Genomic DNA, 57,671 nt, shown 5'->3' with positions numbered 1-57,671 from the left:
CTGGTCCGGCACGCCGTCGACGTGCTCGCCGCGATCGACCGGGTGCGGGTGGTCGGTGACCCGGCCGCCGACCCCAGCGGCATCGTCTCGTTCGTGGTCGAGGGCATCCACCCGTACGACGTCGGGGCGCACCTGGACCGGCACGGCGTGGCGGTGCGCTGCGGCGTGCACTGCGCCAGCACCTTCCTCGACGAGATGGGCCTGCTCGGCACGGTCCGGCTCTCCTTCGGCGTCTACAACACCACCGCCGAGATCGACCTCGTCGGCGAGCTGCTCGCCGGCGTACGACCGGGTCCCTGGACCACCGACCACCCCGACGTCCGGTTCCTCTGAGCAGCGCCCGGAAGGGAGCGTCATGAGGTTCGACACCCGGCTGGTGCACGTCGGCCAGCGACCAGTGCCCGGCACCGGCGACGTGGTGCCGCCGATCCACCTCGCCACCACCTACGACCGCACCGCCCAGGACCCGCCCCGCTACTTCTACGCCCGGGGCGAGCAGCCCAACCGGGAGGCGCTGGAGGAGTGCCTCGCCGCGCTGGAGGACGCCCGGCACGCGACCGTCTACACCAGCGGGCAGGCCGCCGCCACGACGGCGCTGTCGCTGGTGCCGCCGGGCCGGCTGGTGCTCGCCTCCGACGACGTGTACGGCGGCACCCACCAGTTGCTCGCCGCCGCCGCCGAGCGCGGCGTGACGGTCCGGCCGGTGGATTTCGCCGACCCGGCCGAGCGGGACCGCGCGCTGTCCGAATGCGGCCCGGAGCTGGCCATGGTGTGGCTGGAGACGCCCACCAACCCGCTGCTCAAGGTCGCCGACATCGCCGCGGTGTCCGACCTCGCGCACCGGCACGGCGCCCTGGTGGTGGTGGACAACACGCTGGCCGGGCCGGTGCTGCAACGACCGCTCGCGCACGGCGCGGACATCACGCTCTACAGCACCACCAAGTCCGTCGCCGGTCATCTCGACGTGCTCGGCGGCGCGCTCGTCTACCAGGACGAGGAGCTGCACCGGCGGTTCCTGGCCTACCGCACGGTGGCCGGCAACGCCCCCGGCGGCTTCGACTGCTACCTCACCCACCGCGGCCTGAAGACGCTGTCCCTGCGCACCGCCCGGCAGGTGGAGAACACCCGCGCGGTGGTGGCGGCGCTGCTGGCCGAGCCGAGCGTCGCGACGGTCAGCTATCCGGGCCTGCCCACGCATCCGCAGCACGCGGTGGCGGCCCGGCAGATGACCGCGCCCGGCGCGCTCGCCGCCTTCGAGTACCGCGGCGACCCGGCCAAGCTGCTCGACCGGGTACGCCTGTTCACCGCCGCGGTCAGCCTCGGCGGCGTCCGCTCCCTGATCGAGTGCCCGGCGCTGATGACCCACCGCCCGGTGCCGCCCGAGGTACGCCGGCGTCTCGGGTTGACCGACCGGCTGATCCGGATCTCACCCGGCATCGAGGACGCGGCCGACCTGGTCGAGGACCTGGTCACCGCGCTGCGTGACGGCGCCTGACCCGCTGACCGGCATTACCGCCCCGCGAAGGAGGAGACATGTCCGCATTCACGACCGGCGGCGCCCCGGTGGTGCTCGACGGAGGACTCGCCACCGAGTTGCAGCGCGCCGGGCTGCCGTACCAGCCCCCGTGGTGGGGCACCGCGGCGCTGCTGGCGGACAGCCGGCGGCGCGTGCTGCGCGACGTCCACGAGCGGTTCCTGACCGCCGGGGCGCAGGTGCTCACCGCGAACACGCTGCGCTGCAACCTGCGGGCGCTGCGCCGCGCCGGGCTGGAGGACGCCGGCCTCGGCTGGATGGTGCACGCGGCCGTCGGCGTCGCGCTCGCCGCCCGCAACACGGCCGGCGCGCCCGGCACCCGGATCGCCGCGTCGATGGCTCCGGTGGAGGACTGCTACCGGCCGGACCTGGTGCCGGCCGACGGCGAGCTGCGTGAGGAGCACCGCTGGCTGGCCGTGGAGCTGGTCCGGGCCGGGGTGGAGCTGGTGCTGGTGGAGACCATGAACACCGCCCGCGAGGCACGCATCGCGGTGGAGCAGGTACGCGAGGTGGGCGCCCGGGCCTGGGCCGCCTTCGTCTGCGACGACCAGGGCCGGCTGCTGTCCGGCGACTCCCTGGTGGACGCCGCCCGCGCGGTGCGCGCCGCCGGGGCCGAGGTGGTGCTTGTCAACTGCACCGCCCCGGAGGCGACCGAGCGGTGCCTGCGGGCGCTGCGCGACGCCGACGACGGCCCGATCGGCGCGTACCCGAACCTGGAGGACCGCCGCGACGGCGCGCCCGGGCCGCGCCCGCTGCTCGACCCCGCCGAGTTCGGCGACCTGGTCGCCGGCTGGGCGGTGGAGTACCGGCTCGCCGTGGCCGGCGGGTGCTGCGGCGCGTCGCCGGCGCACATCGCCGCGCTGACGGCCCGGCTGAACGCCCCGGTGGCGGCCGTCGACTGACGCCGCCCGCAGGTCCGCCGGCCCGGCGCGGGCCGGGTCAGCCAACGAAGGGAGAACGAGACGGTGAGCGGCTCGACGATCGCATCGCCCGTCGAGGTGGTGCGCAGCCTGCCCGGCCCGGCCGGCTACATGTGCGGCCTGACCTGGGACGGCACCTGGCTCTGGCACTCCGACCAGGACGCCGCGCGGATCTTCGCGATCGACCCGGCGGACGGCGCGGTACGCCGGTCGTTCGCGTACCCGGATGTGCGGGCCGACCTGGGATACGCGGACGGAAAACTGTGCCAGATCGGCGGCCGGCCGAAGCGGATCCTGCTGATCGACCCGGCCACCGGCCAGACCGTCGGGTCGAAGCCGGTACGGCCCTCCAACGGCCGGGTCACCGGCATGGAGACCGGGCCCGAGGGCGTGTGGCTCTGCCTGCGCGCTCCCGCGGTGATCCAGCTACGGGACTTCGAGACCATGACGGTGCAGCGGGAGCACCCGGTCGTGGGGTCGCCCTCGGGCCTCACGTACGCCGAGGGTCACGTGCTCTACGCCGAGTTCGAGGACGGCCTGCTGCACGCGGTCGACGCGGAGTCGGGCCGGTTGGTCGCCACGGTGCGGCTGCCGGGGCATCCGACCGGGCTGGCCTGGGACGGCGAGCTGGTCTGGTACTGCGACTTCGCCGACCGGCGGTTCAAGGCGGTCCGGCTGCCGGACGTGCTCGGCGGCTGACCGGCCCGGTGGGGGCGGCGGCCCGGCCGCCCCCACCCGCCCGGCGTCAGGGCACCCGGTCGCGCGCGTCGAACTGCTCCTGCCGGCGGTCGCGCTCACCGCCGGCGCCGGCGGACGGCGGCCGGCAGCGGCCGGCGCAGCCGCACGAGCAGCCGGAGGCAGCCGGCTCCGCCCGCTGAGGATCTTCGGTGTCCGGCCAACCGCCGGTGTGGCACGCGATCATCGCTTCTCCCTGCTCTGCGGTGGGACGCGCCGGAGAGCCCGGCGCGGTCGGACGGGGCGGGCAGCGGGTCGACTATTTACTTGAGAATCATATGGTAAATTCGCTGGCGGGTGCCAGCTCCTGACAGGAGGGACGCCATGCGCGTCAGCGTGACCGACGACCCCGCGACCACGACGGCCGCCCGCACCGGCGGGCCGCCCGCACCGGCCGACCCGCTGCGCGCCGCCTCCTTCGCGGAGCTGCGGTCGCTGTTCGCGATGGAGCCCGACGCGGTCCACCTCAACACCGGCACCATCGGCGTGATGCCGTACGAGGTGCTGGACGTCAACGACCGGGTGACCCGGGAGTGGAACGGCGGACTGCGCAACGTCTACCCGCCCGGCATGTACCCCGAGCACCGCGCCGCCATCGGCCGGGCGTTCGGCGTCGACCAGGACGAGATGGTGATCTGCCACAACGCCACCGAGGGGGTGGCCCGCGTCATCAACGGGCTCGACCTGCACGAGGGCGACGAGGTCATCACCACCAGCCACGAGTGCTACTCGGTGCTGTCCAACTTCAACCTGCTGCGCAACCGGCACCGGATCACGCTCACCGTGCTGACCCCGCCGGTCGGGCCGGACGTCACCGCCGAGGAGATCGTCGACATGTTCGCCCGGGCGATCACGCCGCGGACGAAGGTGCTGGCGTTCGCCGCCGTCACGCTGTTCACCGGCACCCGGATGCCGGTGCGCCAGCTCTGCGACCTGGCCCAGCAACACGGCCTGACCACAGTGGTCGACGGCGCGCTGCTGCCCGGCCTGTTCGACACCGACCTGCGCGCGCTCGGACCCGACTTCGTCACCTGCTCCGGCTCGAAGTTCCAGTGCGGGCCGCTCGGCACCGGGCTGCTCTACGTCCGTAACAAGGTCCACCCCGAGCACAACCCGCTGCCGCTGCCGACGTTCTGGCCGGTCATCTCCACCTGGTACCCGATGATGGGCGCCCCGCCACCGCGTACCACCACCCGGGTGGAGAGCTACAACATGGGCGACTACCTGCAGAGCGCCGGCAGTGCCAGCATCGCCCGGGGCGCCGCCCTGGCGAAGGCGTGCGAGCTGTGGGACCGCATCGGCCGGGACCGGATCGAGCGGCACGCGGTGGCGCTCGGCGCGCACACCCGCGCCCGGATCGTCGAGCGGTTCGGCGTCGAGTCGCTGTACTCACCGCTCACCGACGACCGGCTGACCGCGCCGCTGGTGGCGTTCAACCCGTTCCCCGACCGGGCCGACGGCTGGAACATCACCAAATTCGCCCGCCTCGTCGACGAGCTGGAGAGCCGGCACCGGATCTGGACCCGGTGGACCGAGTTCGACGTCGCCGGCTCACCGCACCAGCACTACGCCGCCCGGATCTGCACCCACCTCTACAACACCGCCGAGGAGGTCGACCTCGCCGTCGACGCCATCGCCGACCTCGTCCGGGAGCTGTCATGACCGTCGCCCCGTACCGGCCGGAGCCGGCCACCGCGCGGCGGCGCGGCGGCGTGCTGCGGGTGGTCGCGCCCACCGACGCCGCACCGCTGGACCCCAGCTGCGCCCCCGCGTCGGCGGCCCCGTTCGTCCGGCTGCACACCCGGCAGCTCGTCACCTGGCAGACCGCCCGGGACGTCCGCGACTGGCAGGCCGTCACGCCGGTGCCCGACCTCGCCCTGGAGGTCCCCTCCACCTGGAACGCCGGGCTCGGCGCCAGCCATCGCAGCTACGTGTTCCACATGCGCCCCGGCGTCCGCTGGGACACCCCCGACCGGCGTCCGGTCACCGCGCACGACGTGGTCCGCGGCTTCAAACGGATGTGCAACCCGGTCCGGCCCTCACCGTCGCTCGCGTACTTCGCGAGCACCGTGCGCGGCCTCGCCGACTTTGCCACCGCCTGGGCGGCGGAGGCCACCCACCGGGCCGGGGACGCGGCGACGCTGGCCGCGTACCAGAACGCGCACGAGATCCCCGGCGTCTTCGCGCTCGACGACGAGACGCTCGTCATCGAGCTGGCCCGGCCGGCGCTGGACTTCGTGCACATGCTCGCGCTGCCCGCGGCGTCGGCGGTGCCCGTCGAGCACGACGCGTTCGTCCCCGGCAGCCCCGAGGCCGCCGCCCACCTGCGCGCCAACGGGCCGTACCGGGTGCGGCGGCACCGGCCCGGCGAATGGGTCGAACTGGTCCGCAACCCGGCCTGGGAGCCCGCCGCCGACCCGTACCGGCGGGCCGAGGCCGACCGGGTGGAGCTGCGCCTGAGCGACGGCGCCGGCCGCGCCGACGCGGAGCCCACCGACGCGCCGGCCGAGGTGCCGGTCGCGCCCGCAGTCGGCGGGCTGCCAGCCGCCGAGCCGGTCGACGGCGACGGCGCGCTCGGCTGGGCGCTCGACCCGTACCTCCTGCTCAACCTGCGCGACCCGGTCTGGGCCGACCCCCGGGTACGGCAGGCCGTGGCGCTCGCCGTGGACAAGGCCGCGGTGGCCGACCTGTACCGGCGGCACCGCCCCGGCGTGCCGGTACGGATCGCGGGCTCGCTGATCCCGCCGGGCAACGCCGGGCACGACACGGCCGATCCGTACCCCACCGGTGATCCGGCGCGGGCCCGTGAACTGCTCGCCTCGGCGGGCCACGCCGACGGCACGCCGCTGGTCCTGATCCACCCGCACTCCGGCCTCGGACCCGAGGTGGCGCACGCCTGCGCGAGCGACCTCACCCGGGCCGGCCTGCCGACCCGGGCGGTCGGGCTCGCCGACGCCGCGTACACCGAGGCGCTGCGCGCCCCCGCCACCGCCGGCGGCTGGCAGCTCGCGGTGGCGGCGCGCGTACCCGACTGGCTGGAGCACAACGGGCGGGTCTTCGCGCAGGCGATGCTCCAGGCGACCCCGGTGCCCGGCGGCGCCAACCACGGCGGCTACGCCGCACCCGAGGTGGACGCGCTGATCGAGCGGGCGCTCGACGCGCCGGAGCCGTGGCGGGCCGACGCCGCCTGGCGGGCCGCCGCGGAGCGCGCGGTCGCCGACGTGGCGGTGGTGCCGATCCTGCACCGGGCGCCGGTGGCCGCGCCGAGGCGACCGGACCGGGTCGACGGGATCACGCCGCTGCCCCCGCAGGGGTACGCGGTGGACCTGACCGCCGCACGCCCGGGGGTGGACGAGTGAACCCGCTGGTCCGCGACTACCTGCTGCTCGGCCTGCGCCTCGGCCGGCTGGTCGACGGGCTCGTCGACTGCTACTACGGTGACCCGGCGCTGCGCGACCAGGTCGCCGCCGAACCGCCGCCCGACCCCCGCGAGCTGTCCCGCCAGGCCGGCCGGACGCTCGCCGCCCTCGACGACAGCGACCTCGAACCGGCCCGCCGCCGGTACCTCACCGCCCAGCTCGCCGCGCTGCGCGCGGTCGCCGACCGGCTCGCCGGCACGCCGATGTCGTTCCGGGAGGAGGTGCGCGCCTGTTACGACGTCGACGTGACCCGCACCCCGCCGGAGCGGTACGCGGCGGTGCACGACGAGATCGACGCGCTGCTGCCCGGGCCGGGACCGCTCGTGGACCGGGTGGAGGAGTTCTACCGGCGCAACACCGTCCCGCCGGAACGGCTGCACCGCTGCGTGCAGGCGGTCTCCGACGCGCTGCGCGAGCGGACCCGGGACCGGTTCGGCCTGCCCGGGACCGAGCGTGTCGAGTACACGGTGGTCCGGGACGCGCCGTGGAACGCGTACAACAGCTACCTGGGCGGCTTCCGCTCCGCCGTGGCGCTGAACGCGGCGAGCGGCCGGTCGGTGGCCGCGCTGCCGATCATCGTGGCGCACGAGTCGTACCCCGGCCACCACACCGAGCACTGCCTGAAGGAGGCCGGCCTGGTCCGCGACGGCGGCCAGGACGAGCACACCATCGCCCTGGTCGACACACCCCGGTGCCTGGTCACCGAGGGCCTGGCCGAGGCGGCGGTCGACGCGGTGCTCGGCCCCGGCTGGGGCGAGTGGACCGCCGGCATCCTGGCCGGGGAGGGCGTCCACGTCGAGGGCGAGCGGGTCGAGCGGATGCGCGGCCTGATCGTGCGCCTGCTGCCGGCCCGCATCGACGCCGCCCTGCTCCTGCACGACGAGGGCGGCGACCGGGCGGAGGCACTTGCCTACCTGCGGCGGTGGATGCTGCTGCCACCCGACCGGGCCGAGCAGATGGTCACGTTCGCCGCCGACCCGCTGTGGCGCGCGTACTCAGTCACCTACTCCGAGGGCGGCCGGCTGGTCGACGCCTGGCTGGCCGCCCGCGAGCCGGACACCAGCCTCGCCGACCGCTTCGACACGCTGCTGCGGGAGCCGCTGCTGCCGTCGCAGCTGCGCGCCGACGTGGCGGGGACCGCAGAGACGACGAAAGGTGTGTGTCGATGAACGGCGGCCAGCCCCGGTACGGGGGAATCCTGCGGCTCTACGGGCCCGGCAGCATGGACCATCTCGATCCGGCCTGCGCCTACTACATGCTCGGCGGGCAGATCATCCGGCTCTTCGCCCGCCAGCTGTTCACCTACCGGCCGGTCGCCGACCTGCGCGACCCGTCGGCCGTCACGCCCGTGCCCGACGTGGCCGAGGCGGTGCCGACAGTGGACAACGGCGGCATCAGCGCCGACCACACCCGCTACACGATCCGGCTGCGCCCCGGCGTGTACTGGGACACCGACCCGCCCCGCGAGGTGACCGCCGGGGACTTCGTGCGCGGCTTCAAGCGGATGGCCAACCCGGTGTTGCAGGCCGGCGGGATCGGCTACTTCACCAGCACCATCCGGGGTATGGCCGAGTACTGCGACGCGTACGCCGCCGCGATCACCTCGGCCGAGCCGGCCGCCGCCGAGCTGGCCGCGTTCCAGAACAACCACGAGATCGCCGGCGTCCGCGCGGTCGACGACCGGACGATCGTCTTCGACCTGATCCGCCCGGCGGTGGACTTCCTGCACATCCTGGCGCTGCAGTGCGCCTCCGCCGCCCCGGTCGAGTACGACGAGGTGCTGCCCGACAGCGCGGAGTTCCGGCGGCGGGTGCGCTCCAACGGGCCGTACCGGATCACCCACTACGCCCACGGCGAGTCGGTGCGGCTGGACCGCAACCCGGTGTGGCGCAAGGCGTCCGACCCGGTGCGCCAGCAGTACCTGGACGGGGTCGAGGTGACCATGGAGATCGCCAGCCCGCAGCAGGTGGGGGAGGTGATCGACAGTGGCCGCGCCGACCTGTCCTGGGCGTCACCGATCACCGAGCCGTACGACGTGGCGCCCACCGACCCGGGCAACGACCTCGGCTACGCGCTCAACCCGTACCTGGTGTTCAACCTGCTCAGCCCGAACGCCGACCGGGCGATGAGCAAGCTCAAGGTGCGCCAGGCCATCGCGTACGCGATAGACAAGGCGGCGATCGCCGAGATCTACCACGGCCTGGAGGCCGGGACGGTGATGTTGTCCGGGCACACGGCGATCCCGCCCGGCAACGACGGGCACGTCGACTTCAACCTGTACCCGACACCGGGGGACCGGGGCGACCCGGAGCGCTGCCGGGCGCTGCTGGCCGAGGCGGGCTACCCGGACGGGCTCACCCTCACCGCCGTGCACCGGGACGTGGACGCCAACCCGGAGGTGGCCCGCTCCTACGCCGCCGACCTGGAGAAGGGCGGCATCAGCGTCCGTCTGGTCTCGCTCGGCCACGCCGAGTACTACCAGTTCCTGCGCGACCCGGCCAACGCCCGCGCCGGCGCCTGGGACATCTCCGCCCCGTCCTGGACGCCCGACTGGTTCGGCCCGAACGGGCGCACCTACGTCCAGCCGATGTTCCAGACCAACACGTCCCGCGGCACCAGCAACTACGGCGGTTACAGCAATCCGGAGGTCGACCGGCTGATCGAGGAGGCGCTCGGCGCCACCGACCGGGCCCGCGCCACCGAACTGTGGCACCAGGTCGACCTGTGCGTCATGCGGGACGCCGCGATCGTGCCGATCCTCGTGCACGCCCCGACCATCCCGCACCGCAAGGGCCGGCGGGTCCGCAACGCGATCGCCATGCCCACGGTGGACCGCTGGTTCGACCTGTCCAACCTCTGGCTGGAGGAGTCCGCATGACCACGGCAGACGCATCGACGGACCTCGGACTGATCCCCGGCGCGGACGGCCCGCGCCGCGGCGGCACGCTCACCCTGGTCGGCGCGGGCGACGTCGACCACCTCGACCCGGCGCTGGCGTACCACACGGTGACCCGGGGGATAGTCCGCGCGTACACCCGGCAGCTGGTCACCTACCCGTCGACCCGCGACCACCGGCGGGCCGGGGACCTGGTGCCGGACCTGGCGGTGGCGGCGGACGGGCCGTACGACGCCGAGGGCCGCCGCTACCGGTTCACGCTGCGCGACGGGCTGCGCTGGGACCTGCCCAACGGACCCCGGCCGTTGACCGCCGCCGACGTGGTACGCGGCATCAAGCGGCTGGCCCACCCGATGGCGCCCAGCCCCGGCCTGCCCTACTACCTGAGCACCGTCGAAGGGCTTGCCGAGTTCCGCGACGACCTGCTCACCCTGCCCCGCGACCTCAACGTGGTGGCGCCCTACCTGGAGGCCGCCGAGGTGCCCGGGCTGCGGGTGCTCGACGACCGGACGGTGGAGCTGATCACCCGCCGCCCCACCTCCGACTTCCTCAACCTCCTGGCGTTGCCGTTCGCCTCCCCGGCGCCGGAGGAGTACCTCTGGTTCGTGCCCGGCAGCCCCGAGCTGGACCAGCGACTCGGCTCGATCGGGCCGTACCGGATCACCGCCTACGAGCCGGACCGGCTGATCACGCTGGAGCGCAGCCGCACCTGGGACCCGGCCACCGACCCGGTCCGTGCCGCCCACGTGGACCGCATCGAGGTGCGGCAGGGGCTGGACGAGAAGACCTGCCACGACATGGTGATCCTCGGTGACGCCGACATGTTGTGGGACATCCAGCCGCTGACCGAGCGGCTGCCGGAGATGTTCGCCGCCGGGGACCCCCGGCTGGAGGTCTGCCCGGCCGGTCTGTTCAGCCCGTACCTGGTGATCAACGTGCTCAGCCCGAACGAGGGCGGTGCGCTGGGCCGCCGGGAGGTACGGGAGGCGTTGCAGTACGCGATCGACAAGACCGCCGTGGCCGAGGTCTGGGGCGGGCGTCGCCTCAACGACATCGCCGAGCAGATCCTGCCGCCGCTGTGCCGCGCGCACCGGCCGTTCGCGCCGTACGCGGCGAACGACGGCGCCGGCGACCCGGAGCTGGCCCGCCGGCTGCTCGCCGACGCCGGCTACCCCGACGGGCTCACGTTGAAGCTGGTCTACCGGGACCGGGACATCCACCCGGAGACCGCGCGGGTGGTCCGGTCCGCCGCCGCCCGGGCCGGCATCACCCTCGACCTCGTCCCGGCCGGCATCACCGAGCTGTTCGGCACATACCTGGGCCGGGCCGACGGCGCCCGCGAGGGCCGCTGGGACGTGGCGCTGTCCGGCTGGGAGCCGGACTGGCACGGCAACAACGCCCGCGTCTACCTCCAGGCCCTCTTCGACAGCTCCGGCGTCTCCGGCAACGACGACTGGGGGTCGAACTTCGGCCACTACCACAACGAGGTCGTCAACGAGCACATCGACGCGGCGCTGAGCTGCGCCGACGAGAGGGCCGCGAACGAGCACTGGCGGGCCGCCGAGCGGGAGGTGCTGCGCGACTGCGCGGTGGTGCCGATCCTCTTCGCCCACCAGTACTGGCTGCGCGGGCACCGGGTGCGCAACTGGCTGCCGTACCCGGTGCTCAACGGCGACCTGACCAACCTGTGGCTGGGGGAGGACTGACGCCCGGGCCGATGAGCGGCGACGACCACCGTCTCACCGTACGTCTCGGCGAGCTGGCCCAGGCCCACGCCGACCGGGCGGCGGCGCGCGCAGGCGTGCCCGCCGTCCGGCTGGACCGGCTGGCCGCCGAGCCGCTGCGCCTGGACGAGGACTTCTGCCGGGAGGTGGCCGACCGCTACGACGCCGCGCCGATGGTCACCGCCGGCACGGCCCGCGGGTACGCCCGGCTGGCCGCGGAGAACCTGCGGCAGTTCCGGCTGATCGGCGAGGCGGGCATCCGGGTGCTGCCGTGGACCGGGCCGGGGCAGCCGTACCGGGACTCGCGGGACCTGATCGCGCGGGTCCGCGCCACCGGCCTGCTGCACGTCTTCCTCACCCGCCACGGGCACGGGCCGGCCGGCGCGGACGGCGACCATCCGCTGCGCGCCCCCGCCGGAGTCCGGGCCGGCGGGGAGGAACTGCTGCACAACGACATCTTCCGGGCGGTGCACGACGTCTTCGGACACGTCCTGTTCGGCAACACGTTCGGGCCGCGCGGCGAGTTCCGGGCCACCCGCTGCCACCTCGCGATGTACCCGCCCGACCTGCACCCGCTGGTCTTCGCCGAGCTGGTCGGCCAGCTCTGCTGGTTCTTCCACGGGCCGCACCTGCGCCGCCCGGACGGGACGCTGCCCCGGCGCGGCGAGCCCGGGTACGTGCCGCCGCCACGGCGTCCGTACCCGCCGCAGAAACAGCTCGTGTACGACAGGCGCACCCTGAACCGGTTCGCCGCGCTGTTCACGTCGCCGGGCTGACCGCCGACATCAGGAAGTCGGGCACCCGCAGCGGCGGCATCACCATCCGGGTGAAGTAGTCGCCCCACTCCCGGGGCAGCGCCGGCACCGGCCGCCCGGCCTCGGTGGCCCGGGCCAGCAGCGACAGCGGGCTCTCGTTGAACCGGAAGTTGTGCACAGTGCCGACGATCTCGCCGTCCTCGACCAGCCGCACGCCGTCGCGGGTGAGGCCGGTCAGCAGCAGCGACGCCGGGTCGACGTCGCGCAGGTACCACAGCGAGGTGAGCAGCAGGCCGCGCCGGGTGGAGCGCACCATCTCGGGCAGCGTCGGCGCGTCCGGCCCGCCCTCCAGCACCAGGTTGTCCACCATCGGGGTGAGCGGCGCGCCGGTCTGCTCGGCGGTGTGCCGGGTCTGCACGAGCGCGGTCAGCACACCCTCGTCGATCCAGCGGGTCGGCCGCAGCGGCAGCCCGTTGTCGACCACTGCGGTCAGGTCGTCGGTGCCCCGGCTGACCGTGAACGGGGCGCAGGGCAGCAGCGGATGGTCCGGGTCACTGCGCAGCGTCAGCGGCAACGCGGTGAGGCGCTCGCCGAGCGGCAGCCGGCCGTCCGGGCGGCTGAACGCGGTACGCCCGTCCAGCGCGCCGCGCGCCCCGGCGGCCAGGTAGAGGTGGAGCATCAGGTCGGCCACGCAGTTCGGGGTGAGCAGCACCTCGTACCGTCCCGGCGGCAGCTCGACCCGGCGGCCGGGCCGCGCCAGCGTGGCGGACAGCTCGGCGGCGAGCGCCGGCACGTCCAGTCCGGTCAGGTCGGGCGCCGTCACACCGGCCCACGCCGAGTCGTCGCCGTCGCGCACGCTCAGGTCGAACAGGCCGGTGGACTGCGCGTGCCGCAGGCGGGCGCCGGTCGACGCGGCGAGGTAGGTGGTGACCACCCGGTGCTCGGTGTAGCCGTAGAGCCGCCGCTGCCCGGCCGCCGCGAACGCGTCGGCCAGGCCGGGCAGCACGTCTCCGAACGCCTCGACCGAGGTGCCGCCGGGCGGTTCCGCCCAGGACGGCGTCCGCCACGGCTCGGGCAGCCGCGTCGCGTCGGCGGCGGGCGGCGCGTCGCGGGCGGCCCGCTCGGCCGCGCGGACCAGGCCGGGCAGCGCGTCGCCGAGCGCGCCGCCGTGCCCGACCAGCCCGACGTGTACGCCGGCCGCGCCGTCGCGTACCGCCACCGCTGTCACCCGGCGGGACCGGACGCTGCCGTTCGTGGTCAGCGCGTCGCCCGCCCAGCGCAGGTGCGCGGCGGCCGTCTCGTCCGCGATCAGCAGCAGCTCGTCGGCGTCACGCCGGTGCCGCAGCGCCGCTTCCAGGGCGTCCTGGATCCCGCTCACCCGTCCCGCCCTCCGGTGTCGACGACGTCGATGCCACGGAACACCGCGGACGGGCAGCCGTGGCTGGCCGCTGCCGCCTGCACCGGCTGACCCTTGCCGCACATGTCGGCGCCGGAGAGCAGCCACGTGCCCTCCCCGCCCAGCCCGCACAGCGCGGACCAGAACGCGGTGGTCTCCGCCTGGTACGCGGCGCCGGACACCTGCCCGGCCAGCCGCCCGTTGCGGATGCGGTGCCAGCGCTGGGCGGTGAACTGGAACTGCCGCCGCCGCATGTCGATCGACCAGCTGTCCGAGCCGGCCAGGTAGAAGCCGTCCGTCACGCCCGCGATCAGGGCCGCGGTGTCCGGCCCGTCCACCGCCGGGCGCAGCGACACGTTCGGCATCCGGGCCATCGGCGTGTGCCGGTACGACTCGGCGTACGCGCAGCCGGCGGAGCGCGGCAGGCCGGCCCGCGCGGCCGAGGCCCGGTCGTGCTGGAACCCGACGAGCACACCCGCCTCGATCAGCGGCCAGGACTGCGCGGCCACCCCCTCGTCGTCGAACCCGACCGTGGCCAGCCCGTGCGGGGCCGACCGGTCGGCGTCCACGCTCATCAGCGCCGAGCCGTACCGGAGCCGCCCGGCGGCGTCGGGCGTGGCGAAGGTGCCGCCCGCGTACGACATCTCGTGGCCCAGGGCCCGGTCGTACTCGGTGGCGTGCCCGACCGACTCGTGGATGGTGAGCCAGAGCTGCGACGGGTCGATCACCAGGTCGTACCGGCCCGGCCGCACCGCCGGCGCCTGCGTCTTCTCGGCCAGCAGCGCCGGCAGTTCGGCCAGCTCGCCGGCCCAGTCCCAGCCCTCGCCGTGCAGGTACTCCCAGCCGCGGGCCACCGGCGGGCCGACGGTGCGCAGCGTCTGGACGCCGCCGTCGCGCGGGCGCCGGCCCACCGCCAGCACCTGCGGGTGCACCCGGACGCGCTGCTGGGTGACGCGGGTGCCGTCCAGGTCGGCGTAGTACGTGTTCTCCTGGGCGGCGGTGGCGCGGGCCAGCACGTGCGCCACCGACTCGTGTGCCTGCAGCCCGGCGCACCAGTGGCTCAGCAGCTCCACCCGTTCGCTCTCCGGCACCTCGAACGGGTTGATCCGGTACGGCGAGCGCCAGGTCGCCTCCGGGTACGCGGGCTCGGGCGCGAGCGCGACGGGCGCGCCGCCGACGTCGGCGCAGGCCCGGGCCAGCGCCAGCGCGTCGTCGCAGGCGCGTACCGCCGCCTCCGGCGTCAGCTCGGGCGTGGCGGCGAAGCCCCACGCGCCCCGGTGCAGCACCCGTACCGCCAGGCCGGTCTCGGTCTCCTCCTCGCTTGCCCGCAGCGCCCCGTCGTGCACGACGGTGCGCCCGGAGCGGACCCGCTGCACCCGCAGCGCGGCGTATCGCGCGCCCCGCTGCCGGGCCCGGGACAGGGCGGCGTCGGCGAGGCGGGCCAGCGGAAGAGCGAGGAAGGAGTCGTCGATCTCGTCGGGCACACGCGCCTCCGGTCGCCGGGGTGCCGCCGTCCGCGCCGGTGGCGCGGCGGCCCGGGGGTTGCGGTGAGGAGACTAGTGCCGCGTGCCGCCCCGGCACAGGGCCCGCGTGGCGGCCGGGCGGCCGACCAGCGCCGTCGCCGCGCAACAGAGCAATCGGGAAGAAGACCGCTGCCGCGCCGGGGCGCGCTTGAATTGATTGGCATCGCTCAATAGATTGAGGGCGGGCGCCGCCGAGGTCCGCACGACCGGGCCGCCGGCGGCTGACAGGTTTGTCCCGAGCCGGGCACGTCGGTCGTACGCACCGACTTCTCACAGTGGCGCATCGACGCGCCGCCACCCGAGCGCGTCGCCGCGCCGCCGTCCGTCCGGACGCGCGTCGTCGCGTCGCGCCGCCCGACGCAGAAGGACTTCCCATGACGATTCTCCGTACCCGTTCCGGCCCGGCCCTGGCGGCGGTGACCGCGCTGGCCGCCGTTGTGGCGGCCACCGCGACGGCCCTGCTCGCCGGCCCGGCCACGGCGGCGCAGGGCTGCCGGGTCGACTACACACCCAACCAGTGGCCCGGCGGGTTCACCGCGAGCGTCAAGGTCTCGCCCGGCGACACCGCCGTCTCCGGGTGGACGGTCACCTGGACGTACGCCGGCGACGAGCGCGTCACGAACGGCTGGAACGCCACCGTCAGCCAGTCCGGCGCGACGGTCACCGCCCGCAACATGTCGTACAACGGCAGCATCCCGGCGGGCGGCTCCACCGAGTTCGGCGTGCAGGGCACGTTCAGCGCCGCCGGCGGCGCGCCGGGCGGGTTCACGCTCAACGGCGTGCCGTGCAACGGCGCCGCGCCGTCGCCGACAGTCGTGCCCACCACGGCGGTGCCGACCACCGCCCCGCCGACGACCGCCCCACCCACCACCGCCCCGCCGACCACCGCGCCCCCGACCACCGCGCCGCCCACGACGGCGCCGCCCACCAGCGCGCCGCCGACCACCCCGCCGCCGAGCGGATGCGCCGGGGCGGTGCTCTGCGACGGCTTCGAGAACCAGACCGGCTCGACGCCGTCCGGCGACTGGAGCGTGGTGAGCCCGGACTGCTCCGGCGCCGGCACGGCCACGGTGGACACCACCACCACGCACAGCGGCAGCCGCGCGATCCGGATCAACGGCGCCGCCGGCTACTGCAACCACGTGTTCGTGCGGACCACGAAGAACCTCAGCGCCCTGGGCAGCGTCAGGTACGCCCGGATCTGGGTGCGGCACACCACCGCCCAGCCCACCGACCACACCACGATGATCACCATGTCCGACGCCGCCGACGGCAACCGGGACCTGCGGCTGGGCGGCCAGAACGGCGCCCTGCAGTGGAACCGCGCCTCCGACGACGCCACGCTGCCCGAGCAGAGCCCGGCCGGGGTGGCGCAGAGCGTGCCGCTGCCCACCAACCGCTGGGCCTGCCTGGAGTTCATGGTGGACGGCTCGGCCGGTCAGCTCCGCACCTGGCTGGACGGCGTCGCAGTCACCGGGCTGACCGCCGACGGCGTACCGACGCACGACATCGACGGCCAGTGGTACAACCGCACCTGGCGACCGCAGCTCACCGACCTGAAGCTGGGCTGGGAGAGCTACGGCGGCGGGGCCGACACCCTCTGGTACGACGACGTGGCGATGGGCGCCACCCGCATCGGCTGCTGACGGTCCGCCGGGGCGGCCGGCTCAGCGCTCGGCGGTCATGCGCTGGGTGCCGATCACGGAGAGCAGCCGCAGCGCCTCCTCCGAGGGCGAGCCGGGCGTGGCGGTGTAGATGACCACCTGCTGGTCGCGGTCGGTGATGTCGAGGACGTCGCAGTTCACAGTCACCGGCCCGACCAGCGGGTGCCGGAACGTCTTGCACAGCGTCCGCGCGCCGCCGACGTCGTGGGAGGCCCACAGGCGGGCGAACTCCGCGCTGCCGGCGAGCAGGTCCGCGATCAGCGCGGCCATCTCCGGGTCGTCCGGATAGCGGGCCGCGGCGGCGCGCAGCCGCCCGACCGAGTGGCGGGCGAACTCGCTCGCGTCCGACACGCCGTACATCAGGTGCGGGCCGAGGAACGCCCGGCGGACGAGGTTGCGGTCCCGCCGGGACACCGCGGAGAAGTCCTCCATGAGCGCCGCCGCGAGGTCGTTCCAGGCGATCACCTCGAACGTCGCGGAGGTCACGAACGCCGCCGCCTGCGGCAGCCGGTGCAGCAGGTCCAGCACGCTCTGCCGTACCTCCCGGGGTGGCCCGGGCGGCGGCGCGGGCGGCTCCCCGGCCAGGTGGTGGAGGTGGTCGCGTTCGGCGTCGGACAGCCGCAGCGCGCGGGCCAGCCCGGCCAGCACCTCCCGCGACGGACGCGGAGCCCGGCCCTGCTCCAGCCGGGTGTAGTACTCGGTCGAGATGAACGCCAGCCGCGCCGCCTCCTCGCGGCGCAGCCCCGGGGTGCGGCGACGCCGCCCGGCGGGCAGGCCCACGTCGGCCGGGGCGATCCGCTCCCGCCTGCTGCGCAGGAACACTGCCAGCTCACGTCGGTCCACGACCCCAGTGTGCCCGTGCGCGGCGGCTGGTAGCCAGGTACCGCCGGTGCCTGGATGGGCTCCGCGCCCGGCCGCAGGCTTGCCGCATGGACACCACACGAACCACTGAGGGCCTGCTCGCAGACAAGGTCGCGTTCATCACCGGCGCCGGGCGGGGCATCGGCGCCGCGGCGGCCCGGCTGTTCGCCGCCGAGGGCGCACGGGTGCTGCTCGCCGCCCGGACCGAGGAACAGTTGAAGGCGGTCACCGAACAGGTCCGGGCCGCCGGCGGCACCGCCGAGTACGTCGTCTGCGACCTGGCCGACGCGGCGAGCGTGCGCGCCGCCGTGGACCGCGTCGTCGAGGTGTACGGCCGCCTCGACGTCGCCTTCAACAACGGCGCGACGATCGTGCCGCCCGGACCGATGGACCAGGTGCGCGAAGAGGACTTCGACCACCTCTACACCGTCAACCTCAAGGGACCGTGGCTCGCCATGGTCGCCGAGGTCGCCGCGATCCGGGCCACCGCCGGCACCGGCGCGATCGTGAACAACTCCAGCGTCGGCAGCCTGATGGGCAACCCCGCGCTGCCCGCGTACGGCGCGATGAAGCGCGCGGTGAACAGCCTCACCGAATCCGCGGCGATCACCTACGGCCCGGAGGGCATCCGGGTCAACGCGATCGCCCCGGGCAGCACGCTCACCGAGATGATGCGCGCCTGGGACGCGGAGTCACCCGGGATCATCGAGCGGCTCGCCGCCGCCAGCCCGTTGCGCCGGGCCGCCGAACCCGACGAGATCGCCCAGGCCGCCGCGTGGCTGCTCAGCGACCGCGCCTCCTTCGTCACCGGTACGGTGCTGCGGGTCGACGGCGGCGCGCGGGCCTGACCGGCTCAGACGGTGGCGTCCTGGACCGGCCGGGGCGCGACCGTGCCGTCCGTGACCGGCTTGAAGCCCTTGACGACCAGGTAGACGCCGAGCGAGAACTCCCACACCGCGATGGGCAGCGCGGCGACCGCCGCCACCGGGGACAGCCGGTCCCAGGCGCCGAACAGCGTGCCCAGATCGGAGGCGACGAGCAGCGGCGCCCCGGCGAGCCCGAGCACCGGCAGGATGCGCGGCACCAGGCGGGACTGGTAGAGCAGGGAGCCCAGCAGCAGGGCGTTCACGGCCGGGAGGAGCGCCTGGCTGAGCAGGAACACCGAGTCGTAGAAGGCGACGAGTGTCCGGCCGGTGACCAGCGCGTCCGGTTCGGCGCCGGCCCGCCGCAGGGCGACCAGGGTCAGGATGCTCGCGACGCCGATGAAGATGCCGGCGGCCTCCAGCACGCGGGCGGCGACGAAGCCCAGCGCACGCGCCTCACCCTGCCGCTTGAGCACCGGGTGCAGCGCGATCGCGGTGCCGATGCAGGCGAGGGCGACGATCACCTCCAGGACGCCGCCGACGACGACAGGGGTGTCCGGCGTGCCGCCGAGTATGTAGTCCGCCTCGCGTATCGGGGCGTACAGCGTGAGGGTCGGGATCGAGACGAAGGTGAGCAGGTAGAACCCGCCCGCGACCAGCGACGTCTTGCGCAGTGAGTCCATCGGGGCTGCCCTCCGCCGCTCGGCCGGTGGTCGTTCCCTCACTCTGCGGCGGATCGGCGCGGCGGCGAATCGGCCGCTCGGTCAGACTCCTCGCGCGATGCGCACGGGCCACCGGTAACGGATACCGGTGGCCCGTGGGCGTACGACAGCGCGGCGACGCTAACGGTTCATCATGAGCGCCACCACTACGGCGACGAGCACCAGCGCGGCGAACACCGCCGCCGCGATCTTCGCGGCGCTGTACGGCCGCTCACCGATCACCTCGCCGGTGCGCGCGTTCACCAGCACCTGGTACGAGCGGCCGGCGTGCAGGTACGCGGCGATCCACACCGGCAGCAGGATCAGCTTGTACGACACGTCGGAGTACGTGGTGTCCACTGCGGACACCCGTTGCTCGTCACCGCCGATGTCCGACCGGCAGTCCCCCTCGATGACCGGCGCCATCCGCGCCTTCGCCTCGGTCAGGCCCGCCTCGGGCTCGGTGTCGTACCGCAGCGCCTGGTATCCGGCCAGGTAGTCGCCGTGGTACGCGGCCGCCTCGGTCAGCGGCCACGGCGCCAGCTTGTCCAGCTGCTCGGTGGGCAGGTGGGTGGTGGCGGGCACCAGCACGTCGTCGAAGTCCCGGCTGACGGTGCCGGCGGCCGGATGCCACCGGGTGTGCCGCACCTGCCGGGTCCGCGTCTCCTGCTTGCCGTCGACGGTCACCGTGTACGTCTCGGTGACGTAGTAGTACTCGCCCCGCTGACCCCGGTAGTCCGACACGGTCCGCGCGTCGAACGTCCAGTGCGGCAGGTACGTGCCCTTCAGCGTCTCCGCCTCGCTGACCTTCTTCAGGCTCCCCGGCGCGAACCAGCGGCTGCGGCACCACTGGCCCAGCGCCGTCCGTACGCCGTTGCGGTCCACCGCGAACGGCAGCACCGCCTCCGGCGCGATCAGCTCGCCCGCCGCGGCGTCGGCCACCAGCGGCGTGGCGCAGAACTGGCAGCGCTGCGCCAGCACGTCGCTCTCCGTCCGGGCCCCGCAGCCCGGGCAGACGAACGTGTGCGCCCCGACGCTCGCCACCGGCTTGCGGGGCAACGACGCGAGATCCGCGTACGCGTGCTCGCGCACCTCGCGGCCCGCGCCGGCGATCTCCTGCCGGTGCCCGCAGTACGGGCAGCTGAGCGTCGTCGTGCCCGGCGCGAACTCCACCCGGGCCCCGCAACCCCCGCACCGGTACGAGGGCGGGGAGACAGTCGTGTCGCTCATGCCGGCACCTGCCCGGTGCGGGGACGGCTCACCCGCTGACGCGCGTTCATTGCGGCGGCAGCGGCGGCGGGACGCTGGCCAGCACCGACGCCAGCTCCGGCACCTGTCCGGCGGGCTGCCACTGCGCCATCCCGGCACGCCAGACCAGCGTGTCCGGGCCGAGCGCGCCGGCGCCCGCCTGCTCGGCCAGCCCGCCGAGGTCGTACGGGCCCTGCCGCTGGCCACCGACGCCGACGTACCACTGGGCCTGGCCCGGCAGCGGCGGCGGCTCGGCGGCGCCCGGCTGCGCGGCCGACGGCTGCGCGGGGGCCGGCGCCGGCTGCGTGGCCCCGCCGCCGCCCATCGTCCGGGCCATCTGCTGGCCCATCGCCATGCCCAGGCCCAGGCCGATGCCCGCGCCCGCCTCGCCGCCCGGGTTGTTCGCCGCGGCCTCCATCGCGTTCGCGGCCTGGAAGCGGGTGTAGCGGTCCAGGTCGCCGACCGCGCCCATGCTGGTCCGCTTGTCCAGCGCCTGCTCGACCTCCGGCGGCACCGACACGTTCTCGATGACGAACTTGGGGATCGCGATACCGACCTCGGCCAGTTCCTCGGTCAGCACGGCGGCCAGCCGCCGGCCGATCGCGTCCTGGTGCGCGGCGAGGTCCAGCAGCGGCACGCCGGCCGTGGCGAGCGCGCCGCCGAGCCGGCCCACGATCAGCTGCCGCAGGTACTCCTGCACCTCCTCGGTGCGGAACTGCGGGTCGGTGCCGACCAGCTCACGCAGCAGCTGCGCCGGGTCGACCACCCGCGCCGCGAAGGCGCCGAACGCCCGCACCCGGACCACGCCGAACTCGGCGTCGCGCAGGATCACCGGGTTCTGGGTGCCCCACTTCATGTCCGTGAACTGCCGGGTGTTGACGAAGTACACCTCGGCCTTGAACGGCGAGTTGAAGCCGTACTTCCAGCCCTTCAGGGTGGACAGGATCGGCAGGTTGCGGGTCTCCAGCGTGTACGTTCCCGGCGGGAAGACGTCGGCGATCTTCCCCTCGTTGACGAACACCGCCGTCTGGGACTCCCGGACGACCAGCTTGGCGCCCATCTTGATCTCGTTGTGATACCGGGGGAACCGCCAGACGATCGTGTCTCGGCTGTCGTCCAGCCACTCGACGATGTCGATGAGCTCGCCCCGGAGCTTGTCCATCAGCCCCATCGCAACCCTTTCCTCGGCGCCGTTCTCCGGCGTCGCGGGCGACGATAGCAACCCCCCGCCACCTGCGAAAAGAGAACAATGGTGCGCTGATCGGCACCTACCGATCGCCGTCGTTCAGCCGGTGTCGCCGCTCATCGATTCCCCGCCCCCGTGACGCCGGGAGGCATCTCGGGACGGATCCTCCCAAGCCGGCGCCGCACGTGGACCCCGGTCGGTGGACCACGCGGCGCGCTGGTTCGGCAGCCGGGGCGGGCCGCCGGTCTCCGGGACCGGACGTTCGGTCTCCTGCACCAGATAGTGCGGCCGGCGTTTGGTCTCGTAGTAGATCCGGCCGATGTACTCGCCGATCACGCCCAGGATCATCATCTGAATCCCGCCGAGGCCGATCACGCTGACGATGATGGTGGTGTAACCGGGCACGTCGATGCCCTTCTCCACGGCGTCGGCGACCACCCACGCCATGTAGCCCACCGCGATGAGCGTGAGGAAGAGCCCGCCGTAGATCGCCAGGCGCAGCGGCCGGTTGTTGAACGACAGCAGACCGTCGAACGCGTAGTTGAACAGCTTGCCGAACGTCCACCGGCTCCGCCCCGCCTGCCTGCTCTCGTTGCGGTGCGCCACCACCACGGTGCGGAAGCCGATCCACGAGAACAGGCCCTTGGAGAAGCGGTTGTACTCGGGCATCGCCAGGATCGCGTTCACCGCGAGCCGGGACAGCAGGCGGAAGTCACCCGCGCCGTCCAGCAGGCGGACGTCTATCCACCAGTTGACCAGGCGGTAGAACGAGCGTGAGGCGACCATCCGGATGAACCGGTCGCCGCGCCGGTCGCGGCGGGCGATCACCTGGTCGAAGCCCTGGCGGTAGAGCGCGACCATCTCGGGCAGCAGGCGCGGCGGATGCTGCAGGTCGGCGTCCATGATGACGACCGCGTCGCCGGTGGCCCGGTGCAGCCCGGCGAGCATGGCCGCCTCCTTGCCGAAGTTGCGGCTCAGCGACGTGTAGCAGACCGTCGGGTCGGCGGCGGCGAGCCGGCGCAGCGCCGCGAGCGTGCCGTCCTCGCTGCCGTCGTCGACGTACACCACCTCGACGTCCACGTCGGGCAGCTCGGCGAGCGCGGTGCTGAGCATCTCGTGCAGCCGCTCCACCGACTCTTCCTCGTTGAAACAGGGCACCACCACCGACAGCCGCATCGGCGTCGTCCCGCCCGGCCCGGCGCCCGGGCGCGGGCCTCCGGCGCCGGCGGCGTCAGAGCCGGTAGACGAGCGTGCCATCGAGATCCTCCCGGGTGATGCCCAATCCGTCGACGGGCCGGTTCTCGATGCCCTCCCACGGCGTGCCCGCCGCGCGGCTCGGCACCGCGACGACCGACCGGACGCCGATGCCGCGCAGGTACGCCACGCTGCCCGCGTCGGGGAACGTCGCCACGGCGACCCGGGTCTGCGCCTGGGTGACCGGCTCGAAACCGCCGAGCCCGTTGGTGATCCGGGGGAACCCGTCGGTGGACCAGAGCATGTAGTTCAGGTCGCCGATCCCGCCGGCGGGCAGCACCAGCATCGGCTCCGGCGCGGTACGCATCGCGGCCGGCGGCGTCGGCACGACCGGGTGCGGCGTGCGGTTGACGCCCTCCAGCGTCACCAGCGCGAGCGGCACCAGCAGGACCAGCGGCGCCACGGCCCGCGACCAGCGGTGGGCCGAGGGCCGGTGCCAGGACTCGGCGAGCGCCGTGACCAGCCCGGCGGCCAGCACCGCCAGCAGCAGGCTGGTCCAGTGCATCATCCGGCCCGGCGTGCGCAGCGCGTCCCAGCCGGGCAGGAGCGTGGACAGCGTCAGATAGCCGGGGTCGCCGTCCCCGCCGAGGGTGGCGCCCAGACCGAGCAGCACGGTGCCGACCACGCCGAGCCCCAGCGCGACCCGGTGCCGCACCGGGAACGACGAGACGAACAGCCCCGCCGCGGCCAGCCCGACCAGCGTCATCCCGGGCAGCAGCGCCATCTCCGGCGGCCAGGTCAGCTGCTCCCGGGCGGCGGCGTGCCGTTCCCCCCACAGCCACGAGTCGCCGGGCGCGGTGATGAACCCGATCAGCGGAGGGGAGAACATCTTGGTCCAGTCCAGCGAGCGGACGGCCTGCGGGTTGAGGTCGACGACGCGCAGGTAGACCAGGCCGAGCAGCAGCGTCACGGCGCCGAACACGGCGCCGCCGGCCAGGTCCGCGATCAGCAGCCGGCGGCCGAACGGCGGACGCTCCCGCTTGCGCCACCAGGACCAGCCGTAGCAGCCGGCCGCCACCAGCACGGCGGCCAGCAGGAAGTAGACGAGCGGCAGCCCGATGCCGAAGCCGAGCGTGACCTGCCAGGCGGCGACGAGCCACCCGGCCACCGCCCAGCCGGGACGGCGGCGCTCCGGCCGGTAGCCGTGGCGCAGCGACCAGCCGTGACCCCGGGCCAGCATCGCCAGGGCCAGCGCGATCCCGCCGCTGGACAGGATGTTCAGGTGGCCGGAGTGCGCCAGCCGCCAGGGCGCGTACGCCCACGCGATCCCGGCGACCGCGCCGCCCCAGCGGTTCGCGCCGAGCTGCCGGGCCAGCGCGTACGCCCCGAGGAACGCCAGCGCGTGCAGCAGCACGTAGAGCACGTTGTAGCGGATCACGGCGGCCTCGAAGCCGGAGCCGACCATCCCGAACGGCGCGTAGCCGAGCAGCGTGTCGCTGTAGGCGTAGGTGTAGCGCTCCGGGAAGAACGTGTTCGAGTGCCAGAGGTTGGCCGGGTCGTTGAGCAGGGCGTGCCCCGACCAGGCGACCTGCCACGCCTGCAACGTGGGGTCGCCCAGGTCGCCGGGGATGGTGGTCGCCGGGTGCCGCATCGTCGGCCAGGTCAGCACCACCGCCAGCAGCAGGCTGCCCAGGATCGCCAGCGTCCACTCCGGGTTCGGCCGCCATCGGCGTCTGCCGTCCACAGGCCGTTCGTCGGAGGGGCGGTCGTCCGAGGGCCGGTCGGCGGGAGGCTGCTCGGGACCGGTGTCCTCAGCGGTCGGCGGGGCGACGGCGGGCCGGATCTTCATGGGATAGATGCTTCACGATGCTGCTGGTCCTGTCGATCCACTGTCCGAAATGTGGTTGAAACTTCCGGCCGCATTACCGGAAAACCGCCTACGCGAACCGGTCGGCGAGCGCCGACAGCCGGTCGACGTACGCCGGCCAGTCGTAGCCCTCGGGGACGTTCCGGTTCTCCTGCCCCAGCCCGATCGCGGCGTCGTGCTGCTCGCGCAGGATGTCGGCGTGCCCCGCGTGCCGGGCCAGGTCGACGCAGACGTGCACGAGGACCTGGTGCAGCGTCACGTCCTGCCGGCCGGGCAGCCACCACGGCACCCGCCCCGGCGCGTCCAGCGGCAGCGTGTCGATCGTCTGGTCCGCGAACGCCGCGACGCGGCGGTACAGGTCGATCAGCCCGTCCTTGGTCTCGTCCTCGCGGGCGTACCAGTCGGCCTGCGGGTCGGCGTCGAACGTCTCGGTGGCGACCAGCTCCGCCGGTGTGGGGAACTCGCGGCCGAACGTCGGCCCGAAGTAGCCGGCCTCGACGTTCAGGCAGTGCTTGAGCACCCCCAGCAGGTTGTTGCCGGTCGCGGTGCGGGGAAGCCGGGCCTCGCGTTCGCTCAGCCCGTCGAGCTTCCAGATCAGATTCTCCCGGATCGCGCGCAGGTAGTGGTGCAGCGCTGCCTTCGGGTCGTACGGCTCACTCATGCCCGACACTCTTCCGCATGGGTCGGACATCGTGGGGGCGCCGTCAGCCGGTCTGGCTGTTGTCCTTGTGCGCGCCCCACCCGTGCCAGCGCTCGATCTCGATCCACGCGCTGACCCGCTTGCGGTCCCGCCGGGGGTACGGCCGCCCGGTGTAGTGCTGCGAGATCCGGTCGATGTCCGCCAGGCCCTCGTCGTCGCGCAGCTCGACCACCCGCCCGATCAGGCTGACGTGGGTGTACCAGTTCCCCTCGTCCAGCACGGTCAGGGAGACCCGGGGATCGCTGCGCAGGTGTGCCAGCCGGCGGCGGCCCTCGTCCATGTTCACCAGGACGCGGCCGTCCTCCCAGAGGTACCAGGTGGCCGCGGACACCGGCTGGCCGTCGCGAAGCGTGGCGATGACGGCGGGATTCGGCTTGCCCAGCATGGCGACGGCGGGCTCGGGCAGCGGCGGCTTCGACATGGCTCTCACTCTACGTACCCGCCGGGCCCGCCGCTGGTCATGCGGCGGGCGCCGCCCGGACGGGCTCCCCGGCGGACGCCGCCGGGGAGCCCGTCGCACGCCGGTCAGGCGCGTGCGCTCCACTGCTGGTTGGTGCCGCCGTGGCAGTCCCAGAGGTTGATCCTCGTCCCGTTGGCGGTGCCGTAGCCCGCCGCGTCCAGGCAGCGCCCGGACTGGACGCCGCTGATCGTGCCGTTGGCGTTGAGGTTCCACTGCTGGTTGGGCTGGCCGTTGCAGTCCCAGATGATCACGCTGGTGCCGTTCGCGGTGCCCCGTCCGCTGGCGTCGAGACACTTGTTGCCGAGCACCTGCAACTGCTTGTCCGAGGTGTAGGTCCAGCGCTGCATGGTGCCGCCCCAGCAGTCGTACAGCTGCACCGCGGTGCCGTTCGTGGTGCTGCCGTTCGGCACGTCCAGGCACCGGCCGGAGCCAGCGCCGACGAGCTGCACGTTCTGGTACGTGCCGCCGCCGCTGCCCGGGGTGCCGATGCTGCCGGACACCGACTGCAACGCCCGGTACCAGACCGCCGCCATCTTGTCGTAGCCGGTGGCGGTCGGGTGGATGCCGTCGATCAGGTCGGCGGTGGTCAGCGCCGAGTACTGGTCGACCAGGTGGACGCGCTTGCCGGCGTTCACCTTCGACTGCACGATGCCGGGCAGCGCGGCGTTGAACGTGCGTACCGCCGCCGCCTGGCCGGAGTTGGCGAGCGGGATGATCTGCGCGACGAACACGTCCGCGTTCGGCGCGGTGTTGGTGATGCGGTCGATGAGCGAGGAGAGCCGGTTCGGCGCGGTGGAGACGTTGTAGTTCTGCAGGATGTCGTTGGTGCCGATGTGCAGCAGCACGGTGCGCGGCTGGTAGGCGTTCAGCCAGCCGGTGATGTTGGCGTCGATCTGGTCGATGCGCCAGCCGGGGTGGCCCTCGTGGTCGTGGTCGCCGAGGTTGCCCGGCCCGTTGAACTGGGAGCCGACCAGGTCGACCCGGTAGCCGCCGCCGGCCAGCCGCTGCCACAGGCCGATCCGGTAGCCGCCCGGCACCTGGGTGCCCTCGGTGATGGAGTCACCGAGCGGCATCACGCGGGTGCCGCCGTTGGACTCGGCGGCCGCCGGTCCGGTCGCCGTCAGCACACCGGCGGCCAGCACGGCGAGCGCGGCGCCCGCGGTGAGCCATCTCCGCACAGTGGTACGCATGTGTGCTCCTTTCACGGGGTGGTGCAGGTCAGGGACGGGGTGGTCGGCGAGCCGTTGGCGATGAAGCCGAACGTGGTGGAGCCGGACGCGGGCACGGAGCCGTTGTACGCGGCGTTGCTGACGGTCGCGGTGGAGCCGCTGGTGCTCAGCGTGCCGCTCCAGACCTGGCTGATGCTCTGGCCACCGGCCAGGTTCCACCGCACCGACCACCCGTTGAGCGCCGCGGCGCCGGCCGTGACTGTCACCTCGGCCTGGAAGCCGCCCGACCAGGAGTTCGTGGTGCGGTAGGTGGCGGTGCAGGCGCCACCGCCCGGCGGCGGCGTGGTGGGCGGCGCAGTGGTCGGCGGGGGATCGATCGGCGGCGGCGTGGTGGTCGGCGGGTCGGTGGGCGGCGGCGTGCTCCCGGCGGGGGTGAACCGCCAGTGGTCGATGTTGAACAGCGAGCCGCTGCCGCCGGTGAACCGCAGGTAGAGGTCGTGGGTGCCGGTGGCGCCGCTGACCGCGCAGGTCGTGTCGGCCCAGGTCTGCCAGCCGCCGGTGCCGGACACCCGGCAGGTGCCCACCACCGGGCCGCTGGTGCCGTCCAGCCGCAGCTCGATGGTGCCGCCGCTGCCCGCGGAGGCCACCCGGGCGGTGTACGAGGTCGCGCCGGACCCGAAGGCGACGCCCTTGATCTTGAGGTAGTCGCCGTTGTCGATGAAGCCGACGTTCATCCCGCCGCCGCTGGCCGGCTCGGTCTCCACGCCGGACGCCCAGGCGCTCGTCTCGGCCTCCTGCCGGATGTACGGGTTGAGCGTGCCGATCTGCGGCGCGCCGGTGGTGGTCATGTTGATCGTCGGGATCGAGCCGTCAGCGCCGTAGGAGAACTTCTCCACCGCCACCGACCTGGTGAAACCGCCGCCGCCGGGCAGCGCGCCGTTGTGGTAGAAGAAGTACGAGCCGCCCTTGTAGTCGGTGATGCCGGGGTGGTTGGTGAAGCTGCTGCCCTGGGTGGGCATGACGGTGCCGCGGTACGTCCACGGCCCCAGCGGCCCGGGCGCGGTGGAGTAGGCGATGAACTCCGAGCAGCACTTGGCCGCGAAGACCATGTAGTAGAGGCCGTTGCGCTTGTACACCCACGGACCCTCCTCGTAGAGGGTCGGCCGGTTCGCGTCACCGGTCCGTGCGCCGAATCCCGCCGCGGTCAGCGGGATCTGGGTCGGGCTGCCCGAGTACGAGATCATGTCCGCGTTCAGCTTGACGTACCACAGGCGGGGGTTGCCCCAGTACAGGTACGCCTGGCCGTCGTCGTCGATGAACACGGTCGGGTCGATCTCACCGTTGCTCACCAGCGGGCGCCCGATGGCGTCCCGGAACGGCCCGGTGGGGCTGTCCGCCACCGCCACCCCGATGCCCATCTGGCCGGTGGCCCGCACGACCATCGGCACGTACCAGTAGAACTTGCCGTTGCGGTGGACCGCCTGGCCGGCCCACGCGTCCTGCTTGGCCCAGCTGAACGTGGCGAGGCTGAGCGGCGATCCGTGGTCGGTCCAGTTCACCATGTCGTCGGACGAGTAGACCCGCCACTCCTTCATGGTGAACCAGGTCGAGTTGTCCTCGTCGTGGCCGGTGTAGAGGTAGACCCGGTTGTTGTACACGAGCGGGGCCGGGTCGGCCGTGTAGATGGTCTGCACGATCGGGTTGTCCGCCCGGGCGGCGGTCGGGCTCAGTCCGCCGGCGATGGCCGGGGCCAGCCCGAGCAGGGCGAGCAGGGTCACCGCCAGTGCGAGCCATCGTCTGGTCCGGCGGTCGGTTCTCCATAGCGTTGACGTCACAGGTCATCTCCCGGGGTAGGCCGCGCCGCGGCGGATGGTGTGGTCGGCGAGGGTCGGGCCGTCACGCCCGGCTCCACTTCTGGCTGTTCGCGCCGGTGCAGGCGGACAGGATGATCGAGGTGCCGTTGCCGGTCCCGCCGCCGTTCGGGCTCAGGCACAGTCCGGACTGGACGCCGGTGATCGTGCCGTCGGTGTTGACGTTCCACTGCTGGTTGGCGCCGCCGTTGCAGTCCCAGATGATCACCCGGGTGCCGGACGAGGTGCCCTGCCCCTCGGCGTCCAGGCACTTGCTCCCGTACACCTGGAGTTGCCGGCTCGACGTGGCCGTCCACTGCTGGTTGGTCCCGCCGTTGCACTCCCACAACGTCACCTGGGTGCCGTTGGTCTGGGACTGGTTCGGCACGTCGAGGCAGCGGCTGGAGTTGGGGTTGAGCCACGCGCCGCTCGTACCGCCGGGGTTGCCGCCCGGGCCGGCGACCACCGACAGGTTGTCGAACTGCGCGGTCTCGCCCTGGCTGGTGCCGAAGCCGACCTGGCCGGAGCCGAAGGTGGAGTCGGTGGCCGTGCCGACGGTGGCGCCGTCGATGGTGGCGGTGATGGTGGTGCCGGCGAAGCCCAGCGCGAGGCTGTGCCAGCGGTTGGTGCCGAGCGCCGCGACGTTCCCGCTGCGCAGCGTGGTGAGCTGCCCGGCGGTGTTGTTGCGCAGGATGGACCACGCGCCGGCGTCGGTGACCCGCAGGAAGTAGGCGTTGTAGCGGCCGATCGGGTCCAGGTTGGTGCTGCCGACGCGGCCCTGGATCTGGGCGTAGCCGGACTGTTCGAGCAGGACGTCGGCGGAGACCGTGTAGTTGCCCCAGCTCAGGTTCCCGCCGTAGGTCGCCGGGTCGGCGAGGGTCTTCCAGGTGATGGGCGCCTGCGCGGACATCTGGCGCAGGCACATGCCGGACCGGCCGCCGCCGCAGCCGACGATCTCGAACGCGCCCTGCATGTCCTGGAGGTACTTCGGGAACCGCCCGCTGGCGTAGCTGTCGAAGTCGTCGCGGTACGGCAGGCCCAGCGAGCCCTGCGCCGGGCTGGTGGCGGTGCCCTTGCCCTGCCCGGTCGTGGTGGTGACGGTGTAGAGGTGGCCGGGCTGGGCGGTGAACGTGAACGACCCGCCCGACGGGGTGACGTCCGCGGTGCGGACGAAGAAGTCGTTCGGGTTTGTCGAGTTCAGGTTCGTGGCCCAGATGTGCGCCTGGCCGGTGGACAGCCCGCCGGTGACGGTCATGGTGACCTGCTGGGCCGCGGTGGCGTCCATGGTCTCGATGACGGTGCTGTAGTCGCCGGTGGTGGGCGAGCGCAGCGACACGTAGCTGCCGTTGTTGCGGTTGCCGCCCAGGTAGCCCGAGGCCGAGTCCAGGTAGCGCCAGCCGGGTGCGGTGAACTGGGTGGTGTGGGCCAGCGCCCAGGTGTTCTTGCCGACCGAGTACCAGCCGGACCAGGGCTGGTTGGCCAGGATCAGCCCGACCGTGGACCAGGGCAGGTTCGGCGTGATGGCGGCGATCAGGTCCCAGTTGAGGTAGGCGACCATCCGGCCGTCGATGTAGCCGCGGTTGATGCCGCGGGCCAGCGGCTTGGCGCCGTCGTTGTAGTCCTGCGAGCCGCCCTCGCTGTTCCACAGCGTCTTGCCGGTGGAGGTGGCTGTCGAGGACACGGTGCAGGTGGTCTGCGCGCTGAGGTAGCCGCACGGGTAGTGGCCGCTGAGCACGTCGATGCTGTTGCGCAGCGTGGCGTTGCCGGCGACGGCGTTGGCCGGGCCCCAGCTACCGGGGTAGTCGTCCCCGTAGATGATCTTCACGCCGCTGTAGCCGTTGGCGTTCAGCGCCTGGCGCAGGCTGATGGTCCAGTTCGCGTCCGTCCGCTTCTCGTTCTGGGCGGCGGTGATGTAGTCCATGGTCAGGTTGTGCTGCCGCGCGCAGCCCAGCCAGTCCACGAAGTAGTTGATCATGTCCTGGGACATGAAGTTGCCGTTGCCGATCCACCCGGGAGCGCCCCACGGCAGGGCCGCCAGCTTGATGGCGGGGTTGCGGGCCTTTGCCTGCTCCATGATCCACCACTGGTAGCCGCGGTTGCAGTTGAGATCGCCCCGGACGTGCTCGTGACTCGGCTCGGACCCGCTGGTGGAGTTGGTGTCGCCGCCCATCTCGACCTTGAGGATCTGCAGCGCGGCGCCGTATCCGGGCTTGAACAGGTAGTCCAGGATCTGCCCGCGCTGCGGCTCCGGATAGTCGATCAGCAGCCGGCTGTTGCCGCCGCCGCCGCTGACCGCGCCGACCCCGTCGAACGTCTGGCCGCCGGAGGCGCCGTTGACGGTGATCGAGGTGGCGGCCTGTGCGGGGCCGGCGGTGAGGATCAGGCCGCCGGCGGCGGCCAGGACGGTGACGGCGAACGCCGCCAGCAGTCGGCGTATCCATCTCGGCTCGGACATGACGAGTCCTTTCGGGAGATGCGGAGTGTGGTCGCCGAGTGGCTCGCCGGTCAGCGGTAGCCGGCGGCGACGATGTCGGCCTGGACGGCGTTCTCGGTCGCGTCGGACGGATAGCCCGCGACCATGGCGCCCTCGTAGAAGGTGCCGGCGCTGAGGTTCGCGCCGCCGCCGGGCTTGCAGCAGTCGCCGCCGCTGCCCAGGATGATCGCGCCCTGCTTACGCATCGGGCTGTAACCGGCCGGCAGCGACCCGTCGTAGAGCGTGTAGAGGCCGCCGGACTGGGCGTTGCTGCCCTTGATGGCGAACCGCGAGGTGCCGTTGTTCTTCAGGGTGGCGGTGACGAACCGGTTGGTGAACGCCCGCTGGTTCGGGTTCCAGGACTGGCTGCCGCCCGGGTAGAGACCCCACTCCAGGTCGGCCTGCACCCAGGGGCCGCTGCCGGAGCAGCCGCCGAACCAGCAACTGGTGCTGAAGTTGATCGCGTCCATCGCCCCCGCCGCGTCGGCGCTGCGGGTGGTCTCGCTGTTGCCGTAGTCGAAGCAGCAGCCGCTGTTGACGTGGGTGCCGCTGGTCACCATGTACATGCCCTCGGGGGCGGAGCCGGTGGGGACGCCGGTCAGGTGGCCGTCCCGCCAGTAGCTGTTCCCAGGGTTGATGTAGAGGGAATACGCCCGGGCGCCGCCGACCGTCAGCGACTCGCTCGTCGCGTTCGCGGGCCGGCTGGAGGTGGAGCCGGGGACCTGCGCGGAGCCCTGGTACCACAGGTCGTTACCGCGTCCCGACTGGTCGAACACGGCGGTGATCACGCAGCTCGTACCGGAGCAGAACGCGTCCTGCGCAGCGGCGTCGGCGTAGCCGCCCGCGCTCACCAGTCCGATGTTGCGGGTGGCGTTGTCCGAGGAGCGGCGGACCTGGTAGAGGTTGCCGCCGTACGCCGAGAGCAGCGCCCGGGTGGTGCTGTGCGCCGCGACGCACGGGGTGCCGCCCGCGGCGTAGATGTCGCACGGCCGGCCGCCGGGCGGCGGCGTCGAGGTGGGCGGCGGTGACGACGGTGTGGTCGAGACGTTCCACCGCTGGTTTGCCTGTCCGTTGCAGGTCCACAGGATGATCCTGGTGCCGTTGGCGGTGCCCGCGTTCGTCGCGTCCAGGCACAGCCCGGACTGCTGACCGGTGACGGTGCCGGCCGAGGTGATGTTCCACTGCTGGTTGGCCTGGCCGTTGCAGTCCCAGATGATCACCGTCGTGCCCGGGCTGGTGCCCTGGCCGTTGGCGTCCAGGCATTTGTTGCCGTACACCGTGAGCTGCTTCGCCGACGTGTACGTCCAGCTCTGCGGCGTGCCGCCGGTGCAGTCGTACAGCTGGACCTGGGTGCCGTTCGTGGTGCTGCCGTTGGGGACGTCGACGCAGCGGCCGGACTGCACGCCCACGATGGAGCCGGGCCCGGGGGCGGCCACGGCGCTTCGGGTCTGCGCGGCCACGGCGGCGCCGGCGACGGCCAGGACGAGCACCAGGGCGGAGATGGTCATACGCGGTGGTCCGGATCGGACGGACCGGGGACGGGGGATCACCATGACGGCTCCTCGGATACGCGCGAGCACCCGACCGTCCGGCACGGTGCCTCGCGAGTTGTGGATGGCCGTCGGTGTAAGCGCTAACAGTGGTGTGGCGGCGGCCCCGACATGTCGGTGGTGGTGGCCTGTGGGGTCGTGAATGTTAGCGCGAACATCGACCAGAGTTAATTAGAGCACATCCCGGCGTCCGGCGGGACCTCAGTTGTCCCGGCGGTGCCGGGCCGAGGGCGGCGGCGTGCCACCCACGGCCCGGCTCCCCGTGCGGGGGTTCGGCGGTACGGAGATCAGGGACTGGTGCAGCTGACTCCGCTGGGCGCGGTGGCCCCGTTTCCGGTGGCGGTGAACCCGAACGTGGTCGAGCCGTTCGCGCCGACCGTGCCGTTGTAGTCGGCGTTGCGGACCGACACCGAGCCGGAGGTGCCCGTGTTGACGCCGTTCCAGAGGCTGCTGATCGCCTGGCCGGAGGCCAGGGTCAGGCGTACGGTCCAGCCGTTGAGCGTGGTGGCGCCGTTGTTGGCCACCGTGACCTCGGCCTGGAAGCCGCCCGGCCAGGTGTTCACGGTCCGGTAGGTCGCGGTGCAGGCGCCCGGCTCACCAGGCGGCGGGGTCGTGACCGGCGGCGTCGTGGGCGGTGCGGTGGTCACCGGCGGCGTGGTCGGCGGCACGGAGGTCGGCGGCGCCGTGGTCGGCGGCGTGGTGGACGCGAACTGGCTGAAGAACCGCCAGATCTCCCCCGAGGTCCAGGTCCGGGAGTCGTTCGGGCTGGACGACCCGTCGACCGGGCTGGGGGTGTGGTCGCCGTCGAACGCGGCCCACTGCACCGGGTAGCCGTCGCGGCAGCCGGAGTACGTGGTGGTGATGTGGGTGAGGCTGCCCCGGCTCGGCTCGCGCGGGCTCTGCGCGGTGCAGCCGTTGTTCCGGACGAACGTGTCGCGCAGCGAGCGGCCCATGGAGATGTTCAGCACGCTGTCGTAGATGCCGTGGATGCCGAAGTAGGCGACCGGCTGGGTGCCGCCGTTGCAGCCGCTCAGGTTCGCGCCGGAGATGACGGTGACCGCGCGGACGACGTTGGGCCGGGCGCAGGCCACCGCGTAGCTCATCGCCCCGCCGTAGCTCCAGCCGAGCGCGAACCGCTGGGACGTGTCGACGCAGAGGTCGTTCTCGATCTGCCGGGAGATGTCGTCGAACAGCGTCAGGTCCCGGCCGTTGGTGTTGGCCCAGCCGTTGTCGATGCCCTGCGGCGCGACGAAGATCGTGCTGTTGTTCGACAGCGGCAGCAGGCCGTAGTAGCCGGCCGAGGCGACGTTGTTGGCCGAGCCGTTCAGCCAGTGGAACCCGAAGATCAGCCGGTACGGGTGGTTGCGGTCGTACCCGTCCGGGATGCGCAGGATGTAGCTGCGGTTCTGCCCGCCGCTGGAGATGGTGCGCGTGCCGCTGGACAGCGTCGGCGCCTTGCCGCAGCCGGCGGTCGCCGCGAGCGTGCCGTTTGTCGACGCCTGCGCCGTCTCGCCGAGGTCGGCGCTGAGCGCGCCGCCGGCCGCCGCCGCGAGGAGCACGGCCGCGGCGGCGACGGAGGTGAGAAGGGATGTTCGTTTCGCCATTGCTGGACTCCTTGCCCTGGGTGGTGGTGCAGGCCGGGCCGTCCGTCGATGCCGACGTCGCCTGCGAAGAGGGCGCGGAGCCGTGCGTGCGGCTGGGCCGAAGTCGTCCGGTGGCCGCCTGCGTCGGCGTGCATCGGCGGAGCGGCCCGGACTGGTCACCGATCGGCCGGACGGCGAGGGGACCCTCGTGCGCCGTGCCGATTGCGGGGGTGACGGGGAGCGTGCCCTTCGCTCCCGTGCCGGAACATAGCAGGTTATCGATAACATGTTCAACCGGTCGGTTCCGGAGAAGGAGCGGGCCGGCCGCCGGGTGAACGCTCACAGCAGCGCCCGGCGGGGACGCTGCCGCCTGCTCAGGCGTGGTCGGCCAGGGCCGGCAGGTCGCAGCCGGCGAGGGCGTCCGGCTGGGGAACGCGGGCGAGGTCCGCCTCGGCGAGCCCGAGCCGCCGGTACGCGGTGTGCAGCGCCGCGACCACGGCGCCCAGCGCGCCGGAGAGGTCACCGAGTTCCGCGCCGTGCACTGCCGCCTCGGCGGCCGGCACGATCTCGTGCAGCCGGCCGCGTAGCCGGACCAGGTCGGGTGTGAGCGCGTGGGAGACGCCGCCGCCGAGGACGATCACCTCCGGTTCGTAGGCGACCACCGCCGCGGTGAGGACCACCAGCAGCGCCTGCTCGACGTACTGCCTGACCGGCGCCAGTCGCGGGTCGGCCGAGCGGAACACGTCGGCCGCGTTGTCGAACGACAGGCCGAGTTCGCGGGCGCGGGCGAGGATGCCGGACCCGCTGATGATCCGTTCGAGCGGCGCGCCGAGCGGGCCGGCCGGCAGGTGGCCGAACTCGCCCACCAGGCCGCTGCGGCCCCGGAACAGCCGGCGGTCGATGGCGACGCCGGCGCCGAGTCCGGCCCCGATGGTGAGCATCACCGCTGTCTGCGCGTCCCGGGCGGCGCCGAAGCGCAGTTCCCCGAGCAGCGCGTAGTTGGAGTCGTTGTCGACCTCGACCGCGGCGCCCAGGTGCTTCTCCAGCAGCCGCAGGAACAGCGGGTCCTCCACCTGGGGCAGGTTCGGGGCGTTGGAGACGGCGCGGTCTCCCTGCCGGACGGCGCCGGGCAGGCCCACCGCTACGCAGTCGAGCCGCTCCCGGTCGGCGCCGACGGTCCGCATGATCAGGTCGGCCAGCCACTGGGCCAGCCGGGGCGCGTCGTAGTCGGCGGGTGTGGGCACGGTCCGGCCGGTCAGCGGCCGGGCGGCGAGATCGGCGACCACCAGCCGGACGTTGGAGCCGCCGACGTCGACGCCGCAGACCACGCCGCGTCCGGCGGCGATCGCGACCTGGGTCGCCCGGCGGCCCCGGTTGGTGGTGGGTGCGCCGTCGGTCTCGGTCAGCAGCCCCTCGTCGAGCAGCTGTTCCACGATCCGCGACACGGTGGCGGGGGAGAGGTCGGTCTCGTGGCCGATGGCCGTGCGGCTCACCGGGCCGTGGGTCAGCACGTGGGCCAGCACTGTGGACCGGTTCGCCGCCCGTGGTGCTCGAGATTCCACGCCCACCTCCGCCGATTTTCTTTCCGCCCGAATGTTAAAGCCGCGCCGCTGGATGAGCAACCATCCGGACCATGTCGTCTTCCGGCCCGCACCCGGGCGACGGATCCCACTGAATTCCGAGGTGAGGCCGGTGGTGACGGTTGAACCGAGTGGGTCGAATCTCTGACCAGCGCTCTTGACGGACTGTGATGACCGCGATAATACTTTCACCCTGAACGGAAATAGAGGTTGCCGGCCCCAGGGAGGCGGCGCGTGCCCCCGTACGCGCCGTGCCGGTCGCATCGGACCCCCGTGTCAGTCCGGAATCCCGGTTCCGGACCCCGTTGCTGTGAAGGGAAGAGCAATGATTCTCAGCCGTAGACGTGGCGCCGCCCTCGGCGCGCTCTGCGCCCTGGCGCTCATGGTCGGCGCCTGCTCGAACGAGACCTCCGGGAGCGGCGGCGCGTCGAGCGGCCCGCGTACCGAACCCAGCCTGTCGTTCGTCGGCCCCGGCGGCGAGACGCCGACCGCCGCCGACCAGCTCTCGCTGACCGACGAGGAGCGGCAGAAGGTCAAGGACGGCAACTACTCCGCCGCCTTCGTCTGGCACGAGGGCTCCGCGCTGACCAAGGCCGTCGAGTCCGGCGTTCGCAAGGAGTTCGACCAGCTCGGCATCAAGGTGCTCGCCAGCACCAGCGCCGAGTTCGACGCCGCCCGGCAGGCCAACAACGTGCAGACCGTGCTGGCGCTCAAGCCCGACCTGATCGTCACCATCGCCGTCGACCCGACCGCTGCGGCCGCCGCCTTCAAGCCCGCCGTGGACGCCGGCGTCAAGCTCGTCGTGATGACCACCCCGCCGAAGGACTACAAGTCCGGGCAGCAGATCGTCGGCATCGTCACCGCCGACCTGACCGCGTTCGGCAAGGCCAACGCGGAGATGCTCGGCAAGGCGCTCGGCGGCAAGGGCAAGGTCGGCTACGTCTACCACGACGCCGACTTCTGGTTCACCAACCAGCGGGACAAGGCGTTCAAGGACTGGCTGGGCTACCTCTACCCGGACATCGAGATCGTCGAGGAGGCCGGGTTCTCCGACCCGGCGCGCACCGAGGACATCGCCACCGCGATGCTGACCCGCCACGCCGACCTCAAGGGCGTCTACGTCGCCTGGGCCACCGCCGCCGAGGGCGTGCTCGCCGCGACCCGGCAGCAGGGCCGCACCGACGTCAAGATCGTCACGAACGACCTGGAGGCGAACCTCGCCGCCGACATGGTCAAGGGCGGCAACGTCGCCGGCATCGTCGCCAACGGCTCGACCCGGCTCGGCCAGAACCTGGGCGTCGTCGCCGCGTACGGCCTGCTCGGCAAGAAGGCCCCGGAGCTGGTCGTCGGATCGCCGATGGCCGCGACCAAGGACAACATCGCCGACGCCTGGCGCGACGACTACGGCCAGGAGCCCCCGGCCGAGGTGCTCGGCAACTGACGCCGGGCGGCGAGGTCCGGGGCCCGGCCGAACGGGCCCCGGACCTCGCCGGGCGCGGTCCGGCCCACCGCCGGGTCCGCGAGCACCGCGAGACGAGAGGAAGAAGCACATGGGGTACGTCCAGACAGTCCTCGGACCGGTGCCTCCCGAGTCGCTCGGCCGGGTGCTGAGTCACGAGCACCTCGGCGCGCTGGTGCCCGGGCCGTGGCTGTCCGGCGGCGTCGCCGACGACCGCGCGGACCTCGCCGCCGGGGCGGTACGCGACCTGCCCGAGCTGGGCTTCGGCACGATCGTGGACCTGTCCCCGTACGAGGTGGTCGGTCACGACGTGACGCTGCTGCGCGAGGTGGCACTGCGTACCGGCCTGCACGTGGTCGCCGGATCGGCGATCTACCTGGAGCCGTACTCGCCCGGCTGGGCGCTGCGCGCGAGCGTCGACGAGATGCGGGAACGCTTCGTCGCCGACGCCACCGTCGGTGTCGGGGACACCGGGATCAAGGTCGGCATCTTCGGCGAGCAGGCCACCGGGCTGAACGAGATCACCGCGCACGAGGAGAAGTGCCTGCGTGCCGCCGCCCGCGCCGCCGTCGCCACCGGCCTGGCGCTGAACACGCACACCACGCACGGCACCATGGCGCTGGAGCAGGTCGAGATCCTGCGCGAGGAGAAGATGGACCCCTCCCGCGTCGTCATCGGCCACCTGGACATCAACCCGGACCCGGACTACCTGCGGGCGGTGCTGGCCACCGGCGTCAACATCGCCTTCGACACGCTCGGCAAGCAGTTCTGGGACTTCGTGCTCGCCCCGCTGCCGGAGAATCCGCCGGAGGGCGAGTTCGGCAAGCGGGCGTACCACCGGCCCGACCGTGCCCGGCTCGACATGCTCGCCGGGCTGGTCCGCGACGGCTACGCCGACCGGATCCTGCTCTCGATGGACCTGACCGGCGCGGAGGCGTACCTGAACCCGCGTACGCACGGCCGGCTCGGCTACTCCTACCTCGGCCGGGAGATCGTGCCGGGTCTCACCCGCCTCGGTGTGCCGCCGGAGGCGATCGACCAGATGCTGGCGGCCAACCCGGCCCGACTCCTGACGGTCGGCTGATGGCCGCGCATCCGCGTCCGTCCGGCTACGTCGCCGGCGTCGACCTCGGCGGCACCAAGCTGCGGGCCGCGCTGGCCGACCTCGACGGTCTCGTCGTGAGCGAGCAGGTGCAGCCGACCGACCCCCGGGGCGGCACGGCGGTGGCCGCGCAGATCGACACGCTGCTGCGCGAACTGGCCGCCCGGGCCGGCGTCGACTGGTCCGACGTGCGGGCCAGCGCGATCGGCCTGCCCGGCGTGCCCGACCCGGCGACCGGCGCGATCGAGCTGTCGCCGAACGTCTCCGACCTCGAGGCGCTCGACGTGCGGGCCGAGCTGACCCGCCGCCTGGGGCACCCGGTCGTGCTGGACAACGACGTCAACATGGCCGCCGCCGGGGAGCGGTGGCTGGGCAGCGGGCGTACCCACCGGCACTTCGTGTTCGTGGCGGTCGGCACCGGAGTCGGCATGGGCATCGTGCTGAACGGGGAGCTGGTCCGGGGCGCGCGCGGCGCGGCGGGGGAGATCTCCTACCTGCCGCTGGGAACCGACCCGTTCGACCCGGGCAACCAGGTGAAGGGCGCGCTGGAGGAGGCAGTCGCCGGCGCCGCCCTCGCCGCCCGGTACCGGGCGGTGTCCGGCGAGCAGGCGAGCGTGCCCGACGTCTTCGACCGGGCCGCCGCCGGCGATCCGGTCGCGCTGGCGGCCATCGACGAGGAGGCCCGGCTGATCGCCCTGGCGGTCGTCGCGGTCACCGCCGTCCTGGACCCGGAGGCGGTGATCCTCGGTGGCGGCATCGGCTCCCGGACCGAGCTCGTCGAGCCGGTCCGGCGCTGGGTCGCCGCGCTGAGCACGGGCGTTCCGTTGATCAAGACCAGCCTGCTCGGCGACCGGGCCGGCCTGCTCGGCGCCGTCGCGGTGGCCCGCCGGGAGGCCGGCGTCCACGACGGCACGACCACCTCTTTCCAGACAGCGGAGGGACGATAGATGACCCACACCGATGCGGCGGTGAAGACCAGCGCCGCCCCGGCCTGGCGCCGGATCAACTGGCGCGACTACGTGGTCTACATCGGCTTCGCGGTCGTGTTCCTGTTCTTCGCCGTCACCCAGGGCAGCAACGGCTTCCTGACCACGAGCAACCTCACAAACATCGTCATCCAGACCGCGCCCATCACGATCATGGCGGTCGGGCTGGTCTTCGTGCTGGCCGCCGGCGAGATCGACCTGTCGATCGGCTCGGTCGTCGCGCTCTCCGCGCTGGTCGGCGCGGTGACGCTGCGGGAGACCGACAGCATGCTGCTCGGCGTGGCCGCCGGTCTCGCCGCCGGCGCGGCGGTCGGCCTGGTGAACGGCGTCTTCGTCACCCTGGTCCGGCTGCCCTCCTTCCTGGTCACGCTCGCCACCATGGGCGCGGTGGCGGGCCTGGCCCGCGAGGTCACCGGCCTGCAGTCGGTGCCGGTCAGCAACGACGCGTTCCTCTCCTTCTTCGGCCAGGGCGAGATCCTCGGCATCCCCGGGCTGGTGCTCTGGTCGGTGGCGGCGGCGGTGGTCGGGTACCTGGTGCTGCGCCAGACCCGGTACGGCGCGCACACGCTCGCCATCGGCGACAACGTGGCGGCGGCCCGGGTCAGCGGCATCAAGGTGATCCGCGTCAAGATCATGGTGCTGATGGGCAGCGCGATGTGCGCCGCCCTGGCCGGCCTGCTGTACGCCGGACGCCTCCAGGGCGCCCGGTACACCCTCGGCGAGGCCGACCTGATGTCCGTGATCGCCGCCGTGATCGTGGGCGGCACCAGCCTCTTCGGCGGCAAGGGCTCGATCGTCGGCGCGGTGCTGGGCAGCCTGCTGATGGGCATGCTCAACAACGGCCTGATCCTGGCCGGCCTGTCCGTGTCCCAGCAGATGATGGCGCGCGGCGCGATCATCCTGGTGGCCGTCTCCCTCTCGCTGCGCGAGCGGCGAAGCTGACCCGGAAGGAAGCAACCGCATGTTTCTGGACCTGCTGCGACGCCGCAATCCGGGCCTGCTCGCCGCCGCCGCGCACCTGCACGACAGCGGTGACCTGCCGGCGAACTCCTACGCGTTGGACCTCGACACGGTCGCGGCGAACGCCGCCGCCATCCGCCGCGAGGCCGACCGCTTCGGTCTGTCGGTCTACGCGATGACCAAGCAGGTCGGGCGCAACCCCGACTTCTGCCGGACGGTCCGCGACGCGGGCATCACCGAGGCGGTCGGCGTCGACCTCCAGTGCGCGCTCGCCGACCGGCACGGCGGGCTCGGCATCGGTCACCTCGGTCACCTGGTGCAGATCCCCCGGCACGAGGCGGCGGTCGCCGCCGCGCTCGCGCCCGCGTACTGGACGGTCTTCAACGACGCCAAGGCCGCCGAGGCGGCGGGCGCGAGCGCGGCGGCCGGGCGGGAGCAGGCGCTGCTCGCCCGGATCGCCGCGCCCGGCGACCGCTTCTACCGGGGCCACGAGGGCGGCTGGGCGGCCGACGAGATCGTCGCGGTCGCCGACCGGCTCGACGCCCTTCCCGGCGCCCGGTTCGCGGGTGTCACCAGCTTCCCGACCCAGTTGTTCGACACGGCCGCCGGACGGGTCGTGCCGACGCCCAACCTCGGCACCCTGCGACGCGCTGCCGCCGCGCTGCGCGCCGCCGGGCGGTCGCACGTCGAGATCAACGCCCCGGGTACGACGTCGACGGCGATCCTGGCCACGCTGGCCGAGGCGGGCGTGACGCAGGTCGAGCCCGGCCACGGGCTCACCGGCACGACGCCCTGGCACGCGGTGACCGACCTGGTCGAGGAGCCCGCCGTGCTCTACGTCAGCGAGGTGTCGCACCTGTGGGACGGTCGGGCGTACGTCTTCGGTGGCGGCCTCTACGTCGACCCGGTGCTCGGCCTGGGCGGCACCCGGGCGCTGATCGTGCCCCGGGGCGGTGGTCTCGACGACGCCTACCTGGTCGACGTGGAGATGCCCGCGCCGGAGGCGATCGACTACTACGCGATGGCCGACGTCAGCGCGGCGCCGGGGTGCGCCCCGGGTGACACGGTCCTGTTCGGCTTCCGGCCGCAGGCGTTCGTCACCCGGGCGCTGACCGCCGGCGTGACCGGCATCCGGTCCGGCGCGCCGGCCGTGGCCGGGGTGTACGCCGCCGACGGCTCGGCGCCGATCGGGTTGGAGGACACCGCCGCGGGCGACGGCCCCGGCATCCAGGCGGCTCGCCGCGCAGGGAGGGCATGATGAGCACCGTCACCCACAAGGACGACGCGACCCGGGCGGGCGCCCCGGCGCTGCGGTTGCGCGGCATCCGCAAGCAGTTCGGCGGCGTCGTGGCGATCGAGCGCTTCGACCTGGAACTGGCCGCCGGGGAGATCACCGCCCTGGTCGGCGACAACGGCGCCGGCAAGTCCACCCTCGTGAAGATCATCTCCGGCGTGTACCAGCCGACCGAGGGTGAGCTGGAGATGCACGGGCGGCCGGTGACGTTCCGGGACGCCTCCGACGCCCGCCGGCAGGGGGTCGAGGTGGTCTACCAGGACCTGGCCCTGGCCGACTCGCAGCCGGTCTACATGAACATGTTCCTGGGTCGGGAACTCACCCGTGGCCCGCTGCGCCTGCTCGACCGGCGCCGGATGGCCCGGGAGACCCAGGATCTGGTGGACGCGCTGGACGTGCGCATCCCCAGCGCGAAGGCGACGATCCGGGACCTGTCCGGCGGCCAGCGGCAGGCGGTGGCGATCTGCCGCGCCACCCACTGGGCCAGCGGCCTGGTGCTGATGGACGAGCCGACAGCGGCGCTGGGCGTGGCCGAGACCGCCAAGGTGGAGGAGCTGATCCTGAAGCTGCGGGAGCGGGGCGCCGCCGTGCTCGTCGTCAGCCACAACCTGGACCAGGTGTTCCGGATCGCGGACCGGGTGGCGGTGCTGCGCCGGGGACGCCAGGTCGGCGTCCGCGGCATCACCGGGACCAGCCGCAACGAGATCGTCTCGATGATCACCGGCGCCTCCGAGGAGACCGCCCGCCCCTGAACCGCGCGGCCGGCCGCGCGCACGATGACCCCGGGTGTCCCTCCCGGGGTCATCGGCGTTCCGCGTCCGGTTCGCGGGGCGGCACTCCATGATCAACGCCGATGGCGGACGGCTCGTGCGTAACGGTCGTGTGAACTTGTGTGAACGCGGCTTCGTGCGTTGTCTCGCAGTTCGGGAGCGTTATCAAGCCGAGTCCATGAGGGCTCAGTGAACGCCGTTCACCCTATTGTTCACTGCTGCTAAATCCGGTAGAACTCCTGATAGGTCCGCTGCTCGGGCCATCTGCCTCGTGCTTCTAGGAGGACTTCTCATGGCTCGTTCACCCCGTCCGGGCGCCTCCTCGCCCGCGCTCTCCCGCCGCGGCGTCCTGCAGCTTGGGGGTGGCGTCGCGCTCCTGCTCGCCACCAGCGCCTGCGCCGCGGACAGCGGCAACAAGTCCACCGACGGCAAGTCCGGCGGCGCCGCCGCCAAGACGTTGCGCATCGCCGTCTCCAGCTACCTGTCGAGCTGGGACCAGGACTTCGTCGGCTTCGACCTGACCGCGCTGATGCTCTACAAGAACGTCTTCCCATACCTGATCGACTACGGCGTCACCAACGCCGGCGGCAGCCAGATCCTCGACACCCAGAACATCACCCCCACGTTCGCCGAGTCCTTCGAGCCCGACGCCGAACAGAAGGTGTGGACGCTCAAGCTGCGCCGCGGCGTGAAGTTCGCCAGCGGCAACGAGATGAAGGCCGCGGACGTGAAGTGGTCGAAGGACCGCGCGTTCGCCGCCCAGGCCAACGTCGCCGGCGTCTACCGCACCATCGGCCTGACCAGCGCCGACCAGGTCAAGGTCGTCGACGACTACACGGTGGAGTTCCACCAGGCCTTCCCCAGCGCGCTCACCCGGCAGATCCAGGCGATCTCGCTGTACGTCTTCGACTCGGTCGAGGCGAAGAAGCGCGCCAGCTCCAGCGACCCCTGGGCCAAGGAGTGGTTCGCGAAGAACCCGCCGACCGGCGGCTACTTCAACGTCGCCAAGGCCACCCAGGGCCAGGAGATCGAACTCAGCGCGAACACCGACTACCCGGGCCCGGACCCGGCCAAGACGCCGACCATCCGGATCTCGGTCGTGCCGGCCGCGTCCAACCAGCGGCTGCAGCTGCAGGCCGGTGACATCGACATCGCGCTGGGCATCAGCCAGCGCGACATCCAGGACCTCAAGAAGGCCCCGGGCATCAAGGTCATCTCGGCCGCCAGCAACCGCCAGGTCGCGATCCAGATGTCGGTGACCGCCGCGCCGTTCAACGACGTGAACGTGCGCAAGGCGCTCGCGTACGCGGTGCCCTACGAGCAGATCATCAACAACGTGTACGGCGGCGACGCCCGCGCGGCCAAGAGCCCGGTCCCGCTGGACATGCCCGGCTACGACGAGAGCGGCTACCCGTTCACCTACGACCTGGACAAGGCGAAGGCCGCCATGGCCGCCGCCGGCCGGTCGTCGCTCGACTCCGAGCTGGTCTTCGAGGCCGACAACGAGGAGCAGCAGAAGATCGCCGTCCAGGTGCAGAGCGAGGCGGCGAAGGCGGGCATCCGGCTCAAGCTGACCCCGCTGGACCCGGCCACCCTGGGTGAGCGGCGGACCAAGAAGAACATCCCGCTGCAGATCACCTCCGGGCAGCTCTGGGTGGACGACGTCGAGTACATGCTGGCGACGAGCTTCGTCAAGGGCGCCAACCTCAACTACTCCAACTACAGCAACCCGGAGATTGAGCAGATCTACGAGAAGTCGCACACCACCGTCGACACGGCCGCCCGCAACGCGCTCTGGAAGCGGGTCCAGGAGATCCTCGCCGCCGACGTGCCGTGGGTGGTCATCTGCCAGCCCAACTTCAACCTGCCCGTCCGGGAGTCCGTCGCCGGCTGGGTGCAGCCGATGGACGGCCTCGCCCGCCTGCGCTACCTGAGCGCGTCGGCCTAGGAACGTCAACCGCCCATGCGAATCTTCCGCTTCGTCGTCAGGCGACTGCTCCAGCTGATCCCCGTTCTGCTCGGAGTGGTCGTCCTGGCGTTCCTCCTGGTCCGGGTGCTGCCGGGCGACCCCGTCCGCAGCATCCTCGGGCAGAACGCCACCGAGGAGGACGCCGCCGCCGCCCGGGCCCGCTTCGGGCTGGACCAGTCGCTGTGGCAGCAGTTCCTCGACTACCTCAGGGGACTGGTCACCGGTGACTTCGGGACCTCCATCCAGAGCGGCAACTCCGTGGGATCGGAGATGGCGCTCCGGGTGGGGCCCACCCTGGAACTCGTCGTCATCGCCGTGAGCATCGCGCTCGTCGTGGCGACGGTCCTGGGCATCTGGTCGGCCAAACGGGCCAACCGGGTCGGTGACCACAGCGTGCGGATGTTCGCCCTGGTCGGCAACTCGATCCCCGAGTTCTGGCTCGGCCTGGTGCTGGTGCTGGTCGGCTACAGCATCCTCGGCTGGTTCCCGGCGCCGAACGGGCGGGTCGACCCGGACACGAACCTGACCCCGCTCACCGGGGCCGATCTCGTCGACGCCGTGCTCACCGCCAACGGCCCGGCGATCGCCTCCGCCGCGGCGTACCTGGTGCTGCCCGTGCTGACCCTGGTGGTCGGCGTGGTCGCGCCGCTGCTGCGCAGCGTCCGGGCCTCCGCGCTGGAGGTGCTGCACTCGGAGTCGTACGCCGCGGCGAAGGCGCACGGGCTGCGCGACCGCACGCTGCACTACGGCTACCTGCTGCGGGCGACGCTGGTCCGGCTGCCGTCGCTGGCGGCGCTGGTCTTCGGCACGGCGATCGGCTCCACCGTGCTCGTCGAGTACGTGTACTCGTGGCAGGGCTTCGGCCAGTGGGCCCTGCGCGGCCTGCTCTACCGGGACTACCCGGTGGTTCAGGCGTCGGTGCTGGTCATCGCGTTGTGCTACGTGCTGGTGTTCCTCATCGCCGACGTGGTCCACGCGATCCTCGACCCGAGAGTGAGGCTCTGATGGCCGAGTTGCGCGCCGCCGTCAGCGGCGACTCCGCACAGACGCCGGTGGTCGTCGCCGGCGGCGACCGGGACAGCCGGTTCGCCCGCCGCATGAGCATCGTCGGTGCGACCATCCTGTCGGTGGTGGCGCTGGTGGCGGTGTTCGCGCCGCTGCTGAGCCCGTGGGGCGAGACCGAGATCGACCCGGCGAACACCCTGGTGGCGCCGGGCGGCAACCACCTGCTCGGCACCGACGGCAACGGCATGGACATCTGGAGCCGGGTGCTCTACGCCGCCCGGCTCGACCTGGGCATCGCCCTGGCCGCGGTGGCGCTCGCGGTGGTCGTGGGCACGCTGCTCGGCCTGGTCGCCGGCTACTTCGGCGGCTGGCTCGACGACGTGCTGATGCGGGTGGTCGACATCTTCCAGTCGTTCCCCACGTTCATCCTGGCGCTGGCGGTCGCCGCCCTGCTCGGCAACGGCACGATCAACCTGATCATCACGATCGCGGCGGTGAACGCGCCGGCGTACGCCCGGCTGGTCCGCGCCGAGGTGCGGTCGCTGCGGGAACTGCCGTTCGTGGACGCCGCCATCACCTCCGGGGCGTCGCCGGTGGGCGTGCTCTGGCGGCACCTGCTGCCCAACAGCCTCACCCCGGTCCGGGTGATCGCGCCGCTGAACTGCGGCTGGGCGATGCTCACCCTGGCCGGGCTCTCCTTCCTCGGCCTGGGCGTGAGCATCCCCGAGGCGGAGTGGGGGGCCATGATCAGCCTGGGCGCCGCGGACGTGGTCGGTGGCCGCTGGTGGACCTCCGTCCCACCCGGCCTGGCCCTGTTCGTCTGCGTCCTCGGGTTCAGCCTGCTCGGCGAAGGCCTGCAGGACCGCGCCAACGCGAAGCGGCGGTGACCATGCTGTCGATCGAGAACCTCTCGGTGACCATCCGGCGACCCGGCCGGCAGGTGGCCGCGCTCAGCGGCGTCACCTTCGCCGTACGCCCCGGTGAGGTCGTCGGCCTGGTCGGGGAGAGCGGCGGCGGCAAGAGCATGGTGGCCCGCGCCATCGTCGGGCTGCTGCCCGGCGGCTCGCACGCCACCGGCCGGGTGCTGTGCGGCGACTCGGACGTGCTGCGCATGGACGACGCCGCGCTTGCCGCCCACCGCGGACGCGGGGTGGCGATCTGCTTCCAGAACCCGCGCGGCGCGCTCAGCCCCACCCGCACCATCGGCAAGCAGCTCGTCGACCGGCTCGCCACGCACCAGGACATGTCCGGCGACCGGGCCCGGGAGGCGGCGCGCGAGCTGTTCGAGGCGGTCGGGATCCGCAGCCCGCAGCGGCGGCTCGACGCGTACGCCCACGAGCTGTCCGGCGGCATGGCCCAGCGGGTGATGATCTCGCTGGCCACCGGCTGCGCGCCGGACCTGCTGATCGCCGACGAGCCGACCACCGGCCTGGACGTGACACTGACCCGGGAGATCCTGCGCCAGTTCCGGCACGCCGCCGACACCGACGGCCGGGGCGTGCTGCTGATCTCCCACGACCTCGCCTCGATCGCCGAGGTCTGCGACCGGGTGGTGGTGCTCTACGCCGGCACGGTGGTGGAGAGCGGCCCGGCCGCGCAGGTGCTGCGGGAGCCCGCGCACCCGTACACCCGGGCGCTGCTGCGGTCGGTGCCGGACGTCGGCGGCCGGCCGGTCGTCGCCACCCCCGGCGCCATGCCCCTGCTCACCGAGGCGCCGGAGAACTGCCCGTTCGTCGCCCGCTGCGCGCACGCCGACCGCACCTGCTCGTCCCGGCGGCCGGGCACCCAGCCGATCCCCGGCGGCCGCGAATGGTCGCTCGCCTGCTTCCACCCGCAGACCCGGCCGCTCGACGCCGACCTGCCGTCCACGTCGCACACACCGGACGCGGGCGACGCCCAGCCGGCGGCTGCGGACCCGAAGCCCGCCGTGCTGGAAATCGAGGACGCCCACGTCGTCTACCGCAGCCGGTTCGGCTCCGGCGGTCACCACGCGCTGCGTGGCGTCACGCTGCGGCTCGCGCCGGGTGAGACGCTGGGCGTGGTGGGCGAAAGCGGCTGCGGCAAGAGCACCCTCGCGAAGCTCGTCATGGGCCTGGTCGCGCCCACGTCCGGCACCGTCACAGTCGCCGGTCAGGCCCTGGTCAAGCAGCCGGGCCGGCCGCGCCCGCGTGGCCGGGCGCTGCGCCGGGCCCGGACCCGCGCCCAGCTGGTGTTCCAGGACCCGATCGGCTCGCTGAGCCCGCGCCGCACCGTCGGCGACTCCATCGCCGAGCCGCTGCGCGCCGCGGGCCTGTCCCCGGCCCAGCGGGAGGAGCGCGTCACCGCCGTGCTGGACCGGATGGAGCTGGACCGCTCGATCCTGCAGCGGTACCCGCACGAGCTGTCCGGCGGCCAGGCCCAGCGCATCGGCATCGCCCGCGCGCTGGTCGGCGAGCCGGACCTGATCGTCTTCGACGAGCCCACCTCGGCCCTGGACGTCACCGTCCAGGCGCAGATCCTCGACGTGATCGCCGACGTGGCCGCCGACGCCGACCGCGCCTCGGTGTTCATCTCCCACGACCTGGCCACGGTGCGCGGTTTCGCCGACCGCGTCGTGGTGCTCTACCTCGGCCGGGTGGTCGAGGAGGGTCCGGTGGACGTCGTCTTCGACACGCCCCGGCACCCGTACACCCGCGCGCTGCTGGGCAGCGCCCCCCGCCTCGGCGGGACGGCCGGGTCCGACGGCGAGGCCGTCGAGCTGGTCAAGGACCTGGAGGAAGCCGACGCCGCAACCGGGTGCCCACTGGCCGCCCGGTGCCCGTTCGTCACCGACCGGTGCCGATCGGAGCAGCAGGAGCTTCAGTCGTACGGCGAGAGCCGGGCCGCCTGCTGGCGCGTTCCCGAGCTTCCCGCCCTCATCGGAAGGCAGGCTGTCACGCCATGACCCGTCGCCCCATCCGGCTCGCCGTCGACATCGGCGGGACCTTCGTGGACGCCATGGAACTCGACACGCGCACCAACCGGGTCCGCTTCCGCAAGGCGGCGACGACCCCGGCCCGGCCCGCGGACGGTGTCCTCAACGCGATCAGCGCGCTCGGCACCGACCTGTCCGAGGTGGAGCTGTTCATCCACGGCACCACGCTCGGCCTCAACGCGGTGCTGGAGCGTCGCGGTGGCCGTACCGGAATCATCACCAACGAGGGCTTCCGGGACATCTTCCTGATCGGGCGCGGCAACGTGCCGTCCGACCACATGTACGACTTCCAGTACCAGCGGCCGGAGAGCCTGGTGCAGCGCCGCTTCACCGCCGGGGTGCGGGGCCGGCTCGACTACCGCGGCCGGGTGGTGGAGCCGCTGGACCCGGACAGCGTCCGGGCGGCCGCGCGCACGCTCGTGGTGGACCAGCAGGTCACCTCGATCGCCATCTGCTTCCTGCACTCGTTCCTCGACCCGAGCCACGAGCGGGAGGCCGCGCGCCTCATCCACGAGGAGTTCCCCGACGTCAGCCTGTCGCTGTCGACGGACATCGTGCGCGAGTACCGGGAGTACGAGCGGACCAGCACCACGGTGCTGGAGGCGTACATCCGGCCGATCTTCGAGCGGTACGTGGACGAGCTGGAGTCCGGCCTGGCCGAGCGCGGCTTCGCCGGGCGCTTCCTGATCATGCGCTCCGGCGGCGGCTCGATGACCAGCGCGGTCGCCAAGACCGCCCCCACGCACACCGTGCTGTCCGGACCGGCCGGCGGCATCGTCGGTGCCGCGTACGTCGCTTCCGAGCTGGGCCGGGACAACGTACTCACGTTCGACATCGGCGGCACCTCGCTGGACGCCTGCGTGATCGAGCGCGGCAACCCGGTCGCCGCGTACGAGGCTCAGCTGGAGCACTTCCCGCTGCTCATCCCGACGTACGACATCCGCACCATCGGCGCCGGCGGCGGTTCGATCGCCTGGCTCGACCACGGCCTGCTCAAGGTCGGCCCGCAGAGCGCCGGCGCCGACCCCGGCCCGGTCTGCTACGGCCGGGGCGGCACCAAGCCGACGGTCACCGACGCCGCTGTGGTGCTCGGCTACATGGACCCGGAGCGCTTCCTCGCCGGCACCATGGGCCTGCGCGACGCCGAGGCGCGCGCCGCAATTCAGGAGCAGCTCGCCGAGCCGCTCGGACTCACCGTGGAGAACGCGGCCGCCGGCGTGTTCGACGTGCTGCTGGCCCGCACCGTCGGCGCGGTCCGCCAGATCACCGTCGAGCGGGGTCACGACCCCCGGCAGTTCGCGCTGCTCGCGTTCGGCGGCGCCGGGCCGCTGCTGGCCCCGCTGCTGGCCCGCGAGATGGGCATCGGCGAGGTCATCGTGCCGTTCGCGCCGTCCGGCTTCTCCGCCTGGGGCATGCTCTCCGCCGACATCGTCAACGACTTCAGCCGTACCGTGATGGCCACGCTCGACGACGCCGACCTGGCGGAGCTGGAGCAGCTGTTCAAGGCCGTCGAGGCCGAGGCGGTCGCATCGCTGGTGGCGCAGGGCGTGCCGGCCGGCGAGGCGGTGCTGGAGCGGCAGTTCGAGCTGCGCTACCTGGGCCAGGAACACAGCCTGATGGTCACCGTCGGGCGCGAGCTGGACCGCGACGCGATCCGCGCCGCGTTCGACGAGACGCACCGCGCCCGGTACGGCCACACCATGGGCAACCCGCTGCAGATCCTCAACCTGCGGGTGCGCGGCATCGGGCGCACCGACCGTCCCGAGCTGCAGACCCTGCCGCGCGGCGACGGCGACCCGTCGCAGGCGCTGCTGACGCACCGCGACGCCTACGACTTCGGGCAGCACGCGGTGGTGCCGTTCGCGGTCTACGACCGGGCCCGCCTGGAGCCGGGCGACACCTTCGACGGACCGGCGTTGATCGACGAGGGCACCTCCACCACTGTGGTGCCCAGCGGCCAGCGGGTCACCGTCGACGACCACGGATACCTGCTCGTCACCCTGGAGGAAGCCGCATGACCACGCTGGACGGAGCCCAGGTCGAGGTCGTCCGCAGCTATCTGCTGTCGGCCGCGGAGGAGATGCGGGCCACCCTCATCCGTACCTCGTTCAACCCGGTCATCTACGAGGTGCACGACTTCGGCCTGTCGATGTACGACGCCGACCTGCGGCTGGTCGCCGAGGCCACCGGATTGACGTTCTTCCTCGGCGCGAACGACTTCTCGCTGCGCAAGGGCGTGGAGTACGTGGGCCGGGAGAACCTGCACCGCGGCGACGTGGTGCTGCTGAACTACCCGTACTGGAACGCGGCGCACGCGTACGACGCGACGCTGTTCGCCCCGGTGTTCCGGCCGGACGAGGCGGACCCGGACGCGGACGGCGACCTGGTCGGCTTCCTCTGCGTCCGCGCGCACTGGATGGACCTGGGCGCCAAGGACCCGGGCTACGTGCTCGACTCGACCGACATGCACCAGGAGGGGCTGATCTTCCCGGGCACCAAGGTCGTGTCCCGGGGCGAGCCGGTGCGCGAGATCCACGAGCTGATCCGCTTCAACTCGCGGATGCCCGACGCGGTGCTCGGTGACCTGCACGCGCAGATCGCCGCGCTGCGCACCGGCGAGCGCCGGATGCTGGAGATCATCGAGAAGTTCGGCCGGGACACCGTGGACCAGGCGATCGACCGGATCATCGCCGACGGTGAGGCCCGCGCCCGCGCGGCGCTGGCGACGCTGCCGCAGGGCACCTGGACCGCCGAGGACTGGGTGGACGACGACGGCATCACCGACGACCCGGTGAAGATGCGCGTCACCGTCACCATCGACGACGGGCGCTTCATCGTCGACTTCGCCGGCTCGGCCCCGGCCACCCGCGGCCCGATCAACATGCCGTTCGGCGCGACCGAGGCGATCTGCAAGGTCGTGCTGAAGTCGCTGACGTCGCGGGACGAGCCGTCGAACGCCGGCACCGTGGCGCCGCTTGAGGTGCGGGCCGAGCCGGGCAGCCTGTTCCACGCCGTCTACCCGCAGCCCACGTTCACGCTCTGGACCGGCATCGTCGCGGTGGAGCTGATCCTCAAGGCGCTGGCCCAGGGCATGCCGGACCTGCTGCCCGCCTCCTCCGGCGGCGACGTGCCCGGCTTCATGATGGTCGGCCTGCACCCGGACACCGGGAAGATGTTCGCGGTCAGCAACAACGACCTGGTGGGCTGGGGCGGCACCGCGACGCACGACGGCATGGACGCCGCCACGCACGTCTCCGGCAGCACCGGCCGGGGTACCCCGATCGAGGTCATGGAGGCCAAGACCGGGATGTTCTTCGAGCGCTGGGAGATCCGCGCCGACTCCGGTGGCGCGGGCCGGTTCCGGGGCGGCTGCGGCCTGCGCCGCGACATCCGGTTCGTGACGCCCGGTGAGTTCCTGACCGTGATCAAGAAGACCAAGAGCGCGCCGTGGGCGCTGGCCGGCGGCGAGCAGCCGGAGCCGAACCAGGTGGTCGTCTTCCCGGGCACCGACCGCGAGCACCGGGTGAGCACCAAGCGCACCGTGGTGGCCGCGGGCGACCGGGTCACGCTGCTGACCGCCGGTGGCGGCGGGCACGGCGACCCGCGCAGCCGCGACCCGGAGGCGGTACGGCGGGACGTGGCCGAGGGCTACGTCTCCCGGGAGGCCGCCCGGGACGTCTACGGAGTGGACGTCGATGGGTGAGCCGACGGTCGACGGGGCAACCGTCGAGGTCGTCCGCAGCCACCTCGTCTCGGCCGCCGAGGAGATGCGGGCCGCGCTCGTGCGCACCGCGTTCAACCCGGTGATCTACGAGGTGTACGACTTCGGCATCTCCATCTACGACCGGCAGCTGCGGCTGGTCGCGGAGTCCACGGGGCTGTCCCGCTTCCTCGGCGCCAACGACTACTCGCTGCGCAAGGGCGTGGAGTACGTCGGCCGGGAGAACCTGCGCCGCGGCGACGTGGTGCTGCTCAACTACCCGTACTGGAACGCGGCGCACACGTACGACGCGACGATGTTCGCGCCGGTCGTCCTGCCGGACAGCGAGGAGCTGATCGGTTTCCTGTGCATCCGGGCGCACTGGATGGACCTGGGCGCCAAGGACCCCGGGTACGTGCTCGACTCCACGGACATGCACCAGGAGGGGATCATCTTCCCCGGCACGAAGGTGTACGACCGGGGCGAGCCGGTGCGCGAGATCCACGAGCTGATCCGCTTCAACTCGCGGATGCCGGAACTGGTCATCGGTGACCTCAACGCGCAGATCGCCGCGCTGCGTACCGGCGAGCGGCGGATGACCGAGCTGTACCGCGACTACGGCCCCGCAGTGGTCGACGCGGTGATCGACCGGGTGATCGACGTCGCCGCGCAGCGCGCCGGGGAGGCGGTGGCCGCGCTGCCGCAGGGCAGCTGGACCGCCGAGGACTGGCTCGACGACGACGGCGTCAGCGACGACCCGATCCTCATGCGGGTCACCGTCACCGTCGCCGACGGCGAGTTCACAGTGGACTTCGCCGGCTCGTCGCCGGCGGTGCCCGGACCGGTGAACCTGCCGCTGGGCGCCACCATCGCCACCTGCCGGGTCGCGTTCAAGGGCGTCACCACGCCGCACGAGCAGACCAACGCCGGGCACTTCGCCCCCCTTCGGGTACGCGCCGAGCCCGGCACGCTGTTCCACGCGCAGTACCCGGCCGCCACGTTCACCCAGTGGACCGGCACCGTCGCACTGGAGCTGATCCTCAAGGCGCTGGCCCAGGGCATGCCGGACCGGCTGGCCGCCTCCTCCGGCGGCGACGTGCCCGGGTTCATGATGGTCGGCCGGCACCCGGACACCGGCGACATGTTCGCGGTCAGCAACAACGACCCGGTCGGCTGGGGCGGCACGCCCGGGCACGACGGGATCGGGCCGGCGAACCACCTGTGCCAGACCCAGGCGCGCAACACGCCCGTCGAGGTGCTGGAGTCGAAGACGGGAATGTTCTTCGAGCGGGTGGAGATCCGTACCGACTCCGGTGGCGCGGGCCGGTTCCGGGGCGGCTGCGGCCTGCGGCGGGACATCCGGTTCGTGACGCCCGGCGAGTTCCTGACGGTGATCAAGAAGACGAAGAGCGCGCCGTGGGCGCTGGCCGGCGGCGCACAGCCGGAGCCGAACCAGGTGATCGTCTTCCCGGGCACGGACCGGGAGCACCGGGTGAGCACACGGCGTACCGCGGTGGCGGTGGGGGATCGGGTGACGTTGCTGACCGCCGGTGGCGGCGGGCACGGCGACCCGGGGAGTCGGGATCCGGAGGCGGTGCGACGGGACGTGGCCGAGGGCTACGTCTCCGCGCGGGCCGCCCGAGACGTTTATGGAGTGATCGCGTGAGTGCCGCCTATTCGCCCGAGCAGCCGAGCACGCTGCTCGGCAACTGCACAGTGCTCGACGCCCGCGTGGTGGACGGCATGGCGCCGGTGACCGGCGCCGGGGTGTGGGTCCGGGGTGACCGGATCGCCGCCGTCGGGCCGTACGCCGAGGTGGCCGAGCAGGCGCGGGCCGCCGGCCGGCTGACCGAGGTGGACCTCGACGGTGCCTACGTGACGCCCGGCCTGGTCAACATGCACACCCACTTCTCGTTGTCGCTGCCCGGCTCCGCCGGCGAGGGCGTCAAGGGGATGGGCGCGTACGACCTCGCCCACTACATGGCCGACGGGGCGCGGCGCACGCTGCACTCCGGCGTGACCACCGTGCGCTGCGTCGCGGAGAAGGACCACGCGGACTTCGCGCTGCGGCGGGCGATCAACGCCGGGCGGGTCCCCGGTCCGCGCATCTACACCGCGGGCCGGGCGCTGGTGTGCACCGGCGGGCACGGGCACGAGAGCAACGACACGCTCGAGTGCGACGGCCCGGTGGGCTTCCGCCACGGCGTGCGCAGCCAGATCAAGGCCGGCGCGGACCTGATCAAGGTGATGATCTCGGGCGGCATCGCCGGTGAGCACGAGAGCATCCACACGCCCCAGTTGTTCGCCGACGAGATGACGGCGGTGATCGAGACGGCGCACGCGTGGGGCCGCAAGGTGACCGCGCACGCCGGGCCCGCCGACGTGATCGGCGCGGCGGTCGAGCTGGGACTGGACTGCGTGGAGCACGGCTACCAGCTCACCCCGCAGGTCGCGGCGCGGATGGCCGAGCGCGGCACGGCGCTCGTGCCGACGCTGCTGGTGACCCGCTGCAAGGAGTTCTTCGACGAGCTGGGCGTGCCGGAGTGGATGCAGTGCCGCTCGCTCGGCGCCGGCCCCCGGCACCTGGAGAGCTTCGACATGGCGATCGCCGCCGGGGTGGAGGTCCTGCTCGGCAGCGACATGCCCCCGTTCTGGGAGTTCGAGGGCACCACCGCCTCGATCCGGGAGCTGGAGTACATGTCCGAGCGGATCGGCGCCGCCCGGGCCATCCACGCCGGCACGCTCGGCCCGATCCGGTGGCTCGGCGCGGAGTCCGACCTCGGCACCGTCGAGGTCGGCAAGCTGGCCGACCTGATCGCGACGGACGCCGACCCGCTGGCCGACACCTCGGCCTTCCGGGACGTGCGGTGGGTGATGAAGGGCGGGCAGATCGCCCGCGACGACCGCAACCAGGAGGAGACGCGATGACCTCCGCGCAGGCAGGCGCGGCGGAGATCGCCGCCGGCATCGACGACATGTACGACGCGTTCCTCGCCGGGGACCAGCAGCGGTTCGACACGCACCTGGACCCCGAGGTGACCACCTGGGAGACGCACCTGCCGGGACCGCTGCGGACCCGGGCCGAGCTGGACGAGTACCGCGCCCAGCGGGACGCCGCCGGTCAGCGGCCCCGGCTGGCGGTGCTCGCCGCGCGGGGCAAGCGCATCGACGTGTGGGACGACTTCGGCGTGGCCCGGTACGAGCTGGTCGCGCAGCTCGGCCCGGACGACGAGCCGGAGATCACCCGGGTCACCGACGTGGTGCGCCGGGTCGACGGCCGCTGGGTGATCGTGCACCACCACGCCGAGCTGGTCCGGGAACCGGTGGGCGCGGCATGATCCGGCGGCTGGTCGCCGGGCGGACCGGTGAACCGGCGGACGTGCTGTCGGTCGCCGAGCTGCCCGACGACCCGCCGCCCGGCCCCGGCCAGGTGCGGCTCGCCGTCCGTACGGTCGGGCTGAACTTCCTGGACGTCATGCTCTGCCGGGGCGAGTACCCGGTGCGGCCGGATCCGCCGATGACGCCGGGGGTGGAGGCGGCCGGGCGGGTCGTCGCCGCCGGCGACGGGGCCGGGCACCTGCTGGGTCAGGAGGTGCTGGCCTGCCCGGCGCTGCCGCGCGGCGCGCTCGGCACCACAGTCACAGTGGACGCCGCGGTGGTGGTGCCGCGACCGTCCACAGTCGACCCGGTGATCGCGGCAGCGCTGCCGGTCACCTACCAGACCGCCTGGTTCGCGCTGGAACGGGCGGGCGTCACCGCCGGGCAGACGGTGCTGGTGCACGCCGGAGCGGGCGGTGTCGGCATCTCCGTCATCCAGCTCGCGGTCGCCCGCGGCGCCCGGGTCCTCGCCACCGCCGGCGGCCCGGTCAAGACGGCGATCTGCCGCGACCAGGGCGCCGAGGTGGCGATCGACTACACGGCGGAGGACTTCGTGGCCGCCGTGCGGGAGGCCACCGGCGGGCGGGGCGTGGACGTCGTGGTGGACCCGGTGGGCGGCGACGTGTTCGCCCGCTCCTGGGAGTGCCTCGCCTTCGAGGGCCGCCTGGTCGCGGTAGGCGCTGCCGGTGGCGCGCCGCCGCCCGTCGATCCGCTGCGGCTGATGGCGGCGAACGCGACGCTGGTCGGCCTGTCCTGGGGCTCGCAGTACCCGTGGCAGCGCCCGTCCGCGGTCGAGGCCGCCTACCAGGAACTGTTCGACATGTGCGCCTCCGGCGCGGTCCGGCCGCCGGTCAGCCGCGTCGTGTCGCTGGACGAGACGCCCGCGGCGCTCACCGAGCTGGCCGAACGCCGGACCACCGGCAAGATCATCGTACGGATCGACGAAGGGGAGGGGCCGTGAGCGACACCGCCGACGGCGACATGGAGATCTACGACCTGAAGGTGACAGTCGACCGGATCGAGGGCCGGTCGGTGTGCGGCATGGCCGTGGGTGACTCCTTCGAGCTGACCAACAGCGCCCACCTGCGGCTGCCCGAGGGCAAGCACTTCTGCGTGTACGCGCTCGCGTCCGTGCTGCCCTTCCTCGCCGCCAAGCAGCGTGACCTGGCGCCGGGGGACTGGCTGGCCCAGGACTCCCACTTCATCTGCCCCGACCCGGAGGAGCGGCTCGTCATGAAGGTGGAACGGACCTGCCGGCGCACGATGAACTCGGCGGACCTGACATGACCGTCGAGATCGGACTCGGCCTGCAGAGCGACAAGCCGGCCGGCGCGTACGCCCGGCTGGCCCGCGCCGCCGAGGCGCACGGCTTCGACGTGCTCACCGTCTTCGGCGACCTGATGTACCAGCCGCCGATCTTCCCGCTGCTGGAGATGGCTCAGGCGACCGAGCGGGTACGCCTCGGCGCGGCCTGCCTGAACCCGTACTCGATGGCGCCGTACGAGATCGCCGGTCAGCTCGCCGCCCTGGACCTGGCCTCGCACGGGCGGGCCTACCTCGGCCTGGCCCGGGGGACCTGGCTGGGTTCGGTCGGCCTGCCGCAGCCGCGGCCGCTGACCACCATCGAGGAGGCCGTCCAGGTCGTCTACCGCCTGCTGCGCGGCGACCGCAGCGGCTTCACCGGAAAGGTCTTCTCGCTGGAGGCCGGCACCGCGCTGCGTTACGACGTGCAGCGGCCCGACCCGCCGCTGCTGCTGGGCGCGTGGGGTCCGCAGGGCGCGGCGCTGGCCGGCCGGATCGCCGACGAGATCAAGGTGGGCGGCAGCGCCAACCCGGACATGGTCCCGGTGATCCGCGAGCGGCTGCGGACCGGCGCGGAGAAGGCCGGGCGCGACGTGGCGGACGTCGGCATCGTGCTCGGCGCGGTGACAGTCGTCGACACCGACGGCGCGGCCGCCCGCGCCAAGGCCCGCACCGAGGTGGCCATGTACCTGGCCGTGGTGGCGGAGCTGGATCCGACCGTCGTGCTCCCCGACGACCTGGTGAAGCGCGTCGGCGACCTGGTCGACGCGGGCGAGGACGAGGCGGCGGGCCGGTTGATCCCGGACGACGTGCTGGACCGGTTCGCCTTCTCCGGCACCCCGGAGCAGGTCGCCGCCCAGGCCCAGGCGCTCATCGACGCCGGCGTGCGCCGGGTCGAGTTCGGCACGCCGCACGGCCTCACCGACGAGCGCGGCGTGGACC

At 73.0% G+C, this 57,671-nt stretch carries 47 protein-coding genes (2 of these 47 only partly in view); 30 read left to right on the top strand and 17 right to left on the bottom strand.

Going from position 1 to position 57,671, the window contains the following annotated elements; translation table 11 throughout:
- From A8711_RS29960 to A8711_RS29945, 4 genes are all read left to right on the top strand, one after another.
- A protein-coding gene (locus tag A8711_RS29960) for an aminotransferase class V-fold PLP-dependent enzyme (protein ID WP_043325246.1) crosses the window boundary here: on the top strand, positions 1 to 333 show its final stretch. Its footprint begins 945 nt before the window's first position; only the last 333 of its 1,278 coding nucleotides appear in the window; the start codon falls outside the window, past its left edge; the stop codon is at positions 331 to 333.
- A 22-nt stretch (positions 334 to 355) separates the two neighbouring features.
- Entirely contained in the window at positions 356 to 1,495 is a 1,140-nt protein-coding gene (locus A8711_RS29955; RefSeq protein WP_043325245.1) for a PLP-dependent aspartate aminotransferase family protein, read from the top strand.
- A gap of 38 nt (positions 1,496 to 1,533) precedes the next feature.
- Positions 1,534 to 2,436, top strand: coding sequence for a homocysteine S-methyltransferase family protein (locus tag A8711_RS29950; RefSeq protein WP_043325243.1), 903 nt, complete (start codon positions 1,534 to 1,536; stop codon positions 2,434 to 2,436).
- A gap of 63 nt (positions 2,437 to 2,499) precedes the next feature.
- Positions 2,500 to 3,153, top strand: coding sequence for a hypothetical protein (locus A8711_RS29945; protein WP_043325241.1), 654 nt, complete (start codon positions 2,500 to 2,502; stop codon positions 3,151 to 3,153).
- 46 nt (positions 3,154 to 3,199) lie between these two features.
- On the opposite strand, the gene A8711_RS32560 is transcribed toward A8711_RS29945, so the two are convergent.
- On the bottom strand, positions 3,200 to 3,376 hold the full coding sequence (locus A8711_RS32560; protein WP_176722911.1) for a hypothetical protein: 177 nt from the start codon (positions 3,374 to 3,376) through the stop codon (positions 3,200 to 3,202).
- A 137-nt stretch (positions 3,377 to 3,513) separates the two neighbouring features.
- On the opposite strand from A8711_RS32560, the gene A8711_RS29940 reads away from it, so the two are divergent.
- From A8711_RS29940 to A8711_RS29915, 6 genes are read left to right on the top strand one after another with little or no spacing between them, the layout of a single operon-like run.
- Positions 3,514 to 4,851 (top strand): aminotransferase class V-fold PLP-dependent enzyme, encoded by a 1,338-nt coding sequence (locus A8711_RS29940; RefSeq protein WP_043325239.1) that lies wholly within the window; start codon positions 3,514 to 3,516, stop codon positions 4,849 to 4,851.
- Complete coding sequence (locus tag A8711_RS29935; RefSeq protein WP_069090020.1) at positions 4,848 to 6,548, top strand: ABC transporter substrate-binding protein; 1,701 nt, start codon at positions 4,848 to 4,850, stop codon at positions 6,546 to 6,548. Before A8711_RS29940 ends, A8711_RS29935 begins: the two co-directional genes overlap by 4 nt.
- Positions 6,545 to 7,777: a hypothetical protein gene (locus tag A8711_RS29930; protein WP_043325237.1), complete on the top strand. Its 1,233-nt coding sequence runs from the start codon at positions 6,545 to 6,547 to the stop codon at positions 7,775 to 7,777. The genes A8711_RS29935 and A8711_RS29930 overlap by 4 nt, the downstream gene beginning before the upstream one ends.
- Positions 7,774 to 9,486: an ABC transporter substrate-binding protein gene (locus A8711_RS29925; RefSeq protein ID WP_043325235.1), complete on the top strand. Its 1,713-nt coding sequence runs from the start codon at positions 7,774 to 7,776 to the stop codon at positions 9,484 to 9,486. The genes A8711_RS29930 and A8711_RS29925 overlap by 4 nt, the downstream gene beginning before the upstream one ends.
- Complete coding sequence (locus A8711_RS29920; protein ID WP_051611101.1) at positions 9,483 to 11,210, top strand: ABC transporter substrate-binding protein; 1,728 nt, start codon at positions 9,483 to 9,485, stop codon at positions 11,208 to 11,210. The genes A8711_RS29925 and A8711_RS29920 overlap by 4 nt, the downstream gene beginning before the upstream one ends.
- 11 nt (positions 11,211 to 11,221) lie before the next feature.
- Entirely contained in the window at positions 11,222 to 12,004 is a 783-nt protein-coding gene (locus A8711_RS29915) for a hypothetical protein (protein ID WP_069090019.1), read from the top strand.
- On the opposite strand, the gene A8711_RS29910 is transcribed toward A8711_RS29915, so the two are convergent.
- Together A8711_RS29910 and A8711_RS29905 are read right to left on the bottom strand one after the other, a co-directional pair.
- Positions 11,988 to 13,361: a metallopeptidase TldD-related protein gene (locus A8711_RS29910; RefSeq protein ID WP_069090018.1), complete on the bottom strand. Its 1,374-nt coding sequence runs from the start codon at positions 13,359 to 13,361 to the stop codon at positions 11,988 to 11,990. The two genes, A8711_RS29915 and A8711_RS29910, sit on opposite strands and share 17 nt — an antisense overlap.
- Positions 13,358 to 14,863 carry a TldD/PmbA family protein gene (locus A8711_RS29905; protein ID WP_043325233.1) on the bottom strand — a complete coding sequence of 502 codons (1,506 nt, stop codon included), beginning with the start codon at positions 14,861 to 14,863 and terminating at the stop codon, positions 13,358 to 13,360. Before A8711_RS29905 ends, A8711_RS29910 begins: the two co-directional genes overlap by 4 nt.
- Before the next feature lie 413 nt (positions 14,864 to 15,276).
- Between A8711_RS29905 and A8711_RS29900 the strand changes: the two genes are divergently transcribed.
- Positions 15,277 to 16,548 carry a cellulose-binding domain-containing protein gene (locus A8711_RS29900; RefSeq protein WP_069090017.1) on the top strand — a complete coding sequence of 424 codons (1,272 nt, stop codon included), beginning with the start codon at positions 15,277 to 15,279 and terminating at the stop codon, positions 16,546 to 16,548.
- Positions 16,549 to 16,569: 21 nt separating this feature from the next.
- Here A8711_RS29900 and A8711_RS29895 read toward each other — a convergent pair whose 3' ends face one another.
- Complete coding sequence (locus A8711_RS29895) at positions 16,570 to 17,409, bottom strand: helix-turn-helix transcriptional regulator (protein ID WP_064447392.1); 840 nt, start codon at positions 17,407 to 17,409, stop codon at positions 16,570 to 16,572.
- 86 nt (positions 17,410 to 17,495) lie between these two features.
- On the opposite strand from A8711_RS29895, the gene A8711_RS29890 reads away from it, so the two are divergent.
- Positions 17,496 to 18,275: an SDR family NAD(P)-dependent oxidoreductase gene (locus tag A8711_RS29890; protein ID WP_043325228.1), complete on the top strand. Its 780-nt coding sequence runs from the start codon at positions 17,496 to 17,498 to the stop codon at positions 18,273 to 18,275.
- A 5-nt stretch (positions 18,276 to 18,280) separates the two neighbouring features.
- On the opposite strand, the gene A8711_RS29885 is transcribed toward A8711_RS29890, so the two are convergent.
- The 13 genes from A8711_RS29885 to A8711_RS29825 all read right to left on the bottom strand — a co-directional run bounded on the left by A8711_RS29885 (position 18,281) and on the right by A8711_RS29825 (position 35,833).
- The gene (locus A8711_RS29885; protein WP_069090016.1) at positions 18,281 to 18,973 is read right to left on the bottom strand and encodes a DUF4386 domain-containing protein; all 693 of its coding nucleotides are present in this window, start codon (positions 18,971 to 18,973) and stop codon (positions 18,281 to 18,283) included.
- A 159-nt stretch (positions 18,974 to 19,132) separates the two neighbouring features.
- Positions 19,133 to 20,221: a hypothetical protein gene (locus tag A8711_RS29880; protein ID WP_043325226.1), complete on the bottom strand. Its 1,089-nt coding sequence runs from the start codon at positions 20,219 to 20,221 to the stop codon at positions 19,133 to 19,135.
- 46 nt (positions 20,222 to 20,267) lie between these two features.
- The gene (locus A8711_RS29875) at positions 20,268 to 21,410 is read right to left on the bottom strand and encodes an SPFH domain-containing protein (protein ID WP_069090015.1); all 1,143 of its coding nucleotides are present in this window, start codon (positions 21,408 to 21,410) and stop codon (positions 20,268 to 20,270) included.
- A gap of 114 nt (positions 21,411 to 21,524) precedes the next feature.
- Positions 21,525 to 22,601, bottom strand: a complete 1,077-nt coding sequence (locus A8711_RS29870) for a glycosyltransferase family 2 protein (protein WP_223201151.1) — start codon at positions 22,599 to 22,601, stop codon at positions 21,525 to 21,527.
- Between the two features lie 55 nt (positions 22,602 to 22,656).
- On the bottom strand, positions 22,657 to 24,468 hold the full coding sequence (locus tag A8711_RS29865) for a hypothetical protein (RefSeq protein ID WP_069090014.1): 1,812 nt from the start codon (positions 24,466 to 24,468) through the stop codon (positions 22,657 to 22,659).
- 88 nt (positions 24,469 to 24,556) lie between these two features.
- A complete protein-coding gene (locus A8711_RS29860) occupies positions 24,557 to 25,147 on the bottom strand; it encodes a DinB family protein (protein ID WP_043325221.1) in 591 nt (196 codons plus the stop codon).
- Positions 25,148 to 25,190: 43 nt separating this feature from the next.
- Positions 25,191 to 25,607: a PPOX class F420-dependent oxidoreductase gene (locus A8711_RS29855; protein WP_030499597.1), complete on the bottom strand. Its 417-nt coding sequence runs from the start codon at positions 25,605 to 25,607 to the stop codon at positions 25,191 to 25,193.
- 104 nt (positions 25,608 to 25,711) lie between these two features.
- Positions 25,712 to 26,836, bottom strand: a complete 1,125-nt coding sequence (locus tag A8711_RS29850) for a ricin-type beta-trefoil lectin domain protein (protein ID WP_043325219.1) — start codon at positions 26,834 to 26,836, stop codon at positions 25,712 to 25,714.
- Between the two features lie 11 nt (positions 26,837 to 26,847).
- Positions 26,848 to 28,587 (bottom strand): family 43 glycosylhydrolase, encoded by a 1,740-nt coding sequence (locus tag A8711_RS29845; protein ID WP_231915573.1) that lies wholly within the window; start codon positions 28,585 to 28,587, stop codon positions 26,848 to 26,850.
- Between the two features lie 124 nt (positions 28,588 to 28,711).
- Positions 28,712 to 31,120, bottom strand: a complete 2,409-nt coding sequence (locus tag A8711_RS29840; protein WP_069090013.1) for a ricin-type beta-trefoil lectin domain protein — start codon at positions 31,118 to 31,120, stop codon at positions 28,712 to 28,714.
- A gap of 50 nt (positions 31,121 to 31,170) precedes the next feature.
- Positions 31,171 to 32,646 carry an arabinofuranosidase catalytic domain-containing protein gene (locus A8711_RS29835; RefSeq protein ID WP_069090012.1) on the bottom strand — a complete coding sequence of 492 codons (1,476 nt, stop codon included), beginning with the start codon at positions 32,644 to 32,646 and terminating at the stop codon, positions 31,171 to 31,173.
- Positions 32,647 to 32,975: 329 nt separating this feature from the next.
- On the bottom strand, positions 32,976 to 34,292 hold the full coding sequence (locus A8711_RS29830) for a cellulose binding domain-containing protein (protein ID WP_069090011.1): 1,317 nt from the start codon (positions 34,290 to 34,292) through the stop codon (positions 32,976 to 32,978).
- 353 nt (positions 34,293 to 34,645) lie between these two features.
- Positions 34,646 to 35,833, bottom strand: coding sequence for an ROK family transcriptional regulator (locus tag A8711_RS29825; protein WP_064447530.1), 1,188 nt, complete (start codon positions 35,831 to 35,833; stop codon positions 34,646 to 34,648).
- 343 nt (positions 35,834 to 36,176) lie between these two features.
- On the opposite strand from A8711_RS29825, the gene A8711_RS29820 reads away from it, so the two are divergent.
- The 18 genes from A8711_RS29820 to A8711_RS29735 form a co-directional block, all read left to right on the top strand.
- Positions 36,177 to 37,292 carry a substrate-binding domain-containing protein gene (locus A8711_RS29820; protein WP_043325211.1) on the top strand — a complete coding sequence of 372 codons (1,116 nt, stop codon included), beginning with the start codon at positions 36,177 to 36,179 and terminating at the stop codon, positions 37,290 to 37,292.
- A gap of 109 nt (positions 37,293 to 37,401) precedes the next feature.
- A complete protein-coding gene (locus A8711_RS29815) occupies positions 37,402 to 38,394 on the top strand; it encodes a phosphotriesterase (protein WP_043325210.1) in 993 nt (330 codons plus the stop codon).
- Positions 38,394 to 39,359, top strand: coding sequence for an ROK family protein (locus A8711_RS29810; RefSeq protein ID WP_064447399.1), 966 nt, complete (start codon positions 38,394 to 38,396; stop codon positions 39,357 to 39,359). Before A8711_RS29815 ends, A8711_RS29810 begins: the two co-directional genes overlap by 1 nt.
- A complete protein-coding gene (locus tag A8711_RS29805; protein WP_030499606.1) occupies positions 39,360 to 40,340 on the top strand; it encodes an ABC transporter permease in 981 nt (326 codons plus the stop codon).
- 19 nt (positions 40,341 to 40,359) lie between these two features.
- Complete coding sequence (locus A8711_RS29800; RefSeq protein ID WP_069090010.1) at positions 40,360 to 41,616, top strand: alanine racemase; 1,257 nt, start codon at positions 40,360 to 40,362, stop codon at positions 41,614 to 41,616.
- On the top strand, positions 41,616 to 42,404 hold the full coding sequence (locus tag A8711_RS29795; protein ID WP_043325207.1) for an ATP-binding cassette domain-containing protein: 789 nt from the start codon (positions 41,616 to 41,618) through the stop codon (positions 42,402 to 42,404). The genes A8711_RS29800 and A8711_RS29795 overlap by 1 nt, the downstream gene beginning before the upstream one ends.
- A gap of 310 nt (positions 42,405 to 42,714) precedes the next feature.
- A complete protein-coding gene (locus tag A8711_RS29790) occupies positions 42,715 to 44,370 on the top strand; it encodes an ABC transporter substrate-binding protein (RefSeq protein ID WP_043325206.1) in 1,656 nt (551 codons plus the stop codon).
- A 15-nt stretch (positions 44,371 to 44,385) separates the two neighbouring features.
- Positions 44,386 to 45,396 (top strand): ABC transporter permease, encoded by a 1,011-nt coding sequence (locus tag A8711_RS29785; RefSeq protein WP_043325205.1) that lies wholly within the window; start codon positions 44,386 to 44,388, stop codon positions 45,394 to 45,396.
- Entirely contained in the window at positions 45,396 to 46,283 is an 888-nt protein-coding gene (locus A8711_RS29780; RefSeq protein ID WP_069090009.1) for an ABC transporter permease, read from the top strand. The genes A8711_RS29785 and A8711_RS29780 overlap by 1 nt, the downstream gene beginning before the upstream one ends.
- Positions 46,284 to 46,285: 2 nt before the next feature.
- Entirely contained in the window at positions 46,286 to 48,319 is a 2,034-nt protein-coding gene (locus A8711_RS29775) for a dipeptide ABC transporter ATP-binding protein (RefSeq protein ID WP_069090008.1), read from the top strand.
- Positions 48,316 to 50,367, top strand: a complete 2,052-nt coding sequence (locus A8711_RS29770; RefSeq protein ID WP_064447405.1) for a hydantoinase/oxoprolinase family protein — start codon at positions 48,316 to 48,318, stop codon at positions 50,365 to 50,367. Before A8711_RS29775 ends, A8711_RS29770 begins: the two co-directional genes overlap by 4 nt.
- Positions 50,364 to 52,052: a hydantoinase B/oxoprolinase family protein gene (locus A8711_RS29765; RefSeq protein WP_043325202.1), complete on the top strand. Its 1,689-nt coding sequence runs from the start codon at positions 50,364 to 50,366 to the stop codon at positions 52,050 to 52,052. Before A8711_RS29770 ends, A8711_RS29765 begins: the two co-directional genes overlap by 4 nt.
- Positions 52,045 to 53,715, top strand: coding sequence for a hydantoinase B/oxoprolinase family protein (locus A8711_RS29760; protein WP_069090007.1), 1,671 nt, complete (start codon positions 52,045 to 52,047; stop codon positions 53,713 to 53,715). The genes A8711_RS29765 and A8711_RS29760 overlap by 8 nt, the downstream gene beginning before the upstream one ends.
- The gene (locus A8711_RS29755) at positions 53,712 to 54,977 is read left to right on the top strand and encodes an amidohydrolase family protein (protein WP_043325200.1); all 1,266 of its coding nucleotides are present in this window, start codon (positions 53,712 to 53,714) and stop codon (positions 54,975 to 54,977) included. Before A8711_RS29760 ends, A8711_RS29755 begins: the two co-directional genes overlap by 4 nt.
- Positions 54,974 to 55,387 (top strand): nuclear transport factor 2 family protein, encoded by a 414-nt coding sequence (locus A8711_RS29750; protein WP_069090006.1) that lies wholly within the window; start codon positions 54,974 to 54,976, stop codon positions 55,385 to 55,387. Before A8711_RS29755 ends, A8711_RS29750 begins: the two co-directional genes overlap by 4 nt.
- Positions 55,384 to 56,388 carry a zinc-binding dehydrogenase gene (locus tag A8711_RS29745; RefSeq protein WP_069090005.1) on the top strand — a complete coding sequence of 335 codons (1,005 nt, stop codon included), beginning with the start codon at positions 55,384 to 55,386 and terminating at the stop codon, positions 56,386 to 56,388. Before A8711_RS29750 ends, A8711_RS29745 begins: the two co-directional genes overlap by 4 nt.
- Positions 56,385 to 56,714: a TIGR04076 family protein gene (locus tag A8711_RS29740; protein ID WP_043325197.1), complete on the top strand. Its 330-nt coding sequence runs from the start codon at positions 56,385 to 56,387 to the stop codon at positions 56,712 to 56,714. Before A8711_RS29745 ends, A8711_RS29740 begins: the two co-directional genes overlap by 4 nt.
- On the top strand, positions 56,711 to 57,671 hold the 5' portion of the coding sequence (locus A8711_RS29735) for an LLM class flavin-dependent oxidoreductase (protein ID WP_043325196.1). The gene runs 38 nt beyond the window's last position; only the first 961 of its 999 coding nucleotides appear in the window; its start codon is at positions 56,711 to 56,713; its stop codon lies off the right edge, out of view. Before A8711_RS29740 ends, A8711_RS29735 begins: the two co-directional genes overlap by 4 nt.

Source organism: Micromonospora sp. II (assembly GCF_001709195.1).
In the GTDB taxonomy this organism is placed as follows: domain Bacteria; phylum Actinomycetota; class Actinomycetes; order Mycobacteriales; family Micromonosporaceae; genus Micromonospora; species Micromonospora chalcea.
Note: the sequence above shows the minus strand (reverse complement) of the source record. Positions and strands in the feature narration are given on the sequence as shown.

Excerpts from the sequence above, each read along its gene's own strand:
- A8711_RS29955 (WP_043325245.1), top strand. The coding sequence starts at position 356 with ATGAGGTTCGACACCCGGCTGGTGCACGTCGGCCAGCGACCAGTGCCC.
- A8711_RS29950 (WP_043325243.1), top strand. The coding sequence starts at position 1,534 with ATGTCCGCATTCACGACCGGCGGCGCCCCGGTGGTGCTCGACGGAGGA.
- A8711_RS32560 (WP_176722911.1), bottom strand. The coding sequence starts at position 3,376 with ATGATCGCGTGCCACACCGGCGGTTGGCCGGACACCGAAGATCCTCAG.
- A8711_RS29940 (WP_043325239.1), top strand. The coding sequence starts at position 3,514 with ATGCGCGTCAGCGTGACCGACGACCCCGCGACCACGACGGCCGCCCGC.
- A8711_RS29935 (WP_069090020.1), top strand. The coding sequence starts at position 4,848 with ATGACCGTCGCCCCGTACCGGCCGGAGCCGGCCACCGCGCGGCGGCGC.
- A8711_RS29925 (WP_043325235.1), top strand. The coding sequence starts at position 7,774 with ATGAACGGCGGCCAGCCCCGGTACGGGGGAATCCTGCGGCTCTACGGG.
- A8711_RS29920 (WP_051611101.1), top strand. The coding sequence starts at position 9,483 with ATGACCACGGCAGACGCATCGACGGACCTCGGACTGATCCCCGGCGCG.
- A8711_RS29915 (WP_069090019.1), top strand. The coding sequence starts at position 11,222 with ATGAGCGGCGACGACCACCGTCTCACCGTACGTCTCGGCGAGCTGGCC.
- A8711_RS29900 (WP_069090017.1), top strand. The coding sequence starts at position 15,277 with ATGACGATTCTCCGTACCCGTTCCGGCCCGGCCCTGGCGGCGGTGACC.
- A8711_RS29890 (WP_043325228.1), top strand. The coding sequence starts at position 17,496 with ATGGACACCACACGAACCACTGAGGGCCTGCTCGCAGACAAGGTCGCG.
- A8711_RS29885 (WP_069090016.1), bottom strand. The coding sequence starts at position 18,973 with ATGGACTCACTGCGCAAGACGTCGCTGGTCGCGGGCGGGTTCTACCTG.
- A8711_RS29880 (WP_043325226.1), bottom strand. The coding sequence starts at position 20,221 with ATGAGCGACACGACTGTCTCCCCGCCCTCGTACCGGTGCGGGGGTTGC.
- A8711_RS29875 (WP_069090015.1), bottom strand. The coding sequence starts at position 21,410 with ATGGGGCTGATGGACAAGCTCCGGGGCGAGCTCATCGACATCGTCGAG.
- A8711_RS29870 (WP_223201151.1), bottom strand. The coding sequence starts at position 22,601 with ATGCGGCTGTCGGTGGTGGTGCCCTGTTTCAACGAGGAAGAGTCGGTG.
- A8711_RS29865 (WP_069090014.1), bottom strand. The coding sequence starts at position 24,468 with ATGAAGATCCGGCCCGCCGTCGCCCCGCCGACCGCTGAGGACACCGGT.
- A8711_RS29860 (WP_043325221.1), bottom strand. The coding sequence starts at position 25,147 with ATGAGTGAGCCGTACGACCCGAAGGCAGCGCTGCACCACTACCTGCGC.
- A8711_RS29855 (WP_030499597.1), bottom strand. The coding sequence starts at position 25,607 with ATGTCGAAGCCGCCGCTGCCCGAGCCCGCCGTCGCCATGCTGGGCAAG.
- A8711_RS29850 (WP_043325219.1), bottom strand. The coding sequence starts at position 26,836 with ATGCGTACCACTGTGCGGAGATGGCTCACCGCGGGCGCCGCGCTCGCC.
- A8711_RS29840 (WP_069090013.1), bottom strand. The coding sequence starts at position 31,120 with ATGTCCGAGCCGAGATGGATACGCCGACTGCTGGCGGCGTTCGCCGTC.
- A8711_RS29835 (WP_069090012.1), bottom strand. The coding sequence starts at position 32,646 with ATGACCATCTCCGCCCTGGTGCTCGTCCTGGCCGTCGCCGGCGCCGCC.
- A8711_RS29830 (WP_069090011.1), bottom strand. The coding sequence starts at position 34,292 with ATGGCGAAACGAACATCCCTTCTCACCTCCGTCGCCGCCGCGGCCGTG.
- A8711_RS29820 (WP_043325211.1), top strand. The coding sequence starts at position 36,177 with ATGATTCTCAGCCGTAGACGTGGCGCCGCCCTCGGCGCGCTCTGCGCC.
- A8711_RS29815 (WP_043325210.1), top strand. The coding sequence starts at position 37,402 with ATGGGGTACGTCCAGACAGTCCTCGGACCGGTGCCTCCCGAGTCGCTC.
- A8711_RS29810 (WP_064447399.1), top strand. The coding sequence starts at position 38,394 with ATGGCCGCGCATCCGCGTCCGTCCGGCTACGTCGCCGGCGTCGACCTC.
- A8711_RS29805 (WP_030499606.1), top strand. The coding sequence starts at position 39,360 with ATGACCCACACCGATGCGGCGGTGAAGACCAGCGCCGCCCCGGCCTGG.
- A8711_RS29800 (WP_069090010.1), top strand. The coding sequence starts at position 40,360 with ATGTTTCTGGACCTGCTGCGACGCCGCAATCCGGGCCTGCTCGCCGCC.
- A8711_RS29795 (WP_043325207.1), top strand. The coding sequence starts at position 41,616 with ATGAGCACCGTCACCCACAAGGACGACGCGACCCGGGCGGGCGCCCCG.
- A8711_RS29790 (WP_043325206.1), top strand. The coding sequence starts at position 42,715 with ATGGCTCGTTCACCCCGTCCGGGCGCCTCCTCGCCCGCGCTCTCCCGC.
- A8711_RS29785 (WP_043325205.1), top strand. The coding sequence starts at position 44,386 with ATGCGAATCTTCCGCTTCGTCGTCAGGCGACTGCTCCAGCTGATCCCC.
- A8711_RS29780 (WP_069090009.1), top strand. The coding sequence starts at position 45,396 with ATGGCCGAGTTGCGCGCCGCCGTCAGCGGCGACTCCGCACAGACGCCG.
- A8711_RS29775 (WP_069090008.1), top strand. The coding sequence starts at position 46,286 with ATGCTGTCGATCGAGAACCTCTCGGTGACCATCCGGCGACCCGGCCGG.
- A8711_RS29770 (WP_064447405.1), top strand. The coding sequence starts at position 48,316 with ATGACCCGTCGCCCCATCCGGCTCGCCGTCGACATCGGCGGGACCTTC.
- A8711_RS29765 (WP_043325202.1), top strand. The coding sequence starts at position 50,364 with ATGACCACGCTGGACGGAGCCCAGGTCGAGGTCGTCCGCAGCTATCTG.
- A8711_RS29760 (WP_069090007.1), top strand. The coding sequence starts at position 52,045 with ATGGGTGAGCCGACGGTCGACGGGGCAACCGTCGAGGTCGTCCGCAGC.
- A8711_RS29750 (WP_069090006.1), top strand. The coding sequence starts at position 54,974 with ATGACCTCCGCGCAGGCAGGCGCGGCGGAGATCGCCGCCGGCATCGAC.
- A8711_RS29745 (WP_069090005.1), top strand. The coding sequence starts at position 55,384 with ATGATCCGGCGGCTGGTCGCCGGGCGGACCGGTGAACCGGCGGACGTG.